This window comes from Enterobacter sp. LM3, assembly GCF_046622475.1.
GTDB lineage: Bacteria > Pseudomonadota > Gammaproteobacteria > Enterobacterales > Enterobacteriaceae > Enterobacter > Enterobacter cloacae_P.
Window position 1 is genome coordinate 1 of the sequence record NZ_JBJURN010000016.1, and the last position, 56,593, is coordinate 56,593.

At 52.7% G+C, this 56,593-nt stretch carries 55 protein-coding genes and 3 pseudogenes (1 of these 58 cut by a window edge); 27 read left to right on the forward strand and 31 right to left on the reverse strand.

What is annotated here, in order from left to right:
- Window positions 1-442: 442 nt before the first annotated feature.
- The 9 genes and pseudogenes from ACJ9N4_RS16020 to ACJ9N4_RS16060 all read right to left on the reverse strand — a co-directional run bounded on the left by ACJ9N4_RS16020 (window position 443) and on the right by ACJ9N4_RS16060 (window position 5,811).
- The gene (locus tag ACJ9N4_RS16020; protein WP_411500633.1) at window positions 443-1,174 is read right to left on the reverse strand and encodes a hypothetical protein; all 732 of its coding nucleotides are present in this window, start codon (window positions 1,172-1,174) and stop codon (window positions 443-445) included.
- Between the two features lie 81 nt (window positions 1,175-1,255).
- Window positions 1,256-1,696 (reverse strand): DinI-like family protein, encoded by a 441-nt coding sequence (locus tag ACJ9N4_RS16025; protein ID WP_411500634.1) that lies wholly within the window; start codon window positions 1,694-1,696, stop codon window positions 1,256-1,258.
- A 120-nt stretch (window positions 1,697-1,816) separates the two neighbouring features.
- Window positions 1,817-3,886 (reverse strand): annotated as a pseudogene (locus tag ACJ9N4_RS16030) (replication endonuclease).
- Between the two features lie 148 nt (window positions 3,887-4,034).
- On the reverse strand, window positions 4,035-4,256 hold the full coding sequence (locus tag ACJ9N4_RS16035; protein WP_409255912.1) for a TraR/DksA family transcriptional regulator: 222 nt from the start codon (window positions 4,254-4,256) through the stop codon (window positions 4,035-4,037).
- The gene (locus ACJ9N4_RS16040; RefSeq protein WP_411500635.1) at window positions 4,256-4,483 is read right to left on the reverse strand and encodes a DUF2732 domain-containing protein; all 228 of its coding nucleotides are present in this window, start codon (window positions 4,481-4,483) and stop codon (window positions 4,256-4,258) included. The genes ACJ9N4_RS16035 and ACJ9N4_RS16040 overlap by 1 nt, the downstream gene beginning before the upstream one ends.
- A gap of 68 nt (window positions 4,484-4,551) precedes the next feature.
- A complete protein-coding gene (locus tag ACJ9N4_RS16045; protein WP_411500636.1) occupies window positions 4,552-4,878 on the reverse strand; it encodes a DUF5347 domain-containing protein in 327 nt (108 codons plus the stop codon).
- Window positions 4,854-5,042, reverse strand: a complete 189-nt coding sequence (locus ACJ9N4_RS16050) for a phage filamentation protein Fil family protein (protein WP_411500637.1) — start codon at window positions 5,040-5,042, stop codon at window positions 4,854-4,856. Before ACJ9N4_RS16050 ends, ACJ9N4_RS16045 begins: the two co-directional genes overlap by 25 nt.
- 7 nt (window positions 5,043-5,049) lie before the next feature.
- Window positions 5,050-5,559, reverse strand: coding sequence for a phage regulatory CII family protein (locus ACJ9N4_RS16055; RefSeq protein WP_411500638.1), 510 nt, complete (start codon window positions 5,557-5,559; stop codon window positions 5,050-5,052).
- Window positions 5,560-5,589: 30 nt separating this feature from the next.
- On the reverse strand, window positions 5,590-5,811 hold the full coding sequence (locus ACJ9N4_RS16060) for a regulator (RefSeq protein WP_139883480.1): 222 nt from the start codon (window positions 5,809-5,811) through the stop codon (window positions 5,590-5,592).
- A gap of 135 nt (window positions 5,812-5,946) precedes the next feature.
- On the opposite strand from ACJ9N4_RS16060, the gene ACJ9N4_RS16065 reads away from it, so the two are divergent.
- The 5 genes and pseudogenes from ACJ9N4_RS16065 to ACJ9N4_RS16085 all read left to right on the forward strand — a co-directional run bounded on the left by ACJ9N4_RS16065 (window position 5,947) and on the right by ACJ9N4_RS16085 (window position 10,688).
- The gene (locus tag ACJ9N4_RS16065; RefSeq protein ID WP_411500639.1) at window positions 5,947-6,528 is read left to right on the forward strand and encodes a phage repressor protein CI; all 582 of its coding nucleotides are present in this window, start codon (window positions 5,947-5,949) and stop codon (window positions 6,526-6,528) included.
- Between the two features lie 15 nt (window positions 6,529-6,543).
- Complete coding sequence (locus ACJ9N4_RS16070) at window positions 6,544-7,101, forward strand: PH domain-containing protein (protein ID WP_411500640.1); 558 nt, start codon at window positions 6,544-6,546, stop codon at window positions 7,099-7,101.
- Between the two features lie 3 nt (window positions 7,102-7,104).
- A pseudogene (locus tag ACJ9N4_RS16075) lies at window positions 7,105-8,128 on the forward strand (tyrosine-type recombinase/integrase).
- An 11-nt stretch (window positions 8,129-8,139) separates the two neighbouring features.
- On the forward strand, window positions 8,140-8,925 hold the full coding sequence (locus ACJ9N4_RS16080; RefSeq protein ID WP_411500641.1) for a hypothetical protein: 786 nt from the start codon (window positions 8,140-8,142) through the stop codon (window positions 8,923-8,925).
- A 593-nt stretch (window positions 8,926-9,518) separates the two neighbouring features.
- Window positions 9,519-10,688: a DNA repair protein gene (locus ACJ9N4_RS16085; protein WP_411500642.1), complete on the forward strand. Its 1,170-nt coding sequence runs from the start codon at window positions 9,519-9,521 to the stop codon at window positions 10,686-10,688.
- Here ACJ9N4_RS16085 and ACJ9N4_RS16090 read toward each other — a convergent pair whose 3' ends face one another.
- On the reverse strand, window positions 10,689-11,453 hold the full coding sequence (locus ACJ9N4_RS16090) for a siderophore-interacting protein (RefSeq protein ID WP_182918975.1): 765 nt from the start codon (window positions 11,451-11,453) through the stop codon (window positions 10,689-10,691).
- A gap of 146 nt (window positions 11,454-11,599) precedes the next feature.
- On the opposite strand from ACJ9N4_RS16090, the gene ACJ9N4_RS16095 reads away from it, so the two are divergent.
- Window positions 11,600-12,094, forward strand: a complete 495-nt coding sequence (locus ACJ9N4_RS16095; RefSeq protein ID WP_182272691.1) for a PadR family transcriptional regulator — start codon at window positions 11,600-11,602, stop codon at window positions 12,092-12,094.
- On the opposite strand, the gene ACJ9N4_RS16100 is transcribed toward ACJ9N4_RS16095, so the two are convergent.
- Together ACJ9N4_RS16100 and ACJ9N4_RS16105 are read right to left on the reverse strand one after the other, a co-directional pair.
- Entirely contained in the window at window positions 12,091-13,650 is a 1,560-nt protein-coding gene (locus ACJ9N4_RS16100) for a methyl-accepting chemotaxis protein (protein WP_182918976.1), read from the reverse strand. The two genes, ACJ9N4_RS16095 and ACJ9N4_RS16100, sit on opposite strands and share 4 nt — an antisense overlap.
- Window positions 13,651-13,990: 340 nt before the next feature.
- A complete protein-coding gene (locus ACJ9N4_RS16105) occupies window positions 13,991-15,511 on the reverse strand; it encodes a PAS domain-containing methyl-accepting chemotaxis protein (RefSeq protein ID WP_182272693.1) in 1,521 nt (506 codons plus the stop codon).
- 436 nt (window positions 15,512-15,947) lie between these two features.
- Here ACJ9N4_RS16105 and ygjG point away from each other — a divergent pair, with 436 nt between their 5' ends.
- Complete coding sequence (gene ygjG, locus ACJ9N4_RS16110; RefSeq protein ID WP_182272694.1) at window positions 15,948-17,327, forward strand: putrescine aminotransferase; 1,380 nt, start codon at window positions 15,948-15,950, stop codon at window positions 17,325-17,327.
- Between the two features lie 33 nt (window positions 17,328-17,360).
- On the opposite strand, the gene ACJ9N4_RS16115 is transcribed toward ygjG, so the two are convergent.
- Complete coding sequence (locus ACJ9N4_RS16115) at window positions 17,361-17,963, reverse strand: helix-turn-helix domain-containing protein (RefSeq protein WP_182272695.1); 603 nt, start codon at window positions 17,961-17,963, stop codon at window positions 17,361-17,363.
- A gap of 42 nt (window positions 17,964-18,005) precedes the next feature.
- Between ACJ9N4_RS16115 and ACJ9N4_RS16120 the strand changes: the two genes are divergently transcribed.
- A complete protein-coding gene (locus ACJ9N4_RS16120) occupies window positions 18,006-18,692 on the forward strand; it encodes a B3/4 domain-containing protein (RefSeq protein ID WP_182918977.1) in 687 nt (228 codons plus the stop codon).
- Window positions 18,693-18,878: 186 nt separating this feature from the next.
- Here ACJ9N4_RS16120 and lsrG read toward each other — a convergent pair whose 3' ends face one another.
- The 6 genes from lsrG to lsrA are packed head-to-tail and all read right to left on the reverse strand — an operon-like array spanning window position 18,879 to window position 24,565.
- Window positions 18,879-19,172 (reverse strand): (4S)-4-hydroxy-5-phosphonooxypentane-2,3-dione isomerase, encoded by a 294-nt coding sequence (lsrG, locus tag ACJ9N4_RS16125; RefSeq protein ID WP_182272697.1) that lies wholly within the window; start codon window positions 19,170-19,172, stop codon window positions 18,879-18,881.
- Window positions 19,169-20,056, reverse strand: coding sequence for a 3-hydroxy-5-phosphonooxypentane-2,4-dione thiolase (lsrF, locus tag ACJ9N4_RS16130; protein ID WP_182272698.1), 888 nt, complete (start codon window positions 20,054-20,056; stop codon window positions 19,169-19,171). Before lsrF ends, lsrG begins: the two co-directional genes overlap by 4 nt.
- 11 nt (window positions 20,057-20,067) lie before the next feature.
- Window positions 20,068-21,069, reverse strand: a complete 1,002-nt coding sequence (lsrB, locus tag ACJ9N4_RS16135; protein ID WP_182918978.1) for an autoinducer 2 ABC transporter substrate-binding protein LsrB — start codon at window positions 21,067-21,069, stop codon at window positions 20,068-20,070.
- Window positions 21,066-22,049: an autoinducer 2 ABC transporter permease LsrD gene (lsrD, locus tag ACJ9N4_RS16140; protein ID WP_182272700.1), complete on the reverse strand. Its 984-nt coding sequence runs from the start codon at window positions 22,047-22,049 to the stop codon at window positions 21,066-21,068. The genes lsrB and lsrD overlap by 4 nt, the downstream gene beginning before the upstream one ends.
- Window positions 22,050-23,081: an autoinducer 2 ABC transporter permease LsrC gene (gene lsrC / locus ACJ9N4_RS16145; protein ID WP_182918979.1), complete on the reverse strand. Its 1,032-nt coding sequence runs from the start codon at window positions 23,079-23,081 to the stop codon at window positions 22,050-22,052. It abuts the gene before it with no gap.
- Window positions 23,078-24,565: an autoinducer 2 ABC transporter ATP-binding protein LsrA gene (lsrA, locus tag ACJ9N4_RS16150; protein ID WP_182274575.1), complete on the reverse strand. Its 1,488-nt coding sequence runs from the start codon at window positions 24,563-24,565 to the stop codon at window positions 23,078-23,080. The genes lsrC and lsrA overlap by 4 nt, the downstream gene beginning before the upstream one ends.
- A 215-nt stretch (window positions 24,566-24,780) precedes the next feature.
- Between lsrA and lsrR the strand changes: the two genes are divergently transcribed.
- Together lsrR and lsrK are read left to right on the forward strand one after the other, a co-directional pair.
- On the forward strand, window positions 24,781-25,752 hold the full coding sequence (lsrR, locus tag ACJ9N4_RS16155) for a transcriptional regulator LsrR (RefSeq protein ID WP_182272702.1): 972 nt from the start codon (window positions 24,781-24,783) through the stop codon (window positions 25,750-25,752).
- Window positions 25,753-25,789: 37 nt separating this feature from the next.
- On the forward strand, window positions 25,790-27,379 hold the full coding sequence (lsrK, locus tag ACJ9N4_RS16160; protein WP_182918980.1) for an autoinducer-2 kinase: 1,590 nt from the start codon (window positions 25,790-25,792) through the stop codon (window positions 27,377-27,379).
- A 76-nt stretch (window positions 27,380-27,455) separates the two neighbouring features.
- Here the strand turns inward: lsrK and ACJ9N4_RS16165 are convergent, their stop codons facing one another.
- From ACJ9N4_RS16165 to ACJ9N4_RS16180, 4 genes and pseudogenes are all read right to left on the reverse strand, one after another.
- Window positions 27,456-27,929 carry a DUF943 family protein gene (locus ACJ9N4_RS16165; RefSeq protein WP_182272704.1) on the reverse strand — a complete coding sequence of 158 codons (474 nt, stop codon included), beginning with the start codon at window positions 27,927-27,929 and terminating at the stop codon, window positions 27,456-27,458.
- Window positions 27,926-28,749, reverse strand: a pseudogene (locus tag ACJ9N4_RS16170) (YPO3983 family protein). The gene ACJ9N4_RS16165 and the pseudogene ACJ9N4_RS16170 overlap by 4 nt, the downstream one beginning before the upstream one ends.
- A 195-nt stretch (window positions 28,750-28,944) precedes the next feature.
- Window positions 28,945-29,358: a DUF943 family protein gene (locus ACJ9N4_RS16175; protein ID WP_411500643.1), complete on the reverse strand. Its 414-nt coding sequence runs from the start codon at window positions 29,356-29,358 to the stop codon at window positions 28,945-28,947.
- A gap of 107 nt (window positions 29,359-29,465) precedes the next feature.
- On the reverse strand, window positions 29,466-30,308 hold the full coding sequence (locus tag ACJ9N4_RS16180; RefSeq protein WP_411500654.1) for a YPO3983 family protein: 843 nt from the start codon (window positions 30,306-30,308) through the stop codon (window positions 29,466-29,468).
- 228 nt (window positions 30,309-30,536) lie between these two features.
- Here ACJ9N4_RS16180 and ACJ9N4_RS16185 point away from each other — a divergent pair, with 228 nt between their 5' ends.
- The gene (locus tag ACJ9N4_RS16185; protein WP_411500644.1) at window positions 30,537-32,558 is read left to right on the forward strand and encodes an FAD-dependent oxidoreductase; all 2,022 of its coding nucleotides are present in this window, start codon (window positions 30,537-30,539) and stop codon (window positions 32,556-32,558) included.
- On the opposite strand, the gene rlmG is transcribed toward ACJ9N4_RS16185, so the two are convergent.
- Window positions 32,555-33,691, reverse strand: coding sequence for a 23S rRNA (guanine(1835)-N(2))-methyltransferase RlmG (gene rlmG / locus ACJ9N4_RS16190; protein ID WP_182918984.1), 1,137 nt, complete (start codon window positions 33,689-33,691; stop codon window positions 32,555-32,557). The two genes, ACJ9N4_RS16185 and rlmG, sit on opposite strands and share 4 nt — an antisense overlap.
- 85 nt (window positions 33,692-33,776) lie before the next feature.
- On the opposite strand from rlmG, the gene ACJ9N4_RS16195 reads away from it, so the two are divergent.
- From ACJ9N4_RS16195 to sstT, 4 genes are all read left to right on the forward strand, one after another.
- Window positions 33,777-34,280: a YgjP-like metallopeptidase domain-containing protein gene (locus ACJ9N4_RS16195; protein WP_182272708.1), complete on the forward strand. Its 504-nt coding sequence runs from the start codon at window positions 33,777-33,779 to the stop codon at window positions 34,278-34,280.
- 70 nt (window positions 34,281-34,350) lie between these two features.
- Entirely contained in the window at window positions 34,351-35,343 is a 993-nt protein-coding gene (locus ACJ9N4_RS16200) for a Gfo/Idh/MocA family protein (protein ID WP_182918985.1), read from the forward strand.
- Between the two features lie 262 nt (window positions 35,344-35,605).
- The gene (locus ACJ9N4_RS16205; RefSeq protein WP_182272710.1) at window positions 35,606-36,574 is read left to right on the forward strand and encodes a TerC family protein; all 969 of its coding nucleotides are present in this window, start codon (window positions 35,606-35,608) and stop codon (window positions 36,572-36,574) included.
- Between the two features lie 213 nt (window positions 36,575-36,787).
- Window positions 36,788-38,029, forward strand: coding sequence for a serine/threonine transporter SstT (gene sstT, locus ACJ9N4_RS16210; RefSeq protein WP_182272711.1), 1,242 nt, complete (start codon window positions 36,788-36,790; stop codon window positions 38,027-38,029).
- 90 nt (window positions 38,030-38,119) lie between these two features.
- On the opposite strand, the gene ACJ9N4_RS16215 is transcribed toward sstT, so the two are convergent.
- Window positions 38,120-39,607 carry a UxaA family hydrolase gene (locus ACJ9N4_RS16215; RefSeq protein ID WP_182272712.1) on the reverse strand — a complete coding sequence of 496 codons (1,488 nt, stop codon included), beginning with the start codon at window positions 39,605-39,607 and terminating at the stop codon, window positions 38,120-38,122.
- Window positions 39,608-39,624: 17 nt separating this feature from the next.
- Entirely contained in the window at window positions 39,625-41,037 is a 1,413-nt protein-coding gene (uxaC, locus tag ACJ9N4_RS16220) for a glucuronate isomerase (protein WP_411500645.1), read from the reverse strand.
- 474 nt (window positions 41,038-41,511) lie between these two features.
- On the opposite strand from uxaC, the gene ACJ9N4_RS16225 reads away from it, so the two are divergent.
- From ACJ9N4_RS16225 to ACJ9N4_RS16275, 11 genes are all read left to right on the forward strand, one after another.
- Complete coding sequence (locus ACJ9N4_RS16225; protein WP_182272714.1) at window positions 41,512-42,810, forward strand: MFS transporter; 1,299 nt, start codon at window positions 41,512-41,514, stop codon at window positions 42,808-42,810.
- 123 nt (window positions 42,811-42,933) lie between these two features.
- Window positions 42,934-43,710, forward strand: a complete 777-nt coding sequence (gene exuR, locus ACJ9N4_RS16230; protein WP_411500646.1) for a transcriptional regulator ExuR — start codon at window positions 42,934-42,936, stop codon at window positions 43,708-43,710.
- A gap of 344 nt (window positions 43,711-44,054) precedes the next feature.
- Window positions 44,055-44,717 carry a DedA family general envelope maintenance protein YqjA gene (gene yqjA / locus ACJ9N4_RS16235; protein WP_182272716.1) on the forward strand — a complete coding sequence of 221 codons (663 nt, stop codon included), beginning with the start codon at window positions 44,055-44,057 and terminating at the stop codon, window positions 44,715-44,717.
- Window positions 44,718-44,719: 2 nt separating this feature from the next.
- The gene (gene mzrA / locus ACJ9N4_RS16240; RefSeq protein WP_182272717.1) at window positions 44,720-45,103 is read left to right on the forward strand and encodes an EnvZ/OmpR regulon moderator MzrA; all 384 of its coding nucleotides are present in this window, start codon (window positions 44,720-44,722) and stop codon (window positions 45,101-45,103) included.
- 143 nt (window positions 45,104-45,246) lie between these two features.
- Window positions 45,247-45,615, forward strand: a complete 369-nt coding sequence (locus ACJ9N4_RS16245; protein WP_182272718.1) for a DUF1090 domain-containing protein — start codon at window positions 45,247-45,249, stop codon at window positions 45,613-45,615.
- A gap of 29 nt (window positions 45,616-45,644) precedes the next feature.
- Window positions 45,645-45,950 carry a YqjD family protein gene (locus ACJ9N4_RS16250; protein ID WP_182272719.1) on the forward strand — a complete coding sequence of 102 codons (306 nt, stop codon included), beginning with the start codon at window positions 45,645-45,647 and terminating at the stop codon, window positions 45,948-45,950.
- 1 nt (window position 45,951) lies between these two features.
- Window positions 45,952-46,350 (forward strand): phage holin family protein, encoded by a 399-nt coding sequence (locus ACJ9N4_RS16255; RefSeq protein ID WP_182272720.1) that lies wholly within the window; start codon window positions 45,952-45,954, stop codon window positions 46,348-46,350.
- Window positions 46,347-46,643, forward strand: a complete 297-nt coding sequence (locus tag ACJ9N4_RS16260; RefSeq protein WP_182272721.1) for a YqjK-like family protein — start codon at window positions 46,347-46,349, stop codon at window positions 46,641-46,643. Before ACJ9N4_RS16255 ends, ACJ9N4_RS16260 begins: the two co-directional genes overlap by 4 nt.
- A gap of 652 nt (window positions 46,644-47,295) precedes the next feature.
- Window positions 47,296-47,688: a DoxX family protein gene (locus tag ACJ9N4_RS16265; protein ID WP_182272722.1), complete on the forward strand. Its 393-nt coding sequence runs from the start codon at window positions 47,296-47,298 to the stop codon at window positions 47,686-47,688.
- A 71-nt stretch (window positions 47,689-47,759) separates the two neighbouring features.
- Window positions 47,760-48,746 (forward strand): glutathione S-transferase family protein, encoded by a 987-nt coding sequence (locus ACJ9N4_RS16270; RefSeq protein ID WP_182918989.1) that lies wholly within the window; start codon window positions 47,760-47,762, stop codon window positions 48,744-48,746.
- A gap of 106 nt (window positions 48,747-48,852) precedes the next feature.
- A complete protein-coding gene (locus ACJ9N4_RS16275) occupies window positions 48,853-49,218 on the forward strand; it encodes a DUF805 domain-containing protein (protein WP_182272724.1) in 366 nt (121 codons plus the stop codon).
- 41 nt (window positions 49,219-49,259) lie between these two features.
- Here ACJ9N4_RS16275 and ACJ9N4_RS16280 read toward each other — a convergent pair whose 3' ends face one another.
- A complete protein-coding gene (locus ACJ9N4_RS16280) occupies window positions 49,260-50,162 on the reverse strand; it encodes a LysR family transcriptional regulator (protein ID WP_014171734.1) in 903 nt (300 codons plus the stop codon).
- Between the two features lie 104 nt (window positions 50,163-50,266).
- Between ACJ9N4_RS16280 and ACJ9N4_RS16285 the strand changes: the two genes are divergently transcribed.
- On the forward strand, window positions 50,267-50,968 hold the full coding sequence (locus tag ACJ9N4_RS16285; RefSeq protein ID WP_182272725.1) for a pirin family protein: 702 nt from the start codon (window positions 50,267-50,269) through the stop codon (window positions 50,966-50,968).
- Window positions 50,969-51,023: 55 nt separating this feature from the next.
- Here the strand turns inward: ACJ9N4_RS16285 and ACJ9N4_RS16290 are convergent, their stop codons facing one another.
- The 4 genes from ACJ9N4_RS16290 to pflB form a co-directional block, all read right to left on the reverse strand.
- Complete coding sequence (locus ACJ9N4_RS16290) at window positions 51,024-52,325, reverse strand: serine dehydratase subunit alpha family protein (RefSeq protein ID WP_411500647.1); 1,302 nt, start codon at window positions 52,323-52,325, stop codon at window positions 51,024-51,026.
- 21 nt (window positions 52,326-52,346) lie between these two features.
- The gene (locus ACJ9N4_RS16295) at window positions 52,347-53,678 is read right to left on the reverse strand and encodes an amino acid permease (RefSeq protein ID WP_182272727.1); all 1,332 of its coding nucleotides are present in this window, start codon (window positions 53,676-53,678) and stop codon (window positions 52,347-52,349) included.
- 263 nt (window positions 53,679-53,941) lie between these two features.
- On the reverse strand, window positions 53,942-54,352 hold the full coding sequence (locus ACJ9N4_RS16300; RefSeq protein WP_182272728.1) for a Spy/CpxP family protein refolding chaperone: 411 nt from the start codon (window positions 54,350-54,352) through the stop codon (window positions 53,942-53,944).
- A gap of 153 nt (window positions 54,353-54,505) precedes the next feature.
- Window positions 54,506-56,593, reverse strand: partial view of a formate C-acetyltransferase gene (gene pflB, locus ACJ9N4_RS16305; RefSeq protein ID WP_182272729.1) — the 3' portion only. It continues 207 nt past the right edge of the window; only the last 2,088 of its 2,295 coding nucleotides appear in the window; its start codon lies off the right edge, out of view; the stop codon is at window positions 54,506-54,508.

The window sequence follows — 56,593 nt, forward strand, 5'->3', positions numbered from 1 at the left end:
GCTTTACGCATGGCGATCTCCTCAGGGAATACAATCAGTATGTCGGAAGATCTCTAAAAGTGAGTGGTTCGTTTTACTGGGATACTTACACCGGGAGCCTGAGCGACAGAATAACCAATACACATCCCGCTTTCGTCATCAACGATGGGTTTTGAGTTCAGTGGAGGGTTTCGGGGGCGAAATTCGAAATATTCACTGGCTGGCAATGTTGACTGGAAGGTGTAAAAACGTCCTGGCTCGTCTGTAATTAATCCAACACTCATTGTCATGATTTCCTTTTGGGCTAACCTTAAGGCCATCATAATGGACGTTTTTGCTTCAATCTACTTTTCCTGATTTTGATTTAATTGACTCAGCGGCTAACGCATCGCCTGGCTCGTTGTTCAACCCCGCCAGCACTGAAAGCGAGCTTCAGCACCGGCAGCGTTTGTCACTATATTGTTTAATTGTCGAGTATCGAATCGACCTCACCCGTTCGCACGTTAACGCGCGCCGCTACGGTCTGTTTGACCACGCCACCATAAGCATTAGTGCCGCGGAACGTTGTTTTTACAACGGCATGCGGGTCTTTATTCAAAATCAGATGGTAGACCGTTGAAACATGTTTATAAGAGGAATCATCATTCATGCTGGCTTTTATCAGCTTCTCTAACGGGCGATAAGAGCCATCCCAACCGCTAAAATTACCCTGAAATGCGTCAAAGTTGATTTTATTATTCAGAGATTGTGGATCCATCTCGAAGTCGTCGAAACACCACCCCAATACATCACCGAGCTTTAACGCATCATTTTTAGTAAAAGTGTACTCACTCATACAGGCATAAAAAGCATCAGCAGAGCTGGCTGGTACACCTTTGAAGCCAACATACCCTTTAACGATATCGTGCCGGGTTTCTTTTGACTCGTTGCGATATTCTTTGAGGGTTTTATCTGCGTACTCAAATGTTGGCATAGCCGGTTCCGTTTTAACCGCCGGTACATCAGCTTTTGCCACAGTCTGACTTTTTTCAGTCGGCCATAAGATTGAGCCAATAACACTCAGCGCCAGACAGCCACCGAGGTAAACCGCACTGGAGCGCTTACGGTTCGGCATCCGAACCAGCGACGGCTTGATTAACCCCACGATAAAAGCAATAAAGAGAGCCAGAGATAAAAATGCTATTACGGTATCCATGATTTTCCTTTGTGTGTAATCCCATACAAAACAACCCCATGCTATCAAACATAGGGTCGAGGGTTGTACATTTTTCAGGAATTAACGCCAGCTATCATCTTCCCATACTTCCTGAAGGATGCTATCTAGCGCTTCGCGGTCTGAATCATTATCGAACCCCATCAGCTCGACACCGGTCATGGCTCCCTTTTTAACAGTAACGCGCGTTGACGGGAAAACGCACCGTATCCGCCTCGTCAATTCACATTGGAAAGCATCAATTATCGGCTGGCCTATTTTTTGGTCTTTATCTAACGTGATATTTACCTTCACTTCGCTTTCCTTTGCAAAAGTCTCATCAACAGGTGGCGCGGAAAAAATAACTGAAAAATTATTGTTTTTCATTAGGTTGCCTTTTGCTATTTCCGCAATCAAATTTAAGGCAATTTCTCGGTCTCGTTCCTGACAAGCCCCCTCAGTCGTCAGACGCGCAATCATTTCGACGCGTTCAATCATGACATGCTCTCTTAACTCTCTATCCACACAACCTCCATAACGAGAGATACTGTATAAACATACAGCATCACGTATTATCAAAAGGGGTGAAGAAAAAAGTCACAGCTAAATACACTGTATGTACATGATATGGATGAATATTAGCGGTTACATTTTCGTTGTCAGTTCAGCTAAGGCCGCAACACGATTAAGGATTTCCCTAGCTTTAGCCTGATGCGATGGCGCTACGGAAAATATCTCTCCTTTGGCCGTTCCACGCAGCCATTTGCCATCAAAACAACTTTTACTACCAGCCATCAGGTGCAGGGCTTCGCCCCGGCTGATTGTGATACCTGTTGTCAGATGTATCTCGTCGATAGTTTTCGCTATAGCTGCACTTTGCTCATCCGTTCCGTGGATGAATTTTCGCCGTATTGCTGGCTTTTGCTTCCTCAGTCGGTGGGTCAACTCTCGCCTTTCACGCCGACTCAGAGGTTTTGTTAAATCCAGTATCGGTGGATCGCTTTCGCTTCCCGTACAGTTATTGACAGAACTCCGAGAGGGCGCGGTTGCGCCCTTAACGTCAACGGCCAAATCAACGGCACGTTTCGGAACAATCTTCCATTGCGTCAGACGGGTCAGAATTGGAGTGCCAGCACCGACCTCAGAATCGTAGACGCCACGGATACAAACCGTTTCCTCTCCATACTGGTTAAACTCATCACCCGGTTCGTACAGCGTGCGCACCTGCAGATCGTCACGGCGAACAAAAGGGCCCCCCTGAGCATTAACGTAACCGGCCCAGTCACCAGCATCAGCGGCATCATGGACAGCTGCAAACTCCACACTCAGACCGTGCGCGGTCTCAGTATCAGCGAGGCGACGCAATTCACGGTAAACCGTTACAGGCGCACCGCCGATAAACTGAAACTGACGGATATGCCAGCGAGCTGCCCACGCAGAAACAGCGGGTGCAGTCTCTTTGAGTAACTCACCGCTTTCGTCATCGGTCTCACCATCGAGGGCATAACCGTCAATATTCTTAGAGATGTATTTAGCGACATAGCCGGTCGCACTGCCTTTCTTCGGGTCAATCACTTCGGCGTGAAAACGTGCTTTTTTGGCTTTGTCGCTATTCAGTTCGTGACTATCTTCCTGCCATGCGTAATCACGAATGACGCGGCGAACACGTTCGACATCCTCCGGCAACATAAACATAAGCATGTGCCAGTGAGGGGTCGCGTCGTGATGCGGCTCGGCGACACGGATGCCGAAAATGCGGATATCTTCCCGATGCAGTTTCGCCCTGATACGTGCCCAAAGACGGGTGAGATAACCCTGCGTATCTGACGGGCTGGCACCTTTCCATTTTCCGTTACGGTATCCCGCTTTGGTTGTGGCGTGATATTTAGATGGCGCAGTGAGGGTGTAAAATTCGCCGACATAGCCGAGGTCATTGCAGATATTTTCGAAACCGCGAATACGCGTCATGAGCTCGCAACGGCGGATCGCAGGGTTGGCGACCGAGCCGTCATATTTCTCAATCAGGCTAATCCGGTTGCCTTCTTCATCCTCAAGTTCCAGCCCCTTGAGAAACTCACGCGTCCGTCGCTTTTGTTCGCGCCAGTCTGTTACGCAGTTTTTGCTCGCATAGACATGTTTTTTCTTACTGACATTACCGACAGCAATTTGCAGATGCTCGCGCCACGCAGACGCAACACGACGCAAACGGCCACGCCACCATGTTTCGGTAAACATGCGAATCACCGCAGGAGCAATGTCATTTTTGTCGAACAATTTCTTTGCCACGCGCTCCCAGTGTGGAGGGGTGACATTGAATTGTTGCGAGATAAAACCAGCGTGCATGTATCAGGTATAAAGCGTTTTGAGCTCACCAGACCCGGCATCATCGATATGTGCCAGCTCCGAACGGATGAAGTTAGCAATGTCACCAGCCAGCAGGTCGATGTCGGCGCGTGACATATCCGGGAGTCGGTTAAATCTGGCAATCATATTCACCATTCGTGACGCCAGATATTGCATTAACTGAGTATCAAAATGACCACCGAAAACAGCGGCAGAAACGTCGCTTTTGATGCCGGTACATTTATATTTTTTTGCGACCAGTTCGAGACGCGGCAATGCCTTTTTGCAAAAGCTGATTAAAAAAGCATTGGCTCGTTCACTGCCCTGCGTTTGCTCCAGTACGGTTGCCGTGCGGTTAACCTCAAATCGCACGCACTCTGGCTGATGGGCAAGCGCCTTTCGCGCATGCAGCAAAGCCGCGAACATTCTGTCGCGGCGATGCTGTTGCTCATAGGTGAGATATGGGCTGGCTAATGCAGACCCCGGAGTGTTCCACGGGTAAGCAAACTGAATAGCCAATTCATACCCCCCGATAATGCTTTAATTTAAGCTCTGTGATTTGCTGGCAGGTAACGCAAAAGATCACACCCGATATCGCTACACGTCGAGCCTCAGGAATTGGTGCGTCACACTCTTCGCACAGCAGGCGAGACGGTGCTGCATTACGGCTGCGAGCATTGCTGATGTGGCGTTCGCGGTCTTCCTGCTCACGCTGTTGTGCTAAATCCATTGCGTCGGCCATTAGTGCAGCTCCTGTGATTCGTTCTCAAAGCGGCAGGCTTCCCGGCGCAGCAATTCGGCAGCTTCTGTGCCGTTCATGCCCTCTTTGGTGATGTGCATAGCCAGCGCCTCAAGACGGATTGAAACAGCGAGGGCGCGGTCTTTGCGTTCTTCTTTTCTGGCATCTGTCAGCAATACGGCCAGTGCATCGCTGTCAGTTTTAAAACTAAGGGATTGGGTATTACGCATAAGTAACTCTCCTGCTTTCGGGCAATAAAATGCCCGGCGGGTTTACGCCATTAATTTTTATGTCTGGATTAATTCGGCATTGTTAGCCGTTTGGGAAATAAGCTCACTACTGCGCGAAAATGATTCATCGCGGTAATAAGCGCTTTTTTCTCCTCAGTAGTCAGCTCACTTAATTTGAGCTCATGGCGAGCATTCGGGATTTTTGCCAGATAGAAAATGGCGGACAAAGCACGGCTATTTTCTTCAAACAGCGGATCGCGCTTATCACGCATATCAGCAACAAAGCGCTCAAGTTCTTTACCGCTATCACCCCAGTGTTTCGCTCGCAGCTCTGCAACGTAGTTGAGACCGGCCAGGCGCTCACCGGCCATTAACGGCACAGCTTCGATAGCCATGAATCCACCTTATAGCGGGAAGATATACCAGCCAGTAAATCGACCTGCGAGCGGCTCGGGTGCCAGCGCTTGCCATCTTTCCCCATAATCCAGCCGTGACCGCAGTGCATGGCCGGGCTTTGCTTAATGAGAAGAGAGGCGAATGAAGGTTCATTTTTCAACATAGCCACCTCACATAAGACCGAATGACGCGCCAATACCACTCATGGTATCAACCGCACTTGCCATTGCAGGATTAGCCTGGAGGCGAGCCTGTAGAGCGAGGGCCGAAAGCGAGAGCATACGAATACCGGCATTAACGCTCTCAATCATGGTGCTCTTACGAGCAGGGGTCAGGCGTTCTGTTGAAACTGCGCCGCTTGCCAATTCGCCGAGTTCACTCATGGCGCGCATGACGTAGGACTGCAATTTGTCTTTCGCCAGTTCGTTAACCGGCACACAAGGCAGACAATGGATCTGAGCCAGAAAACCATCGACGAGTGTTGAGTCTTCGGCCAGGTCAGTCAGCAGCCATAACTCTGGCGGAGTGAACTGATGAGGCTGCTCCGGGTTCAACTTGTTACGTAGCGTTTGAACATTCATCCCCGCGCACTCTGACAGCTTCGCCATGTTGTGACGCAGTGCAAAAGCCCGGCACGCTTCGTCAAAGTGGGGATGTTTGGAAACCTGAAAATCAAACATGATTTGCCTTTGGCTAATCGATAGGATGCTTTACGCATTAAGCGAAATATCACATTCACTTAATGCCTGAATGGTAAGCGCGGCCATGTTGATTTCAACCAACCCTTTCTTCTGCTTTCCTTTCGGTTTAATTGGCAATTTACCGTATTCAATCAGGTTTCTAGCGGTTTCTTTGTTGGTGCCAGTACGGCGGCAATACTCATCTAATGGCAAGTATGGCTCTGGGATGATGATTGTAATGTTGGGGCGCATAGTGCAAACTCCGTCAGTTAACCTGTACGGCAATACAGGGTTATATAAGGCAACATTCAAACTACGGAGCCAGAATAATTTGAATTTCGAGAAATATAAATATTACATTCTCGATTTTGGAAGTGTCGATTCTTTATGAGCAAATTCAAAATTGACCTTGATGTAGATAGCACTCCTATCCTAGATAGGGTGATTGAGGCTTACGGCTTTACGCAGAAGTTACAGCTCGCGGAACATCTGGACATGGCAGCAAGCTCTCTCTCCTCGCGCTATAAGCGTGGAATTTTTCCTGCTGATATTGTCGTGAGATGTGCTGCTGAAACAGGTGCAAATTTAGAGTGGCTTGCGACGGGTCGAGGCCCTAAGTTTGACGACGATGAATTAGATATCCTCAAGGTTCCACGCCGAAAGATTGTTGATGGTCAACTCTATGAAGCTGGCGTGCTAATGCTGGACAAAGTGGCATTCTTGCCGGGTAAGCCACTGCCACAGAAACCAATGTGCATCATTGATGGTTTCATGCAGTACATCGTTGACCAGTCTTTCTCCGAAGTTTATGACGATGACTGGTTGGTCGAAGTGGAAGGAAAAACGAGTATTCGCACCCTCACCCGCATCCCAGTTGGTAAGGTACGTATTAGCGGTGTAGGTATGGCATTTGATTGCGCCATAGATGACATCAAAATTATTGGCAGGGTTGTGCTAACTGTAAAATAAGATAGGGACTTCATAATGATTGACTATAAAACAGCATCAAAAGATCAGCTAAAAAAAGAATTCACACGCCTTGCGAAGGTCGTATCTGATTCAACGTTTGGCACAAAAAAAGAATTTTTCCACTTACCCAATATCCTCAATTCAGGTGAGCAACCGCTGGCAGTTGCAAGTGGGGCGATGGACGGAAATACCTGGCTAATAACGCTCACAAACCAGCGAGTTATCTTCCTGGATAAGGGCATGGTTTTTGGCGTGAAACAGGTCGATGTTAACCTTAAAAACATTGTAAGTGTTGGTGGGAAAACTGGGCTGATTCTTGGTGAGATTATGATCTCCACAAGCGGTCAGACATACACCATCAAAAATGTCATGAAGACATCGGTTATTCCTTTCACAAACCTGATCAATTCGACCCGCAACGCTCAGAACGAAGCTCTGCAACAAGTTGAGCAAGCTAAACCACAGGCAGATGATTTTATCTCTCAAATGGAGCGTTTAGCCGCACTCAAAGAAAAAGGAATTCTGAGTGACGAAGAGTTCCAACAGCAAAAACAACGAATTCTAAACGGTTAAGTTATGCCAGTAAGAAAACTAGCTGATGGCCAATGGATTGCAGATTTCTATACTGTAGACCGTACCAATGGCAAAGATGGCAAGCGCATCCGCAAGAAGTTCTCCACCAAAGGCGAAGCGCTTGCTTTCGAAAATTATACACTGCAAAAAATTGATGATTCCCCTTGGCTTGGGGAAGGCAAAGACAGCCGCCGCTTGTCTGATTTAGTGCATCTCTGGTTTGATCGCCATGGCATCACTTTGAATGATGGTGAGAAGCGCAAAAGCTCTATGATTTGGGCTGCGGAGTGTATGGGATCGCCATTGGCTACAGAATTTAATGCTCAACTATTCACTGCGTATCGAGCCAAAAGACTTGAAGGTGAATTTGCCAGGACGAAACGAGTATCCAAAGTTTCCCCTCGAACAATGAATCTTGAACATGCTTATTTTCTCGCTGTATTCAATGAGCTGAAAAGATTGGGTGAATGGAAAGCGCCGAATCCTTTAGAAAACGTAAGACAGTTTAGAATCGATGAAAGTGAAATGTCTTATCTAACGGGTGAACAGTTCAAAACTCTTTTACATGAATGCCGAAACAGCAACGCTAAAGATCTCGAAATTATAGTGAGAATTTGTTTAGCTACCGGTGCAAGATGGAGTGAAGGAGAAAAATTAAAGCATTCACAGATTGCGGCAGGAAAGATAACTTTTATAAAAACAAAAGGAAAACGTAATCGTACAATTCCCATATCGAACGAATTTCTCGAGGAATTACCAAGGAAAAATGGAAGCCTTTTTACTCCATGTTATTACGCATTTAGAAATGCTCTTGAGCGTGCAGGAATTGAGCTTCCAGCAGGACAATTAACTCACGTTTTACGACATACTTTCGCAAGTCACTTTATGATGAATGGTGGTAACATACTTGTGTTACAAAAAAATACTCGGACATTCTGATATAAAGATGACAATGCGATATGCACATTTCTCACCTAGCCATTTACAAGACGCACTAAAATTCAACCCTCTAAATAAAGCTATTTAAAGGTATAAGTAATGACCACTCAGCCAACATGTTATTATTGCAATGAACCAGCAACGACAAGCGAACATATCCCTCCTCGAGGTCTTTTCCCTGATTCAGAGAAATACACATACAACCTTTTAAGCGTACCATCTTGCAATAAACATAATAATAAAAAATCAGATTTAGATAACAGAATGCGCCTTTTTTTAGTAGGGGTAAGCAAGAAGATACATCAAGATAAAGATTTTAAAAATTTGGTGCATAAAGTTATCCGTGGAACATTGAGGGACGTGAAGACATTTAATAACTTTGCTAAAGACTCCAGAATTGTTAGAAAGAAAAATAAAGAACTCACCTTAATCAATCCGAACTTTGAAAACTCTGAAGTTAATATAGTGTATGGAGATCACAAATTTTATCAAGAGTGCATTTTGAAAGGGATTTATCATAAAACATATGGCGATACATGGAGTAAACAACTGTTCATTATACCTATGAGCCTTGTGGGTTTTGATGAAGATTTTGATGTATTAGATTTTGCATTTGGTATACAAGAATTTAAAGATTTAACAGAAAAAAACTTAAACATGCACAGTAAGCACAAGGTATTTCAATACAATACTGAAGAAGTTGGAGAGTTAATTATAATTAGTGTGTGCCTATACATGGAGTACTATTTCTATGGCATTTTTTGTGATGCTACTATGCTACAAAATATCAAGAATAAGTTTACTCCTGATTCCCCCGTTACATCCTTCAATGATGCAGTGTATGTTTATCATGAACCCAAAAATGTCGCAAAAGTGTCGCAGTAAGTCAGATTTATTGACATATACTGCCTATTATTACCAAGATAATGCATTGATAAACATATAAATACTTAATTTTTGGTTGGTTATCATAGTTCTCATAATCGCTTGGTCGCTGGTTCAAGTCCAGCAGGGGCCACCAAATTTTAGCTTTAAAATCATATAATTAAGCCACTCGACAGAGTGGATTTTTTATACTTTGAATCTGGAGTGGCGGTAAAATGGCGATAGAAACCGCTACACACCACAATTGGCTTAGTCTCTCGATCAGCGCAACACTCACCCCAGCATCTGCTTTCGTCGCAATTTGCCTTTTCATCATCCGTTGAGTGGTTAGATTGGCGTCGAAAGTCCAGGACCAGAAAAAATGAAGTTCGCGCTTTATACAAGATCGCTGCTCACGAGTGTGTAAGTCTCCCGATAGTCGTTCCACACACCTCCTTCCAGAAGGATCGCGACAAACCTCTCTTATCTTCACAAACCCTAAAAACTAAAGAAATCCCCCATCGCGCCGATCATCATCCGTGTGTATTATTTCCTGTAGCTTTTACAACAACTAACCTTAACTCAAATACTTAAGCGCCAAAGCGAAAGGCATCATGAGCACACCGATCAAACGGCTAGAAATCATTAAAAATGCCATTGAACTGGAAGATGACGACATCATCCAGAGCCAGCTGACACGGCTGAAAAATGAAGCGTTTGACGATGAGCTACAGGCAATCGTCGTGGCGCTTGAGCAGAAAAACTATACCGCCGCCATTGCGGCCATCACCGCCTGGCTACAGAGCCAGCGCGCCATTACACAATGGCGTGACCCACAGGTGGCGGCCGGCAAACTGGAGCTTAAAGCACTGGAAGAGCGTCTGCGCGATCTGATTGACCGCCGCAATGCGCGGGTACAACAGCTTGATGAGTTCAACGATCTCTATTTCTCCCGCCTCGGGCCGCTGATGCAGCAGATCCTCGCCCTGCGTAAGCAGCTTGCCGAGCTAAACCTGCGTCGTCAGCAGGCAGAGGCACGTCGCCGGGAAGAGGATTACCGTCGCTGCCAGCTCTATATGGCGCAGGCGGTGGAAGTACTGGCAACGCTCACCCAACGCTGGCGCGACCTGCCTGCCGACTCCGTGCAAGCCGCTGAGGCACGCAAGCACCTGCAACAACAAAGCAATCTGATCGCCAACCTGCTGGCCGAAGCGCTGGAGCTGGAAAGCGGGCTCACGCGCGAAGAAGAGCCGGCACGCCAGGCGCGTGACGATGCCAACGAAGAGTACGAGAAATACCGCGAGCAGCACCACGACGCCGAAATTCGTCTGCGTAAAGGAAAGAACCTTTCGGAAGACGATCAGAACGAGCTGAAACGCCTCTGGCGTCAGGCGAGCAAACTGTGCCACCCGGACCTGGTTGCGGACGATCTGAAAGAAGAAGCCAACACGATGATGGTGCAGCTCAACCAGGCGAAACAGCGCGGAGATGTGAAAGCTATCCGCTCACTGGTGGCACGTCTGCAGCAGGGCTTTGAGCCACTGATGGCGAGCGACAGGCTGAACGATCTGGAGCGTATCCGCAAAAAAATGGCGCAGGTTCGCGAGCAAATCGACATCCTGGTGAATGAGCTGGCAGAACTTGAGAAAGAGGAATCCTGGCTGCTGGTTTCATCGCTGAGCAATATGGAAGCCTATTTTGCTCAGCAGGAGAAAGCGCTGTACGACGTCCGCGCCTCGCTCGAACACCAGGTGAACGAAGCGCAGCTGGATTCAGCAGCCTGATTATTTGGCGTGCCAGTATGCGCTGGCACGCACTAATTGCAGGTCGATAGCATCGCTCTCAAACCGACGACTCAGGTTTTTCACAACCTTCCCTTCTCCGGTAAGCCAGATAAAGTAATCTTCCCCGGGCACAGTCAGCGTCGCCAGATGGTCAGACACCGCCTGCTCGCTGTGGCCGACAATCCAGGTGATATTAACGTCGCTCAGATGCGCCAGATAGTCCTTGTAAGATCCGTCGCCGACAGTCACCACCGCATGAATTTCCGGGCGCACAGTCTGTTTTGCCATGCTTTCTAAACGGCGGCGTAGCGCGGGCATGCCGGACTCGTCGCACACATACAGCTGCCAGGCGTAATCTTCCGGTACCACCAGCGAACCGCGCGGCCCCCCGATAGTCAGCCTGTCACCCACGTTTGCCTCTACGGCCCAGTGGCTGGCGATCCCACCATCATGAACGAAGAAATCCAGCACCAGCTCCTGATTCACCTCGTCGTACAGCGGCGTATAGTCGCGCGTCTGCGGACGTACGCCGTCACCCCAGTCAATACCGTCATCGGTGACAACGGGTGGAACAAAGGTTGTGCCTGGGGCCGGGAAAAAGACTTTGACGTGGTCGTCAAAACCGCGAGAGCTAAAGCCTTCCAGCGCTTCTCCACCTAAAACAATACGCTGGAAACCAGGACTTACGCGCTCAACGCGGAGCACATTCAGCTCGCGAAAGCGCAGGTCATTACGAACACGTTGTGGGTAGCGGGTTGATATCATTTGTGTACCTTTTTCGGGTGAATACGATATATCGAAATAGATTTTAAATGATAATGATTGCTATCCAGACAGAATGCAAGAATTTTTAGATTGCATCTAAATATATCTTAGATATAGTTTAGATATATCATTTAAAGAGAAATAACATGCGACACGAACACGAAGGTGGCGGACGCCGACAGCGCTTTTTTGGCCACGGCGAACTGCGTCTGGTGATTCTGGATATCCTGACCCGTAATGCGAGCCACGGTTACGAGTTAATCAAAGAGATTGAGAACATGACTCAGGGGAATTACACCCCGAGTCCTGGCGTGATCTACCCGACCCTGGATTTCTTGCAGGATCAGACATTTATCACCATTACGGAAGAAGAAAACGGCCGCAAGAAAATTGCGATTACCGTCGCCGGGCAGCGCTGGCTGGATGAAAACCACGAACAGCTGGAACACATTCAGGTGCGTATCAAAGCACGCTGCGTCGGCTTTCAGTTGCGTAAAAACCCGCAGATGAAGCGGGCACTGGATAACTTCAAAGCGGTGCTGGACCTGAAGGTCAATCAGGGAGAGCTCAGCGACGCGCAGCTTAAGCAGATCATCGGCGTGATCGACCGTGCGGCGCTGGAGATCTCCCAGCTGGATTAAGCCAGCGCGCGTTCGCTCACGCGGAAGACACGTACCAGCTCTTTCAGGTGCAGAGCCTGCTCGTTCAGTGATGCCGCCGCTGCAACAGACTCCTCCACCAGGGCGGAGTTCTGCTGAGTGGTAGCATCAATCAGGCCAATTGCGCTGTTAATCTGCGAGATACCTTCCGTCTGCTCATGGCTCGCCTGGCGGATCTCACGCAGGATAACGTCCATCTCTTCCACGTTACCGACCATTCCGTTAATCAGGCCACTGGCTTTCTCCACCAGGTTCATCCCGTCCTGCGTCTGGCTGGTCGAGTTCTCAATCAGCTGGCGGATTTCACTGGCAGATGAGGCGCTCTTCTGCGCCAGCTGGCGAACTTCACCCGCCACGACCGCAAAACCACGGCCGTGCTCACCTGCACGCGCTGCTTCTACCGCCGCGTTAAGCGCCAGAATGTTGGTCTGGAAGGCGATGGCATCGATCAGGTCGATAATGTCGGACATTCGGTTCGATGTCTCATTAATCAGGCGCATTTTGCTGGTCACCTGCTTCATCATCTCACCGTTGTTCTTCACCACAGTGGCGGCATCTGCCGAGAGATGCGTCGCTTCCCCGGTATGGGATGCCGTGTTTTTCACCGTCGCGGTGATCTGTTCCATTGAAGCGGCGGTCTGTTCCACAGAACTTGCCTGCTCTTCCGTGCGCGCAGCCAGATCCTGGTTACCCGCAACAATCTGTGCGGCGGCACTTGAGATGTTCTCCGAGCCGGTTTGCACCTGTTGCACAATCTCCAGAAGGCGAGTTTTCATCTCCATCAGCGCATGCAGCAGAAGGCCCGTTTCATCTTTACCGTGCGACGTCATGCTGCCGGTCAGATCGCCATCGGCAATGGCCTGTGCAAAATTCACGGCCTGGTCCAGCGGACGGGTAATCGCGCGCACAATAAACCAGCCAATCAGGCTGCCAGCCACCACGCTGAAGAGGGTGATAAGGATCAGCAACAGGCGGCTGGTTCTGAAATCACCGTCCACCTGCGTACCTGCGCTTTGCATCTCGTTGTTTTGAATCTCAATCAGCGCCTGCACTTTCGCTTTATAGGCCTGTTGCAGGTTGAGGGTATTGGTCATCATCTCTCTGATGGCCCCTGCACGATCGTTGTTCTGCACCGCCTGCAAAATGCGGTAGCGCGAATCAAGATACTGCTGACGCACCCCACGAATATCCGCCAGAACCTGCTGTGATTTTTCATCGTGCAGTGCGTTGTTCAGTTCGCCCAGGATGACCGTAATGTGCTCGCTGATCTCTTTCAGACGCTGCTGTGACTGCGCGGTGTACGCACCCTGCTCGTCCAGTAACATGAGCTGCTGAGTGCCAATAAATTCCTGGAAGTTGTCAATTAACTGGTTCGCTTTTACCGTAGTCGGATAATCGCTGGTAATGATGGATTGCATCCCGGTGTTTGCCCTGTGCAAACTGAACAGGGATAAACTTGCACTCACCACCATCAGGACAATAAAGAACCCAAACGCCAGAAATAATTTCGTGCCGATTTTTACGTTAGATAAGAACATATTTACTCCATCGATGTGATTATTTCTAAGACGATCTCCGTTATCGGTAACTAACAACCTAACTTTATGACTTTGATCGTTTTTTTTATTTCACAATCATTCTTATTGATAAGTTAAGGCTATTAATTTACGCGCATCGATCGTTATGTGACCATCAGACAGGGTGTTTCTGAAATTGCATCATGGAAAACTGACTTAGGCGGGAATAAATAACTCAGTTAATTTCTTTAGTTATTTAATACTTCATTAACAATAAACATTAAGAATAATTACAACCACACAAAATAATAAAGCCGCTTATTCCGAATGGAACAAGCGGCTTTTCTGGAACATTACTGACTCAATAAAGTACGGTTACCGCATCCTCAAGACGCCCGGCACGGTGCTTCACCATCGCGGAGATCTGCGCGCTTTCCTCCACCAGGTCAGCATTTTTCTGCGTGATACTGTCCAGCTCGGCCACTGCACGGGTTAATTCCGACAACCCGGTTGCCTGCTCGGACGTCGCGTGACTAATCTGCGCGATAAGCTGCGTGACGTTTTTCACCTGCTCAACGATATCGTCCATTGTACGGCCTGCCGCGTACACCTGATCGGAGCCAGACTGGACCTTGTTGGCGCTGGCATCAATCAGCTTACGAATATCGTTGGCCGCACTGGCGCTACGGCTGGCAAGATGGCGAACTTCACCTGCCACCACCGCAAAGCCTTTACCCTGCTCACCAGCCCTTGCCGCCTCAACCGCTGCATTCAGCGCCAGAATGTTGGTCTGGAAAGCAATGTCGTTGATCAGCGAAGTAATCGAACCAATCCGCTGCGTGCTGTCGGCGATATCATCCATCGTTTTCACCACGGTTTGCATCGCATTCCCGCCCTTTGTCGCCGCGCTGCTGGCGGCCATTGAGAGCTTGTCTACTTCGGCGGCAGTTTCAGAGTTACTTTGTACCGAGGCGGCCATCTGGTTCATCGTCGCAACGGTCTGCTGCACGTTAGCGACGGTCTGACGCGTGCGGTCGTTAAGATCTTCGTTGCCCTGCGCCAGCCTGTCGCTGCCATCGCGCACGCTCACCACCTGGCTTGACACATCATTGATTAACCAGCGGCACATCAGCCCTAACTGCCCGACCGCACGCAGGGTGAGCCCCAGCTCATCGCTGCGGTTCAGGTGCTGCACGCTGTTACGCTCTCCCGTCGCCACCTTCAGCGCCTGACGCGCCACGTTTTCTATCGGGCGGACAATTTGCTGTTCGAACAGCAAAGTGCCCAGCAACATCACCACGGCACAAGCCGCGAGCGGTGCCCAGCCTGCAGCATCTGCCACCAGCGTGGCAGCGAGCGCCGCAAAGAGCACCGCCATCACGCTGCGTACCCGCCAGCGCAGCGGCATCGCCGGTAACTTACCGAGCCAGCCTTTACGGATCACCAGCCCTTTATGAATGCGTTTTTTACAGCGCCCCTCATTCAGCGCTTTATACAGCGGCTCTACGGTTGCAATCTCGTCTGCCGTCGCTTTCGTGCGAATCGACATATAACCCGTTACCTGCCCGTGGCGTACCATCGGCACAGCGTTCGCACGCACCCAGTAGTGATCGCCATTTTTACGGCAGTTTTTGACAATCCCACTCCAGGGTTCGCCCTTCTGTAGCGTGTACCACATATCGGCAAAGGCCGCTTTTGGCATATCGGGATGACGCACCAGATTATGCGGCTGCCCGAGCAGTTCCTTGAGTGAATAGCCACTCACCTGCACAAAGGTGTCGTTGGCATGGGTAATGTAGCTGTGGATGTCGGTGGTGGACATTAAGGTGGTGTCATCATCCAGAGGATATTCATTCTGGGTGACATAAGAAGGAGAGGACATTGTGGGCATCCCTTGCAGGTTATTCGAATGTTAATTTTGTGGTTTATTGTTTTTTCGGCGATAACGAATTTATCTTTAGTTGTTAAATATGATGAAGGTCGCAAATTTCAGTTAAACCGCACTTTTTGTACGCTTTCTTAATCTATTGATTTCAAATACTTTCACAGAGAAATTACCTATGAAGCATGACCTGTTTACGCCCACTTAAGAAGCATGCCTTGCACCACCCCAGTGCAATTGACGAAATCTGGCGCAAAACCTTTCTCCCTTCCCTCTGTCGCTTAATCCCGTTTCGGTTACATCGGCATGATTAAATATTGCGTAACATAATTTTAACCTGGCGTTTATCCCGATTTTCGTTAAGTCAGATGAGGTGGCGTAATCCCTGCAATACTTAAACCAGTATCATGTGATACGCGATCCCCGGGAGCACATTTTGAACAGGTTACCTTCCAGCGCCTCGGCTCTTGCCTGTACCGCGCACGCACTGAATCTCATTGAGAAGCGAACGCTTGATCATGAGGAGATGAAACAACTTAACCGAGAGGTCATCGATTACTTTAAAGAGCATGTCAATCCAGGGTTTTTGGAATATCGCAAATCTGTTACCGCCGGCGGGGATTACGGAGCCGTAGAGTGGCAAGCGGGGAGTCTGAATACGCTTGTCGACACCCAGGGACAGGAATTTATCGATTGCCTGGGTGGTTTTGGTATCTTCAACGTGGGGCACCGTAATCCAGTTGTGGTTTCCGCCGTACAGAATCAACTTGCGAAACAACCTCTTCATAGCCAGGAACTGCTCGACCCGCTTCGCGCCATGCTCGCGAAAACGCTGGCGGCGTTAACGCCCGGCAAACTGAAATACAGCTTCTTTAGCAACAGCGGCACGGAATCGGTCGAAGCGGCGATTAAACTCGCCAAAGCGTACCAGTCGCCGCGCGGGAAATTCACCTTTATCGCCACCAGCGGCGCGTTCCACGGTAAATCGTTGGGCGCACTGTCGGCTACCGCCAAATCCGCTTTCCGCAAACCGTTTATGCCGCTGCTGCCGGGCTTCCGCCACGTGCCGTTTGGCGACATCAGCGCCCTGCGTACCATGCTGAGCGAATGCCGTAAGACCGGCGACGACGTAGCGGCGGTGCTGCTGGAGCCAATTCAGGGTGAAGGTGGCGTGATCCTGCCGCCACATGGCTATCTCCCTGCCGTGCGTCAGCTGTGCGATGAGTTTGGCGTACTGCTGATCCTGGATGAAGTACAGACCGGGATGGGACGCACCGGCAAGATGTTTGCCTGCGAGCATGAGAACGTCCAGCCAGACATTCTGTGCCTGGCGAAAGCGCTCGGCGGCGGCGTGATGCCGATTGGCGCAACGATCGCCACCGAAGAGGTGTTCTCGGTGCTGTTTGACAACCCGTTCCTGCACACCACCACCTTCGGCGGTAACCCGCTGGCCTGTGCGGCTGCGCTGGCGACCATCAACGTGCTGCTGGAGCAAAACCTGCCTGCGCAGGCGGAGCAGAAAGGCGACATGCTGCTGGATGGCTTCCGCCAGTTGGGCCGTGAATACCCGGATCTGGTCCAGGACGCACGCGGCAGAGGGATGTTGATGGCGATTGAGTTTGTCGATAACGAAATCGGCTACAGCTTTGCGAGCGAGATGTTCCGCCAGCGGGTGCTGGTCGCCGGTACGCTCAACAACTCAAAAACCATTCGTATTGAGCCACCGCTGACGCTGACGATTGAGCAGTGTGAGCAGGTGCTGAAAGCGGCGCGTAAAGCGCTGGCAGCACTGAGGGTGAGCGTGGAAGAAGCGTAATATTCACTCCCCCTCCATGCGAGGGGGAGTTTCTTAGCGGTGGAACTCCGCCACCGTCATAGTAAACCGCAGAAGGTTTTCTCCCTCATTAGCGTAACCATGCGCCGCCTCTGTTTTCGCAACCGCAGACGCACCAGCGTTAACCTGCGTGATTTTATCATCCACCGTCAGGGTCAACACGCCCTCGTTAACATGCAGCAGCTCAAACGTCCCCGCCGGGTGCCCCGGTGAGGTAAAACACTCGCCGGGATGCATCTCCCACTGCCACAGTTCAATCATGTCCGGGCCCGCGGTTCCTGCCAACAGTCTGGCGCGCCCACCCTGTGCGCCCTGCCACAGAACCGGGATCGCCTCTTCTTCAATAATGTGCACCAGTGGCTCACTGGAGACGTTGACGATATCCGCCACCGAGACGCCAAGCGCAGCGGCAAGTTTGCAAAGAATGGCAATGCTGGGATTCGCCGCCCCTTTTTCGATCTCCACCAGCATGCCTTTGCTGACGCTGGCGCGGCGGGAAAGCTCATCCAGCGAGAGTTTTTTCTCTTTGCGCCAGTTACGAATACGGTTCGCCACAGCCAGGCTTACCTGGGCGATATCTGCACCCGAATCGGTCAATATATTGACTTTACCAGTCATTAGTCACTACCATGATATAAAACAGTCAATACAGGATTATTTATGTCTCTCGTTACGCCGTCAATAGACTCGCGTCTTGCCAGGCTTGTTCCTGGCTTTCGGGCGTTGAGTATTCTGGTTGAAGCTGCGCCGATTACCCACCCAGAGGTTGCCCGCGCGGCGCTGGCGCAGGCCTGCCAGCAAGTGCTCAATGATGATGTGCCCTGGGCTGAAGCGCACCTCTCTGACTGGGATAATGTGTTTAAGGCCTTCGGTGCAAAACCGAAACGCACCCCCTGCTCCGCCGCGGCTTTGCGCAAGCGGGTGCTGAAAGACGGTTCATTGCAGCCGCTCGATCCGGTGGTGGATATCTACAACGCGATCAGCATCCGCTATGCCATTCCGGTTGGTGGAGAAAATCTCGCGGCCTATTCCGGCACACCGTACCTGACCCTGGCTGAGGGTAATGAGCCCTTTGATACCCTGAAAGAAGGCCAGCCAATGGTGGAATACCCTGACGCCGGGGAGGTTATCTGGCGCGACGACATCGGCGTCACCTGCCGACGCTGGAACTGGCGACAAGGGGTACGCACGCGTCTGGACAGCCGGGCGCAATCCATGTGGTTTATTCTCGAAAGCCTGCCGTCAATGCCACTGGCAGTGCTGGAAGAAGCAGGTGCCGAGCTGGTCAACAACCTGCAACGGCTGATGTCAGGGGCAACGGCTCAGGTGCAACTGCTGGAACTGTAAGAGGACAAAACGATGTTTCACGGGTTAAGCGCCTTTCCGCTAACGCCACTGAAGGACGGCAAATGATACTCGCGGATCTGGAGCTGGCCTGAAAATGCCGGGTGGCACTTGCGCTTACCCGGCCTACAAAATCAACATAACCTCGTGCCCGTAGGCCCGGTAAGCGCAGCGCCACCGGGCAAAACGTTACTCCGGCAACAGTCCCACAAAACTGCGTTTTTTGCGCGGCTCCGACATCAACTGCTCAAGCTTATCCACGCACGCCAGATAGTGCGGCGTTTTCTTGTGTGCCAGCACCGCCTCTTCGTCTTTATAGGCTTCGTAGATAAAGAACCGGGTTTTCACGCGCGGGTCCTGCAACACGTCGAAACGCAGGTTTCCCGGCTCCTGGATCGCCCCTTCATGATTGGCGCGAAACACCTCCAGAAACTCGTCCACCCGTTCGGGTTTGATGTTGATCTCCACTAACGTCACATTCATTTTGCTTCTCCCTGTTTTTCTTCCTGCCAGAACTGGAACGCTTCCCGCGCGCTCATGTTCTCGTGAACCACTTTTTTCACCGCTTTTAGCATGGCGAGTGGCGCGCTGGACTGGAAGATATTGCGCCCCATATCCACGCCAGATGCCCCTTGATCAATCGCACGGAAACACATCTCCAGCGCCTCATGCTCCGGTAGTTTTTTGCCTCCGGCGATCACAATCGGCACCGGACAGCTGGCGGTGACTTTTTCAAAGCCCTCGTCCACATAATAGGTTTTGACGAACTGCGCCCCCATTTCGGCGGCGATACGGCTGGCGAGCGAGAAATACCGTGCGTCGCGCGCCATCTCTTTACCCACGCCTGTGACCGCCAGCGTCGGCATACCGTAACGTGCCCCGGCGTCCACCAGCTTGATGATGTTGTTGATCGACTGATGCTCGAACTCACTGCCGATGTACACCTGCGCCGCCACCGCACAGACGTTCAGACGCAGAGCATCTTCCATCGCCACCGCCACGCACTCGTTGGACAGTTCGCCTAAGATCGAGTTACCGCCGGACGCGCGCAGCACCACCGGTTTGTTGGTGGCAGCCGGCACAGTGCTTCGCAGAATGCCACGGGTACACATCAGCACATCGGTTTCGCCAAACAGCGGGGCAATCGAGAGATCAATACGCTCAAGGCCGGTAGTCGGCCCCTGAAAGTAACCGTGGTCAAAGGCCAGCATCACCGTGCGGTTGCTTTTCGGGTTGAAGATGCGCGAAAGTCTGGACTGCATGCCCCAGTCCAGCGAGCCGCAGCCCTTCAGGGTGTACGGCACGTTTTGCTGCGGTGTGCCGATGCCAAAATCTTTGCCGTCTTTGATGTCGTCTAAATCAGCCATTTACTCCCCCGTCAGAAATCGTATTGGTTGATGTTCTCTTTGGTGAACACCACGCGCTCTGGCAGCAGCACAATGCCGTTGCCCTTCGCCTCATACTGGTAGCCCTGCACGCTGTTCGGCTCGACCTTCAGCGTACCGATATCGTTGACCTCCACGCTGTCGCCAACGTTAAGATCGCCTTTTTTCAATAAATGATCGGCGACATTGACCGCAATTTTGCCCTGTTGCACCACATCCCACAGGCCGAAGGCTTTCACCGTGCCGCGCTCTACGTACGGACGCATCACGTTAGGGGTACTGAACCCGACAATCGCCACCCCTTCACGCTTCAGGTTTTCCGCCGCCTGCGCTGCCGCTGGCAGGGCGTTGGCATCCGGGGCGATGATCGCATCCAGATCCGGGTACGCTTTTAAGATCCCTTCGGCAGTTTGCAGGGATTTGGTGGCATCGTTATAGCCAAACTGGGTGGTGACAATTTGCCACTGGGGATGCTCTTTCTCGATTTTGGCTTTCGCCTCTTTTACCCACTGGTTCTGGTCGGTGACGGTGGGGCTTGAGTAGAAGAACGCGACTTTGGCATTCGGTTTGGTGACCTGTTTTCCAGCCATATCAACCAACAGGCCGCCGAGCTGTTCCGGGGTGCCCTGGTTGATGTAAATACTGCGGCACTCCGGTTTGGTGTCGGAGTCCCAGGTCAGTACCTTCACACCACGCTGCATCGCGCGTTTGAGCGCCGGGCAGAGGCCATCCGGCGACACGGCGGAGACGATAATGGCGTTATAGCCCTGGTTGACGAAGTTGTTGATAAGCTGCACCTGGCCGGAGACGCTTGGCTCAGTCGGGCCATCATAGGTGACGTCTGCGCCCAACGTTTTACCCGCCTCTTTCGCGCCGTTGCCCCCGCTGGTGAAGAAGCCCACGCCCACCAGCTTCGGGATAAAGGCAATGCGGTCTGCCGCCTGTGCCGACGCGAAGCTGAGCGCCATCGCCAGGACTATCAGTTTTGTTTTCATCTTACGCTCCGGGTAGTTTTGAGGAAGAAATTGCGCACCCATTCACGGTGCAGACTCAGCGAACGTCCCATCACCACCACAACCAACAGCGCCCCTGACAGCGCGCTCGACACCTGGTTGGGGATGCCGACCATCTGTAAACCCTGTTGCAGGTACCCCACCAGCAGCGCCGCCAGTGCAGTTCCCATAACCGAACCTGAACCGCCGTAGATATTCGCCCCGCCGAGCACGGCGGCAGTGAGTGCAGGCATGAGTAAATCGCGCCCCAAATCCGAACGCGCCGAACCGAAATAAGAGACCATCACCAGCGCAGCTATCGCTGAAGCCACACCCACCAGGCCATACAGCACATAAGGCATACCGTTCACCGACAGCGCCGCATAGCGAGCTGCACGCGGGTTTTGTCCAATCAAAAACAGGTGGCGGCCAAAGCGCCCGCGGTGGGTTATCAGCCAGAAGAAGACGGTAATGACCGCAAACAGCACCAGCGGGACTGGCAGACCAAAAACGGTGAGGTTGGCGAAGGCGGTAAAGCTGTCCGGGAAGCCACCAATGCCCTCATAGCCTGTCGCCCCTGCCATGCCGGAGAGCAGCAGCGCTCCACCGCCGTAGAGGTAGAGCGTGCCAAGGGTGATAACCAGAGGGCTGACGCCGGTGTAATGAATAAGCGCCGCGTTAACCAGCCCGCACAGCAGGCCCAGCAGCAACGTCAGCGGAATCGCCACCGCCATCGGCCAGCCCGCCTGCATCATCACCCCCAGCGCAATGGCACACAGGCCAATGGTTGAGCCGAGGGATATGTCTATCCCACCGCTGATGATCACAAGCGTAAGCGGCAGCGCCACAATGCCGATGCAGATAAAATCACTGGTACTGAACAGCAGCATGTTGATGTCGAGCATGCGCGGGTTAATGGCTCCAAAAAGCAGGATCTCCAGCACCAGTAACACCAGCAGCGCGCTTTCCCAGTTAAGCTTCATTTACGCCACCTCTTTTTTGCGTTTGGGAAACGGGGTGACGTGCTTTCCCCCTTTGTTACCCGGCTGGAAGCGGCCGTATTTCAGCGCCCGTTGATGCCGTGCCAGGGCCTGACGCAGGCGTCCGTCGAGCACCAGCACGCCCAGTAACACCAGCCCGGCGATAAAGTCATTCCACCAGGCCGGGAGTTTAAACAGCACCAGCACGGTATCGATTTGGGTCAGGAAAAACGCCCCGAGGAACGCGCCGACGAGCGTGCCGGTGCCGCCCAGCAGCGAGATCCCCCCCAGCACGCAGGCGGCAATGGCTTTCATCTCCAGCCCGCTGCCGGTCTGGTTGGGCACAAAGCCAATCTGCGAGGCAAAGACAATCCCGGCGCAGGCCGCCAGCATGCCGTTTAGCGTAAATGCGATCATCCGCGTACGGTTCACCGCCACGCCGAGCTGTCGCGCGGCAGTGAGGTTATCCCCGACGGCGTAGAAATCCCGCCCGAACGCGGTTCGCGACAGCATCCACACGCCGACGGCGGTTAAAAACAACACCACCATACCGAGTGGCGAAATACCGGCGACGGCAGGAACGGAGAGAGATTTCAGCCCCGACGGTAACCCTTCAATCCACTTCCCGCCTGTCCAGAGCAGCATCACCCCGCGGTACAGCCCCAGCGTACCGAGCGTGGCGACAATCGCCGGAATGCGCAGCCCCACCACCAGAAAACCGTTGAATGCCCCCGCCAGCGCGCCAACAGATAACGCAAAGAGCATTGCCACCGGCAAGCTGTAACCACTGTTGAGTGCCACACCGACGGCAATGGCAGACAGCCCAACGGTGGAACCAACGGAAACATCAATATTGCGGGTCAGCATCACCAGCGCGGCACCGAGCGCCAGCAGGATCAGGATTTGCGAGCTGGCGAAGATCATCCCCAGCGTTTGCAGGCTGAAATAAGCCGGGTTCAGCGCCACCAGCACGGCGAACAGCGCGAGGATCGCCAGAAAGGCGCTCAGCTCGCGGTTTTTCAGCAAGGTCTTCATGATTGCCCTCCGAACGCCAGCGCCATCATCCGATCAAGGCTGACGGCGTGGCGCGGCAGTTCGCCGCTGAGTACGCCCTGATGCATCACTAATACACGGTCTGCCAGGCCAGGAAACTCATCAAGATCGCTTGAGATCATCAGTACCGCTACGTTTTGCGCCGCCACGCTTTTGATCAGTTGATAGATATCAGCGCGCGCCGACACATCCACGCCGCGCGTCGGTTCATCGACGATCAACAGCAGCGGATTGGCCTCCAGACAGCGCGCCAGCAGCACCTTTTGCTGGTTACCGCCGGAGAGCGTGCGCACGGTTTGATCCGCATGGTTGAGCTTGATCCCCAGTGCCCGGTGATAGCGCTCCACCACCGCAGACTCCCGTTTGCGCTGCTGCCAGATGGACGGTTCATTCAGCGCCACGGTGTTCCAGCGGATAGGCGCGTCCAGGAACAAGCCAGAAACCTGCCTGTCTTCCGGCAGGTAGACCAGTCCTTTATCCAGCCGTAAAAAAACGGGAGCATGGGTGATCTCCTGATTCTCCAGCCAGACCCGTCCACCGCGCACCGGGCGCAGACCGTAGAGGGTTTCAGCAAACTCGGTGCGCCCGGATCCCACCAGCCCGGCAAGGCCAACGATCTCCCCGGCATAGATTTCCAGATTAATATCGATAAACCCTTCCCCGGTCAGATCTTCCACGCGCAGCACCGGAAAATCCTGCGGCTGGGTGCGGCGGTTGCCCGGCAGCGACAGCCACAGTTTTTGCGCGTCGCTTAACCCCTTTTCCCGGCTCACCGGCGTCATGGCGGCAATCAGGGCGCTATCGTCAAACTGCGCGGTTTCACCACTGAGCACCACAGCTCCGTCGCGCATCACTGAGACGTGGCTCGAAAGCGTGCGGATCTCCGGCAACTTATGCGAGATAAAGACAATGCCGACGCCAAGTTCCTGCAGGGCGCGGATCTGGCGAAACAGTCTTTCGGTTTCGCCTGGCGTGAGCGACGCCGTGGGTTCGTCAAGGATCAGGATCTTCGCATTGCGCATCAACCCACGCAGGATCTCCACCATCTGTTGATCCGCCACTTCCAGGGTGCTGGCGGTGGCATCAAGACCGATCTGGCACTGTAACTGCTGGAGTTTCTCCGCCAGCCGTTTATCCACCCCGTTTTCACGCGGCAGGCGGAAAAGAATGTTTTCCCGCACTGTCAGGTTGGGAAACAACAGCGGCTCCTGCGGTACCAGGTAAATGCCCAGCTTGTGTGCCTGCCCCGGGCTGAGGCGCGCAAATGACTGGCCTTCGACCGAAAGTTCACCGTTGTCCGCGGTCTCTACGCCGGCGATTATCTTCATCAACGTCGATTTTCCCGCACCGTTACCGCCCATCAGCGCATGCACCTGACCCGCACGCAGCGTGAAATCAATGCCTTTTAAGACCGGCACGCCAGAGAACTGCTTGCAGATATCACGTGCTTCGAGAAGTGGCGTCATCATCGCTCCGCTATTGAACAAATGATTTTTAGATTTAATATTGTTCAAAAGCGTAGACGGTGAACTATATTTACAACCGTGCAGGGATCACAGTTTTATCGATTAAGATTCAGATAAACCTGGAACAATCTAAAAGATCCGTTTTGTCGCGTGGCTCACACTTTCCCCCCGCGCCATCACGAACATATGATCTAAATTTTTATAAGAGTTCACATATGAGCGATAAACGCACTGCGGAAGACGGTCGGTTTGCCGGGCTGGCACTGGCAGAAGAGGAGCTGGTTGCCCGCGTGGCGTGGTGTTACTACCACGATGGGCTGACCCAGAACGACATTGGCGAGCGGCTCGGCCTGCCGCGTCTGAAGATCTCCCGCCTGCTGGAGAAAGGACGCCAGTCCGGGGTGATCCGCGTGCAGATCAACTCCCGCTACGAGGGTTGTCTGGCGCTGGAAACTGAGCTTCAACAACGCTTTGGCCTGAAGCTGGTGCGCGTGATGCCCGCGCTGAACACCCCGCCGATGAACGTGCGGTTAGGCATTGGTGCGGCACAGTCGCTGATGGGCGTACTGGAACCCGGTCAGCTCCTGGCCGTGGGATTTGGTGAAACCACCATGAGCAGCCTGCAGCACTTAAGCGGCTTTATTAGCTCACAGCAGATCCGCCTTGTGACGCTTTCCGGCGGCGTGGGGCCGTATATGACCGGTATTGGTCAACTGGATGCGGCCTGTAGCGTCAGCATGATCCCCGCCCCGCTGCGCGTCTCATCCGCTTCTGTTGCCGGGATCTTAAAACAAGAAACCAGCGTACGGGATGTGATCCTCGCAGCAACCGCCGCCGATGTCGCGGTGGTGGGAATTGGTTCTGTAAACCAGCGCCGGGATGCCACCATTTTACGCTCTGGCTATATCAGTGAAGGTGAGCAGCTGATGTACGCCCGCAAAGGGGCCGTGGGTGACATCCTCGGTTACTTCCTCAATGCCGAAGGGGAATGCGTTGAGGAGCTGGAGATCCACCGTGAATTACTCGGCGTCACGCTCGATGAACTGGCACAGTTGCCCATCATCGTTGGCGTGGCCGGAGGGGAAGAGAAAGCCGATGCGATTTATGCCGCACTGAAAGGTCGCCGTATCAATGGCCTGGTGACGGAAGAGACGACAGCCCGCGCGGTGCTGGCTCTGGCAAACTAAGAGTCTGTTCAGACTGCGCTAACAACGAGGCATGCTCATGAGTTACCTTTTAGCGTTAGATGCAGGGACAGGCAGCGTTCGCGCCGTCATTTTCGATTTGCAGGGCAACCAGATAGCCGTCGGCCAGGCCGAGTGGAAACACCTGAGCGTAGAGAATGTACCGGGGTCGATGGAGTTTGACCTCGACACCAACTGGCGGCTGGCTTGCCAGTGCATCCATCAGGCGCTGGAGCGTGCGCACCTGAGCGCGGCGGATATTCAGTCAGTCGCCTGCTGTTCAATGCGCGAAGGGATAGTGCTGTATGACCGCAACGGCGAGGCCATCTGGGCCTGCGCCAATGTTGACGCCCGCGCCAGCCGCGAGGTGGCTGAACTCAAAGAGATCCACGATTACCACTTTGAATCCGAGGTATATGACGTCTCCGGCCAGACCCTGGCGCTGAGCGCCATGCCGCGCCTGCTGTGGCTTGCGCACCATCGCCCGGATATCTACCGTAAAGCCGCTACCCTTACCATGATCAGCGACTGGCTGGCGGCGAAACTCTCCGGCGAGCTGGCGGTGGACCCGTCGAATGCGGGTACCACCGGCATGTTAGATCTCTTTTCCCGCGACTGGCGTCCGGCCCTGCTGGACATGGCCGGGTTACGCGCCGATATTCTCTCCCCGGTGAAAGAGACGGGCACATTGCTTGGAGCCATTACCAAAGCGGCCGCGCAGCAGAGCGGCCTTCGCGAAGGGACGCCGGTGGTCATGGGCGGTGGCGACGTGCAGCTCGGGTGTCTGGGGCTGGGCATCGTTCGCCCCGGACAAACGGCAGTGCTGGGCGGTACCTTCTGGCAGCAGGTGGTGAATTTACCGCAGGTGCGTACCGATCCCGATATGAATATCCGGGTTAACCCCCACGTGATCCCCGGCATGGCACAAGCCGAATCCATCAGTTTCTTCACCGGATTAACAATGCGCTGGTTCCGCGACGCCTTCTGCGCGGAGGAAAAGCTGATTGCCGGGCGGATGGGCATGGACACCTATTCCCTGCTGGAAGAGATGGCCAGCCGCGTTCCGGCAGGCTCTTACGGGGTGATGCCCATCTTCTCCGACGCCATGCATTTCAGGCAGTGGTACCACGCCGCACCATCGTTTATTAACCTCTCCATCGACCCAGAAAAGTGCAACAAAGCCACGCTGTTCCGCGCACTGGAGGAAAACGCCGCGATTGTCTCCGCCTGTAACCTGGCACAGATTTCCCGCTTCTCCGGCGTGACGTTTGAAAGCCTGGTCTTTGCCGGTGGCGGAGCCAAAGGCGCATTGTGGAGCCAGATTTTAAGCGATGTCACCGGGCTGCCGGTGCGCGTACCTGAAGTCAAAGAAGCGACGGCGCTGGGCTGCGCGATTGCCGCAGGTACCGGGGCAGGATTGTTTGCAGATATGGCGTCGACAGGCGAGCGGCTGGTGAAATGGAGCCGCGAATTTACGCCAAACCCGGCACACCGCGAGTTGTATGACGGCATGATGCAGAAATGGCAGGCGGTGTACGCCGACCAGCTTGGGCTGGTGGACAGCGGGCTGACCACGTCGATGTGGCAGGCACCGGGGCTGGTGCGCACTGAACGTTCTGTGGTTCCGTAAAAAAACACCGGGTGGCGCTGTGCTTATCTGACTTACGATTTCGTCGCCCCGGTGAGCAGAGCTTTTATTAGCATGTTCATCTCCAGCCTTCGGGAGGAGGTACAGCCTCTATCTTACTTTCCGGTGTTAACTGGTATTCAAAATTACCTTCAGAAAGGGAGAATCGTGGATAGCGATCGGGATATTCATCGACGACTAATAGGTAATTTTTAACAATACAATTTTTGTCATTTTGGATTTCTGAGAAACACCTCAAGTCTTCATGTGGGCTTATCTTATTATTAGTAAATCCATCACCAATATCTGTTATATAATAACGATGCCAAACGTCAGGAAATAGTGGATATTTAGCCCTGATATCTTCTCTATTTAAAATGAACCAGGAAATTTTTTCCATATCAGTCCAGGGCATATGGGTGACCACTAGTTCAACGTCTCCATATCCATCTGAAGAAGCATGTAATACTTTAACTGGCCTTAACGTCCAAAGGTTATAAAATGCGCCTGCCAGAAACAAAGTTAATAACAATAATGGGAATTTCTTTTTCATTGATACATCTCAACTCTTGAGACCGATTGAAAATTAGTAAAAAATGGCTTAAATGCGAAATTCCTGTGTCGCTGCAAGAAAAACCATATCCGGAAAAATCGGAATTGACTGTAAAGCTCACTTTTAATATCGGTGACATCCAGTCCAAAGTGGTCCTGAGCCAGGAAATGAACCGTTGCGCTCCAGCCAATAGCGTACTGTTGAAAATTTAATAGTGTTATCTTTTGAGCTGCAATATCATGCACACTAATTCCCAGGCCATTTACTCTGTCCATTTTTTATTGTATTTAGGAAGAGTTGATTTTAGTAATTTTCTCTTTATATTACCTAAGAATTCTGGAACAGATGTTTTTCGATTATTTAAACTTAGTTCTGTCTGAATGCTGTCTTTAATTATTAAAAGTGGATTGCCTATGAAATAACCATTTATCCTGTCATGAAAAGCAGAATTCAACCGTTGGCTGTAAAATCCACTCCCATTTCCATATCTGAAATGATCAATCAATTCTCCGATTAACGTTTTGTACTCTCCCTGAAATGAAAAAATCTGAGAAAGCTCTTTCATTTCAGTAAACAATATATCAACACATTCCTCATGCGATATTTTTGTACCGGCAGAAGAGGAACCAAAAAAATCATCCAGATGGTGCTTATCGGGAAAATCGTAACGCACCAGTCGATAAGGGTCCACTTTTTCGGATACATCCCCAAGACCAAGCGACAGCAATTCCTGCTCCCCCATGTCACCACACTGCATATCATCAGCATCGGTATCATAGAAACGCGTGACCGTTTCAAAAAGCGTGTAGGGAAGAAACATTGATGGGCTGAAAGAATTAATCACGTCTTATTTACCTTATTAATAATCAGTAAGTTATGTCATTTCAGCATCAGACGTTAGATTAAAAACCTCACAAAGAACAGGTGTTTCATCACACTCTTCCGATTCTGGTTCGGCGAAGAAATCAGACGAATGCAGAATAGTGTCTGCCCCGCTTTACTGCCGGGCAGACGGTCAACGAAACAGCCAGCGTTCCAGACATTCGTTGGACCTTTGGCTCAGATCGGCGAAATAATTTTCATAATTGCTTTTCAGAACATTGCCGTCAGTCCCCTGGACATATTCTCCTCCGAAATCATGAGTATCAAACGTCAGGGCATCATTCTCACCATGTATAATGCTCATTGGCAGGCTTTTATCTACGCAGCGGTTGTCGCTCCTGGCATCTCTGAAACAATAATAATCATCGACCCAACGACCATTACTATTTTTACCGCCACCAACGGCTTCTATAATGATAATTTCGTAAAAATCGGATATTGAAATATTATAATGATCTTGTGATTTTTTGTTATCGTTAAACCAGCTAATTTTATCCCGATCGGTTAAGGGCAAGTGGTCAACTGCAATACATAGTCGCCTGTCCATACATTCTCAGAAAAAATAACATTTACTTTTCGCAAGGTATAGACATTATAAATTACAAATAGTAAAAACAATACTGCCAACGGTTTTTTAATAAAAAATAGCTCTCATCAATATTTATCCATTCTCACAACTGTACCAAAATTGGTGGAAAATGGTTTAAAAGAAAAAGCCCTATGCCTTTGCAAGAAAGGCCATATACGAAAAAATCGGAATTCATTGTAAAACTTGTTACTGATATCTATGACATCCAGACCAAAATGATCTTGAGCTTCGAAATGTAGCGTTGTACTCCACCCATGAGCATATCTTTGAATATTAAAAAATCTTATCTTTTGCACTGAAATATCGTGAACAGTAATTCCAAGACCATTAATCTTATCTTCTGGTAAATTAAATTTAACCAAATACGACACTAGTAGACCGACTTTCAATTCCTGAAGAATAAAGGGTAAATAAGCATCTTTTGATTTATTATGAAATTTCTTTTGAAGGATATTACGTATGATAGCAACTGGGTTCTTCGAGCTAGCTTTATTTAATCTCAAATGAAAGGCCGAATTCAATTTCTGGCTGACAAATACCCGACCATTTCCATATCGAAAATGTTCAATCATCTCCCCAATCAGCGCTTTATAATCGCCATAAAGCGAAAACATCGATGAGAGTTCTTTCATTTCAGTGAATAAAATATCAACGCATTTTTCGTGAGTTATTTTTGTATCAGAGGCTGTATCGCTAAATATGCCGTCCAGATTATGTGTTTGAGAGAAGTCATAACGAACAAGCTGGTAAGGATCTACCTTTGCAGATACATCCCTGAACCCAAGCGCCAGCTCATGCTCCTCCATGTCGCCACTCTGCATGTCATCAGCACGATAATCATCAAACCTCGCCACCGTTTCGAAGAGCGTGCAAGGGAGAAACATTGATGAGTTTAATGAATTAACTATTTTTTAGTATATTTTTAATAATCAATAATTTATAAGAGATGAATGTACAACACCAGAACAAAAACCCTGTATAACAGGCCTTATTTCACATTCCCCATTGCATCTCGCAGGGATCAGATCTTTGAATCCCATCACAATCACCGCATTCCCCTTTTCCCTTTTACTCCATGCTGGCTAAATTAGTAACTCATCCGACCACATAACAATAATTTTACACTGGAAGAGACTATGAGCTGCTACCCGTCGTTATTCGCCCCTCTCGATCTGGGGTTTACCACGCTCAAAAACCGCGTGTTGATGGGCTCGATGCATACCGGGCTGGAAGAGCACCCGGATGGAGCCGAACGTCTGGCCGCCTTCTACGCCGAGCGTGCGCGACACGGGGTGGCGCTGATCGTCACCGGCGGCGTAGCCCCAGCCCCTTCAGGGGTGGGGATGGAAGGTGGCGCAGTGCTGAACGATGCCAGCCAGCTGCCGCATCACCGTATTGTGACCGATGCGGTTCACAAAGAAGGTGGCAAAATTGCCCTGCAAATCCTGCATACCGGGCGCTATAGCTATCAACCGAATCTGGTTGCGCCATCGGCCATTCAGGCTCCCATTAACCGTTTCACGCCGCACGCACTCAGCCATGACGAGATCCTGGCGTTGATTGACGATTTCGCCCGCTGTGCGGCGCTGGCGCGTGAAGCGGGCTACGATGGCGTCGAAGTAATGGGCTCCGAAGGGTATCTGATAAACGAATTCCTCGCCGCCCGCACCAACCAGCGCGACGACGAATGGGGGGGCAACTATGCCCATCGCATGCGCTTTGCCGTGGAAGTGGTGCGCGCCGTGCGCGAACGCACCGGTGCCGATTTTATTATCGTCTTCCGTCTGTCGATGCTCGACCTGGTAGAAGGCGGTGGCACGTTCGACGAAACCGTGCAGCTGGCAAAAGCGATTGAATCCGCAGGCGCAACCATTATTAACACCGGGATCGGCTGGCACGAAGCGCGTATTCCGACTATTGCCACGCCAGTACCGCGTGCGGCGTTTAGCTGGGTGACGCGCAAGCTGAAGGGCAGCGTGTCGATCCCGCTGGTGACCACCAACCGCATTAACGATCCTCAGGTGGCAGACGATGTCATTTCCAGAGGCGACGCCGATATGGTGTCGATGGCACGCCCGTTCCTTGCGGATGCCGAACTGCTGTCTAAAGCGCAAAGTGGCCGTGCGGATGAGATCAACACCTGCATCGGCTGTAACCAGGCCTGTCTGGATCAGATCTTCGTCGGTAAAGTCACCTCCTGCCTGGTGAACCCGCGTGCCTGCCACGAAACCAAAATGCCGGTCGTTCTGGCGGTCAATAAAAAACGTCTGGCGGTGGTCGGTGCAGGCCCGGCAGGTCTGGCGTTTGCGGTGAATGCAGCCTCACGCGGGCACAGCGTGACGCTGTTTGACGCCGCAGGCGAGATTGGCGGGCAGTTTAATATTGCCAAACAGATCCCCGGCAAGGAGGAGTTCCATGAAACCCTGCGCTATTACCGTCGGATGATCGACCTGACGGGCGTCGTGCTGCGGTTAAACCAGTTTGCCACCCCAACCGATCTGATCGATTTCGATGAGGTGATCTTAGCCAGCGGGATCGCCCCGCGAACGCCGGCGATCGAGGGTATCGATCATCCGAAGGTGCTGAGCTATCTGGACGTCTTGCGCGACAAAATGCCGGTCGGCAAGAAAGTGGCAATCATCGGCTGCGGTGGGATCGGTTTTGATACTGCCATGTACTTAAGCCAGCCCGGTGAAGCCACCAGCCAGAACATTGCCGGGTTTTGCGTGGAATGGGGGATCGATACCAGCCTGACCTCGTCCGGCGGCCTGCGTCCGGAAGGACCACAGCTGCCAAAAAGCCCGCGTCAGATTGTGATGCTACAGCGTAAAAGCAGTAAACCGGGTGAAGGGCTGGGTAAAACCACCGGCTGGATCCACCGTGCAACCCTACTCGCGCGCGGCGTGAAGATGATCCCGGCGGTGAGTTATCAGAAGATCGATGACGACGGACTACATGTTTTGATCGGCGGAGAGTCTCAGCTGTTGCGCGTGGATCATGTGATTTTATGTGCCGGACAGGAGCCGAAGCGAGATCTGGCCGATCCGCTGCGTGAAGCGGGCAAACCGGTACATTTGATTGGTGGGTGCGATGTGGCAATGGAGCTGGATGCACGCCGTGCGATTGCGCAGGGCACCCAGCTCGCGCTGACCATTTAGCGACGACGACCCAGCTTCACGGACTTCAGCACCACGAACTTGTTATTGGTGGCAATCGTGGTGCAGTTTCCGAAAATCTTCTTCAGCTTGTGGAAATAGTCCAGGTGGCGGTTTGCCACGATGTACAGCTCGCCGTTAATTTTCAGGCAGCGACGCGCATGGTGGAACATTTCCCAGGCGACGTTATCCGTCAGCGCGTGCTTCTGGTGGAACGGAGGGTTACACAGTACGGCATTGAAGCGGAAAGGCTCCACGCCAGAAAGTGCGTTGTTAATCATAAACTCGCAGCGATCCAGCGCCTCTGGCATGTTGGTTTCCACGTTCAGACGGCTGGAGGCAACCGCCATCGGTGACTCATCGCTAAAGACAACGCTGGCTTCAGGGTTCTTCGCCAGCAGCGTCAGGCCAATCACACCATTACCGCAGCCCAGGTCGACAATCTCACCTTCCAGATTTTCCGGCAGATGTTCAATAAAGAAACGCGCCCCGATATCCAGACCGGTGCGGGAGAAAACGTTCGCGTGGTTGTGGATGGTCCAGTCTGTACCTTCCAGCTTCCAGCTCAGGGTCTCTGGCGCGTCAGCCAGTTCCGGTGAACTGAAAGTACAGTTGATCAGGCGAGCTTTTTTCCACGCCAGCGTCGTGGTGGTTGGGCCAAGCACCTTCTCGAACAATTCCAGCGTTGAGGTGTGGATATCGCGCGCCTTCGCGCCCGCAATAATACGCGTTTGCGGGGTGACGACTTTGCGCAACGCACGCAGCTGTTGCTCCAGCAATGCCATCGTTTTAGGGACTTTAATCAGTACCACGCCCGGTGCCTGCGGGTATTCCGCGGTGCTGTCGAGAAACTTAACGCTGGATTCTTCGATGTCGTTGTGGCGCAGATTTTCACGCGTCGCCAGCTCGCTTAAGTAAGAGTCGCCGATACTGTAGGGTGTATGTTCGGCCAGAGCACAGCCCAGCGCGCCGAACGCGTCATTCAGGATCAAAACCGGGCCGCTGATCTCAGTGTCATCCAACTGCTGCAGCAGATATTCATCCGCCGCTTCCCACGCCATAAGCGGGTTGACGTCGTCCGTTTCCGGGAAACGTTTAAGGTTGAGTGAACGGAAACCGTTGTCTAAGTGGCTCATCGGCCCTCCTGAATGGTAAAATTTCGGCGTTATCCCTGAAAAGGGTGCGTGAGTATACCCGTTTTCAAATTATTTTGGGGTTTTGATGAACCAGCTGACTTATCTCCAGGGCTACCCGGAGAACTTACTTTCCCAGGTTCGCAGCTTAATTGCCGAGCAAAAGCTGGGCGCTGTGCTGGAAAAACGCTATCCGGGCACGCACGATTTCGCGACCGATAAGGCGCTCTGGCAGTATACGCAGGATTTGAAAAACCAGTATCTGAAGAGTGCACCGCCTATCAACAAGGTCATGTACGACAACAAGATCCACGTACTGAAAAATGCCCTCGGCCTGCACACGGCGATTTCCCGCGTACAGGGCGGCAAGCTAAAAGCGAAAGCGGAGATCCGCGTCGCAACCGTGTTTCGCAATGCACCGGAAGCCTTCCTGCGGATGATCGTGGTTCACGAGCTGGCGCATCTGAAAGAGAAAGAGCACGACAAAGCGTTCTACTCCCTGTGCTGCCACATGGAGCCGCAATACCACCAGCTGGAGTTTGATACCCGTCTGTGGCTTACGCATTTATCGTTAAAGAGTAATGCGCAGTAACGCACGCGAATTGTCATGATGGCGTGCTACAGTGGCTGAAGGTTCCCAGCTACGGAGTACGTAAACGTTTATGATACGTTTCGCAGTCATCGGTACGAACTGGATCACTCGTCAGTTCGTCGACGCCGCCCACGAAACCGGCAAATATAAACTCACCGCAGTCTATTCCCGCAGCCTTGAGCAGGCGCAGAGTTTTGCAAACGACTATCTGGTCGAACATCTGTTTACCTCGCTCGATGCGATGGCGCAAAGTGATGCCATTGACGCGGTCTATATTGCCAGCCCAAACTCCCTGCACTTCCCGCAAACGAAGCTGTTCCTGAGCCATAAAAAACATGTGATTTGCGAGAAGCCGTTGGCCTCAAATATTCAGGAAGTGGAAGCCGCCATTCAACTTGCCCGCGAAAACCAGGTGGTGTTGTTCGAAGCATTCAAAACCGCCAGCCTGCCGAACTTCCTGCTGTTGCAGCAATCCTTACCGAAGGTTGGCAAAGTGCGCAAAGCCTTTATCAACTACTGTCAGTACTCTTCGCGTTACCAGCGTTATCTGAACGGTGAGAACCCGAACACCTTTAACCCGGCCTTCTCCAACGGCTCAATTATGGATATTGGTTTCTACTGCCTGGCCTCCGCCGTAGCGCTGTGGGGCGAACCTCATGGCGTAACGGCAACGGCCAGTCTGCTGGAGAGCGGCGTGGATGCACACGGGGTAGTGGTACTGGATTACGGTGATTTCAGCGTGACGCTGCAGCACTCCAAAGTGAGTGATTCCGTCCTGCCAAGCGAAATTCAGGGTGAAGCGGGATCGCTGGTGATTGAGAAGATTTCCGAGTGCCAGAAGCTGAGCTTCGTGCCACGTGGCGGTAAAGCGCAGGAGCTGACGCAACCTCAGCATATTAACACTATGCTCTATGAGGCAGAGGCCTTTGCCCGTCTGGTAGAAAGCAACGAAGTCAATCACCCTGGCCTGGCGGTAAGCCGCACCACGGCGAAGCTGCAAACGGAGATCCGCCGTCAGACGGGGGTGGTATTCCCTGCAGACAGCGTGGACGCTATCGCGTAAAGCTGTGTAATGAAATGCGCAGACCATTGACGAAACCGATGCTCTGACATATTTTGTTACCCGCAAAGGGGAGTAACTTCCTTGCCGGTGGATCGTCATTACGATGCGTGCAAAACCGCATCCGGTCGCCGGGCAGTTGAAAACCTGTTTTTTCAGCTGTAAGTGAGACCTTGCCGGAAGGCGAGGTCTATGCATAAAAAGCTAACGGCTATCGTCTTCTGACCATAGCCGTTTTTGTTTTTTTATGTGTAAGGAAAAAAGTATGCATTCTGTCGGCACTCCAATGTTATGGGGCGGATTCGCGGTCGTCGTGCTTGTCATGCTGGCGATCGACCTCTTTTTGCAGGGACGTCGCGGCGCACAGGGCATGACCATGAAACAGGCTGCCGCCTGGTCGCTGGTGTGGGTCACCCTCTCCCTGCTCTTCTGCGCTGCCTTCTGGTGGTATCTGGCCTCAACCGAGGGGCGTGCCGTTGCCGATCCTCAGGCGCTTGCCTTCCTCACCGGCTATCTGATTGAAAAAGCCCTGGCGGTGGATAACGTCTTCGTCTGGCTGATGCTGTTCAGCTACTTCGCCGTACCGGCATCACTGCAGCGTCGCGTGCTGGTCTACGGCGTGCTGGGCGCGATTGTCCTGCGTACCATTATGATCTTCGCCGGAAGCTGGCTGATTACCCAGTTCGAATGGTTGTTATACGTCTTCGGTGCGTTCCTGCTGTTCACCGGTATCAAGATGGCGCTGGCAAAAGAAGACGGCTCCGCCATTGGCGATCGCCCGCTGGTGAAGTGGATCCGTGGCCATCTGCGCATGACGGACAAGATCGAGAGCGAACATTTCTTCGTGCGTAAAAACGGCCTGCTGTTTGCCACTCCGCTGCTGCTGGTGCTGATTCTGGTTGAGCTGAGCGATGTGATTTTCGCGGTAGACAGTATCCCGGCCATTTTCGCGGTGACCACTGACCCGTTCATCGTGCTGACCTCTAACCTGTTCGCGATCCTCGGTCTGCGTGCGATGTACTTCCTGCTGGCGGGCGCGGCGGAACGCTTCTCCATGCTGAAATATGGCCTGTCGGTGATTCTGGTATTTATCGGTATCAAAATGCTGATTGTCGATTTCTACCATATTCCGATCGCCATTTCGCTCGGTATTGTGTTTGGTATTCTGATCGTCACGCTGATTATCAATACCTGGGTTAACCGCCAGCACGATAAGAAACAGCAGGTAGAGTAGTCTCTCCCACCCTCTCCCGCCTGGAGAGGGTGAACACATTTTTGTAACTTAATAGTTAAAAAATATGACGCAACACGTAAAATTCAGCATTTTACGCTTCCCTCCACATGCACTTTCCTTATACTCGACCAGGCAAACATTTATTTACATCTGGACATAAATGTGACTAAGAACACATCCGGGATGGAACACAATTTCACTTAGGAATTTTGTATGAGTACACAATCAAACGGCCTGTTTGCGCGCCTGGCGCAGGGTAGCCTCGTTAAACAAATTCTGGTCGGGCTGGTTCTGGGGATCCTGCTGGCAATGGTGTCAAAACCTGCCGCTGAAGCCACCGGACTGCTCGGTACCCTGTTCGTTGGCGCGCTGAAAGCCGTCGCACCGGTGCTGGTTCTGATGCTGGTGATGGCATCGATTGCCAACCATCAACACGGACAAAAAACCAATATTCGCCCAATTCTCTTTTTATACCTGCTGGGCACTTTCTCTGCCGCGCTGACGGCTGTTCTGTTCAGCTTCCTGTTCCCTTCCACCCTGCATCTGACCACCGCTGCGGGCGAAATCACGCCCCCTTCCGGCATCATTGAAGTGATGCGCGGTTTGCTGATGAGCATGGTTTCGAACCCCATTACCGCGCTGATGAACGCCAACTATATTGGCATTCTGGTCTGGGCAGTGGGTCTGGGCTTCGCGTTACGTCACGGCAATGAAACGACGAAAAACCTGGTCAACGATGTCTCAAACGCTGTGACCTTTATTGTCAAAATCGTCATTCGTTTTGCACCCATCGGTATTTTCGGCCTGGTCTCCTCTACGCTGGCAACCACTGGCTTCGAAACCCTGTGGGGTTACGCGCAACTGCTGATCGTCCTGATTGGCTGTATGCTGCTGGTGGCACTGGTGATTAACCCACTGTTGGTGTTCTGGCAGATCCGTCGCAACCCGTACCCACTTGTCCTGATGTGCCTGCGTGAAAGCGGTGTGTATGCCTTCTTCACCCGCAGCTCTGCAGCAAACATTCCGGTAAACATGGCGCTGGCTGAGAAGCTGAACCTGGATCGCGATACTTATTCTGTTTCTATCCCGCTGGGTGCGACCGTGAATATGGCGGGTGCGGCAATCACCATTACCGTGCTGACACTGGCGGCGGTGCATACGCTGGGTATCCCGGTAGACTTGCCGACAGCGCTGTTGCTGAGCGTGGTGGCATCGCTTTGTGCATGCGGTGCATCGGGCGTGGCGGGCGGTTCACTGCTGCTGATCCCACTGGCCTGTAATATGTTCGGTATCCCGAATGAAATCGCCATGCAGGTTGTGGCGGTGGGCTTCATTATCGGCGTGCTGCAGGACTCCTGCGAGACGGCGCTGAACTCGTCAACCGACGTGCTGTTCACCGCAGCGGCTTGCCAGGCGGAAGATGTGCGTTTAGCGAAGAATGCCCTGCGCGGATAAAAGCAAAACGGCAACGCAAGTTGCCGTTTTTAGTGTTTGCTCCCTCTCCCTGTGGGAGAGGGCCGGGGTGAGGGCATCAGCCCACACAGGCTACAGCGTCACACCACTCTTAAAGATCGCCAGCTCGCGGAAGTCGTTCTTCTCGTTACAGGTCTGCTTGCCGTTAGCAAATTCCACAATGATATCCACGAATTCGGTCAGCAACTGCGGCATCGCTTTGCCATGGATCAACTGACCGGCATCGAAATCAATCCAGTGTTTTTTCTTCGCCGCCAGCTCGCTGTTGGTGGCAATTTTCACCGTCGGCACGAAACCGCCGTACGGTGTACCGCGACCGGTACTGAACAGCACCATGTGGCATCCGGCTCCGGCCAGCGCGCTGGTGGCTACCGCATCGTTACCCGGTGCGCTCAGCAGGTTCAGGCCGTGGGTTTTCAGACGTTCGCCGTAGCGCAGGACGTCCACCACCGGGCTGGCTCCCGCTTTCTGGGTGCAGCCGAGGGATTTCTCTTCCAGCGTGGTGATCCCACCCGCTTTGTTCCCCGGAGACGGGTTTTCGTAAATCGGCTGATTGTGAGCGATGAAGTACTGCTTGAAGTCGTTCACCATCATGACCGTCTTCTCAAACGTCTCTTCATTACGGCAGTGGCTCATCAGAATACGCTCTGCACCAAACATCTCCGGGACTTCAGTCAGTACGGAGGTTCCCCCGTTGGCGATCGTGTAGTCCGAGAAACGCCCCAGCATTGGGTTAGCCGTGATACCTGAAAGACCATCCGATCCGCCGCACTCCAGACCAAACTTCAGCTCGCTCAGCTTACCCGGCTCGCGCTGGTCATGACGCATCACCTCATACAACTGGTGAAGCTGCTCAATGCCCGCTTCCACTTCATCATCCTGATGCTGGCACACCATAAAATGCACGCGCTCGGGGTCGAACTCGCCCAGCGTGTCGCGGAAGGCATCCACCTGGTTGTTTTCACAGCCCAGACCAATCACCAGCACCGCCCCCGCATTCGGGTGACGCACCATGTTTTGCAGCATAGTACGGGTATTGATGTGGTCGTCGCCGAGCTGGGAACAGCCGTAAGTGTGGCTGAACAGATGCACGCCGTCGGTACCTTCAGCATCGTTGGTTTCTTTCAGGAAGCGCGTCTGGATCTGACGCGCGATCCCATTGACGCAGCCCACCGTCGGGAGGATCCACAGTTCGTTGCGGATCCCCACGTCGCCATTGTCACGGCGGTAGATCTGCACCTCCCGATCCGCCGCCTGTCCGGCTTCCACCTGGAAGTCAGGTTGATAGCTATACTCGTCCAGATCGCTCAGATTGGTGCGGGTATTGTGGGAATGAATATGTTCACCCGGCGCAATCTCCGCCAGCGCATGACCAATGGGCAAACCGTACTTCACCACGTTTTCCCCTTTGGCAATGGGGAGCACGGCAAATTTATGCCCGCGTGCAATTGCCTGACGCAGCGTGACCGTCTGGTTCTCCACGGTCACGACTTCGCCTTCCGTCAGATCGGCCAGCGCGACGGCAACGTTATCCAGCGAATGGATTTTGATGTATTGCATATCAACCTCAGACAACCTTAGTTCAGTTCAATGGCGAAGTAGTCACGCGCATTGTTAAAGCAGATGTTTCTCACCATTTCGCCCAGCAGCTGGATATCCGCCGGGGCTTCGCCCGCAGCCACCCAGCGGCCTATCATCTGGCACAGAATGCGGCGGAAATATTCATGGCGCGTATAAGAGAGGAAGCTGCGGCTGTCGGTCAGCATACCGACAAAACGGCTGAGCAGGCCAAGCTGCGCCAGCTGCGTCATCTGACGTTCCATGCCGTCTTTCTGATCGTTGAACCACCAGCCAGAGCCGAACTGCATCTTGCCCGGCATCCCTTCCCCCTGGAAGTTACCAATCATCGTGCCCAGCACTTCGTTATCGCGCGGGTTCAGGCAGTAGAGGATGGTTTTCGGCAGCAGGTTTTGCTCGTTCTGTTTGCTCAGCAGCCTGGAGAGTGCTTCCGCCATTGGACGGTCGTTGATGGAGTCGAAGCCCACGTCCGCGCCCAACAGTTTGAACTGACGCTGGTTGTTATTACGCAGCGCACCAATGTGATACTGCTGCACCCAGCCGCGACGCGCGTATTCCCCGCCGAGGAACACCAGCACCGCCGTTTTGAACTGCGCTACTTCATGCTCGCTCAGGGACTCACCGGATAAACGACGCGCCAGGATAGTGTCCAGCTCGGCTTCGTTTGACTCCGCAAACAGCACCACGTCCAGCGCGTGGTCGGACACCTTACAGCCGTGCGCCGCAAAGTGATCCAGACGTTTGATCAGCGCGCTCTGCAAGTCTGCGAAACGACGAATATCGGTATCAGAAACGTCCGCCAGCTTCGCCATGTAGTCGCTAAAGGTGGCCTGCTCAATATTGAAGGCTTTATCCGGACGCCAGCTCGGCAGCACTTTGATATCAAAAGAGGTGTCTTTGGCGACCACCGCGTGGTGCTCCAGTGAGTCGATTGGATCGTCGGTCGTGCCCACCATTTTCACGTTCATCTGCTTCATGATGCCGCGCGCAGAGAAGGCGTCTTGCGCCAACAATTCGTTGCATTGCGCCCAGATGTCGTCGGCTGTCGCGGGCGAAAGCAGCTTGCCTGTAATACCGAACGGACGACGCAGTTCGAGGTGCGTCCAGTGGTATAGCGGGTTGCCGATGGTGTGTGGAACGGTTGCGGCCCAGGCATCAAACTTCTCGCGGTCGGTGGCATCACCAGTACACAGCCGCTCAGCCACACCGTTGGTACGCATTGCGCGCCATTTGTAGTGGTCACCCTTCAGCCAGATGTCATACAGATTTTTAAAACGATAATTTTCGGCAACCTGCTGCGGCGGTAAATGGCAGTGGTAGTCGAAAATCGGCTGGTCTTTTGCGTAGTCGTGGTACAGGCGGCGAGCAAATTCGGTATCTAACAGGAAATCATCGGTCATAAACGGGGTCATTATCGTCTTCCTCTTAACGAGAGCGTCAGAAAGCTTAATGTTCAGATGCTGCAAAGTTATCACACCAATTTCCAGAGACCGTAGTTTTTTTCGTGAGTCAGATCAATAAACGTCGACAAATAATTTACCCCTAAAGAGGCAAACCAGTCTGAAGGCCGCACCATTGCTGGCTTCCCTTGCACGTCAGAATGTCCCTACAAATATTCCAGCAATTGTGATGTCACTCACCTTTTAAAGTTGTATGACAAGTTATCTTTTTGCCGTCGCAAGATATAAGCCGACGAAATGCATTCCCGGTGTCAGATACACCGGACTTAACGGTACGGATACCAATTTATGCACGATGACTTATGCCAAGGTTCGGGCTATGCCGGTATTTTTCCGGTTACGCCCCTCCCGTTAACAGTCGCCCCTGGAAATGGTTGAGCGATTGCCGTGCTCCGGTGCGGAAATAACATAACGATGAGGTTTTACATGCGTAAAATTAAAGGGTTACGTTGGTACATGATCGCACTGGTGACCTTAGGTACCGTGCTGGGCTACCTGACACGTAACACCGTAGCAGCAGCAGCGCCAACGTTGATGGAAGAATTACATATCTCCACGCAACAATACTCCTACATTATTGCTGCTTACTCCGCGGCTTACACAGTTATGCAGCCTGTTGCGGGCTATGTCCTTGATATCCTGGGCACCAAAATCGGCTATGCCTTCTTCGCCGTAGCATGGGCGATTTTCTGCGGTGCAACCGCAATGGCAGGAAGCTGGGGTGGCCTGGCGCTGGCACGTGGTGCGGTCGGTGCAGCAGAAGCCGCAATGATCCCGGCTGGCCTGAAAGCCAGTTCCGAGTGGTTCCCGGCAAAAGAACGTTCTATCGCCGTCGGTTATTTCAATGTGGGTTCTTCCATCGGTGCGATGATTGCGCCGCCGCTGGTGGTATGGGCTATCGTGATGCACAGCTGGCAGATGGCATTCATCATCTCTGGCGTCCTGAGCTTTGCATGGGCAATGGCGTGGCTGGTTTTCTACAAGCACCCACGCGATCAGAAAAAACTGTCTCCTGAAGAACGTGACTACATCATTGGTGGCCAGGAATCTCAGCATCAGACCAACAACGGCAAAAAAATGTCTGTCCGGCAGATCCTGGGGACCCGTCAGTTCTGGGGGATCGCGCTGCCACGTTTCCTGGCAGAACCGGCCTGGGGTACGTTTAACGCCTGGATCCCACTGTTCATGTTTAAAGTTTACGGCTTTAACCTGAAAGAAATTGCCATGTTCGCCTGGATGCCAATGCTGTTCGCCGACCTCGGTTGTATCGTTGGGGGTTACCTGCCACCGCTGTTCCAGCGCTGGTTTGGCGTGAACCTGATCGTTTCCCGTAAAATGGTGGTCACGATGGGGGCGTTGCTGATGATTGGCCCAGGCATGATCGGCCTGTTCACCAGCCCTTATATCGCTATCGCTCTGCTGTGTATCGGTGGCTTCGCTCACCAGTCACTGTCCGGCGCGCTGATTACACTCTCTTCTGACGTCTTTGGCCGCAATGAAGTGGCAACGGCAAACGGCCTGACCGGTATGGCCGCGTGGACAGCAAGTACCCTGTTTGCTCTGGTGGTGGGTGCGCTGGCAGATACCATCGGCTTCAGCCCACTGTTCGCTGTGCTGGCTGTCTTCGACCTGTTAGGTGCGGTGGTTATCTGGACGGTGCTGAAAAGCAAATCAGCTGAAGAGTTGCAGGAAGAGTCCGTCGGAAAGCCGCTCACGCAGAGTTAGCGTTTCCCCCGGTAACGACAACACGAAAGCCGCCACCAGGCGGCTTTTTTCATGGCAAAATATGGAGACTGGTACGCAAAAGTGGTATAACAAATCATCCGTCGTACCCTGCCTGGAGCGCATATGGAAATCACCGAATCACGTCGTTTATATCAGCAACTTGCTGCCGAGCTGAAAGATCGCATCGAGCAAGGTGTCTATCTTGTCGGTGATAAACTCCCCGCTGAGCGCTTTATTGCCGATGAAAAGAGCGTGAGCCGTACCGTGGTGCGTGAAGCCATCATCATGCTGGAAGTGGAAGGCTACGTTGAAGTGCGTAAAGGTTCCGGCATTCATGTGATTTCCAGTCAGCCAAAATATTCCCTCACACCGGATGAAAGTCTGGAATTCGCCAGCTATGGTCCGTTTGAGTTGCTCCAGGCTCGCCAGTTGATCGAAAGCAATATTGCGGAATTTGCGGCAACCCAGGTGACCAAACAGGACATCATGAAGCTGATGGAGATCCAGGAGAACGCACGCAAGGAAAAATGTTTCCGCGATTCAGAGTGGGATCTCCAGTTCCACGTACAGGTGGCTCTGGCTACACAAAACACGGCGCTGGCAGCAATTGTCGAAAAAATGTGGACTCAGCGCGTTCACAACCCGTACTGGAAGAAATTGCACGATCACATTGATTCACGCACTGTCGACAACTGGTGTGACGACCACGATCAGATCCTTAAAGCGCTGATTCGCAAAGATCCGCATGCCGCCAAACTGGCCATGTGGCAGCACCTGGAAAACACCAAACAGATGCTGTTCAACGAAACCAGTGACGACTTCGAATTCAACGCTGACCGTTACCTTTTTGCTGATAATCCTGTCGTTCACCTCGATACGGCATCCAGTCTGGCAAAATAGTTTCCTTCTTCGCTGGCAGGCGCATTGTTGCGCCTTCCGGTGCAGGTGGGTAAGCAAACATATATAGTGTCAGCCTTTGTAAATCCCCTCGCTCCCCTTCATGGCTTAAGCCAAAATCATTGCGCCCCATGCAAAATCTGTGACGCAGAACGTTGGGCTTTGTTACAATTAGATTCAATTTGTTTTTTTATAAGTTAGTGCTTGCTTACCCGCCATTTTTACAGGGAACAGTTCTGGCCACACACGATTGTGTCCGCGAGCGACCATAATGAAATCACAACAATGTCGCCGTGTTGTTTTCCCGAAGAACGGGCGTGACGTTAAACGATTTCCAGGAACACTGAATGGAACTTTTGACCCAACTACTGCATGCCCTCTGGGCTCAGGATTTCGAAACGCTGGCCAACCCTTCCATGATTGGCATGCTCTATTTCGTCTTGTTTATGATCCTGTTCCTTGAGAACGGCTTGCTTCCTGCTGCCTTTTTACCCGGCGACAGCTTGCTGGTATTGGTGGGCGTGCTGTGTGCCAAAGGGGCGATGGCGTTTCCGCAGACCATTTTCTTACTGACCGTCGCCGCAAGTCTCGGCTGCTGGGTGAGCTATATTCAGGGGCGATGGCTTGGCAACACGCGGATTGTGCAAAACTGGCTCTCCCATCTTCCTGCACACTATCACCAGCGGGCGCACCATCTTTTCCATAAGCACGGGCTTTCTGCACTGTTGATTGGCCGCTTTATTGCTTTCGTGCGAACCTTGCTGCCAACCATCGCGGGGCTTTCCGGGCTGAGCAGCACCCGTTTCCAGTTCTTTAACTGGATGAGCGGCCTACTGTGGGTTGTGATCCTGACAACGCTGGGTTACGCACTCGGCAAAACCCCGGTATTCATGAAATATGAAGACCAACTGATGTCCTGCCTGATGCTGCTGCCGGTTGTCCTGCTGGTCTTTGGTCTGATCGGTTCGCTGGTGGTGCTGTGGAAAAAGAAATACGGAGCCAGGGGTTAACAATGGTTATCTCCCGTCTCTCCCTGCGTCGTTTTTCCTTTGCCATGATTGTGCTGGTGATGATCAGCGCCATGCTCCTGATCTGGGCTGCGTTTTCACATCAGGAGTCTACGCTGGCCATTCGCTCTGTGAATCAGGGAACCAGCGCACCTGACGGGTTTTCTGTCTGGCATCATCTGGATGCCAATGGGATCAGCTTTAAGAGCATCACCCCAAAGGACGACGTATTGCTGATCAAGTTTGACTCCAGTGCGCAGAGTGCCGCGGCGAAAATCGTCCTCGACCGTACGCTGCCGCACGGGTATATCATTGCCCAACAGGATGATGACAGCCAGTCAACGACCTGGCTGTCACTGTTGCGCGACACGTCACATCGGTTTGGATAATTACCAGGATCCCGAATCTTTTCACTCACTTTGGTGATTACCCCGTTTACTTACTATGCTTAAGTACGCGGAGCACCCCTCAAATGTTCTCCGCATCATTCTGGATAACGGCTCTCGCCGTAACACAATGGAAGGTTTCGATAATGAAATTCCGCATGACTCTGGCTCTGGCCCTTTTTTCTTTAAGCACGGCATCCTTCGCAAATTCTCTCTGTCAGGAGAAAGAACAGGATATACAGCGTGAAATCAGTTATGCCGAAAAGCATAATAATCAGCACCGTGTTGAAGGTCTGAAAAAAGCGTTGAGCGAAGTGAAGACCAACTGCTCAGACAACCAATTGCGTGCCGACCACCGGAAAAAAATCGCTGAACAAAAGGACGAGGTAGCGGAGCGCCGCCACGACCTGCAGGAAGCGAAAGAGAAAGGGGATGCGGAAAAAATTGCTAAGCGCGAGAAGAAGTTGAAAGAAGCGCAGGACGAACTGAAAGCGCTGGAAGCTCGCGATTATTGAGTTAACGGAAATCTCAACAGGAGAGAATCATGTCAAAAGATACGACCTCAGAAAATCTGCGCGCTGAACTAAAATCCCTGGCGGACACTCTGGAAGAGGTGCTGAACTCCTCTACCGATAAATCGAAAGAAGAGGTCAGTAAACTGCGCAGCAAAGCAGAGCAGGCGCTGAAAGAAAGCCGCCACCGTCTGGGTGAAACAGGTGATGCGCTGGCGAAACAGACCCGTGAAGCCGCTGCACGCGCAGACGAATATGTTCGCGATAACCCGTGGACGGGTGTAGGTATTGGTGCCGCAATTGGTGTGGTGCTGGGTGTCCTGCTCACGCGTCGCTGATATGGAAGATCCTCGTCACACACAAGGGCCTGCTAAAAATATCCTCGGCATCGGCCAGCGGATATTAACAACACTGGTCGGCATTGCTGAAACGCGCATTCGGCTGGCAGTGGTTGAACTGGAGGAGGAGAAAGCCAATCTCGTCCAGATCCTGCTGATGCTCGGGCTGACCCTGCTTTTTGCTGCGTTTGGTCTGATGAGCCTGATGGTGTTACTCATCTGGGCCATCGACCCTCAGTATCGGTTGAATGCGATGATTGCCACGACAGTGGTTTTGCTGACAGCGGCACTGATCGGTGGTATCTGGACGCTACGCAAGGCGCGTAAATCGACCCTCTTGCGTCACACGCGTCAGGAGCTGGCCAACGATCGCACCCTGCTGGAGGATGACAAGCCGTGAGCGACAACGTCGAACGCCAGAAACGCAAAGCACTGCTGTTAAGACAGATCCAACAGCAGCGACTGGATCTGTCAGCCAGTCGCCGTGACTGGATAGACGCCACGCGACCGCTCGATCGTGGCTGGAATACCTTCCTGAACCTGCGCACCTGGACGCTGGCCGGTACCAGTATCATGGCTATCTGGGGCGTTCGTCACCCGCGCAAGCTCATCCGCTGGACTCGCCGCGGCTTTGGCATCTGGAGTACCTGGCGTCTGGTGAAAGCCGCTATTCGTCAGCAACAACTGCGGTGATAAAAACAAAAAACGGTAACCTGGGTTACCGTTTTTTGTTTTTGCGCCCCCTTCCTGTGGGCTGAGGGTTCCCCAGTAATTTTGTTCTTCTTAAGCAATTAAACTATTTCATTGAAATATAAGACTTATAGCGACTCCATGGTCCGGCTGAAAATCGCCGAAGCGTTTCCGTAAGGCCGGGGCGAGGCGCAGGGATGCCCGACCCGAAGCCTGAAGGAATAAGCTGAGGGTACCGCGCAGCGGCGATTTTCCTGCCGGGAGCCCGGGTTGCCAGGGCGGTGGCGGTGAACCGCCCTGGCACGTTCACCTGTGTCGTCGTTACAGAGCAGCAATCAACATAAAGTGAACGGAATAACCACTACTGCTTTATGTTCCCCCTCACCCCAGCCCTCTCCCTCAAGGGAGAGGGGGTATTCTGTGCCAACCTGTAATTTGTGGGGATCCCTCAACCCTGTGGGAGAGGGTTGGGGTGAGGACACCCGCGCGCACGTTCCCTTACTCAATATCTTTGAAAAAGATTGACAGTTTTCCTTGCTAACAATTGTCATTCGTCACGTTTATGATTCTCTCCATCGACAGCAAAGACACGGTATCTACCCGAATTTGCACACAAATGAAGTTCAGCCGCTGATGTGGTTTCCTGGAGAGTAAAATGAAAAAATTAGAAGATGTTGGTGTACTGGTAGCACGCATTCTGATGCCAATTCTGTTCATCGTTGCAGGTTGGGGCAAAATCACCGGTTATGCGGGTACCCAACAATACATGGAAGCAATGGGCGTGCCGGGGTTCCTGCTGCCACTGACCATCCTGCTTGAGTTCGGCGGCGGCCTGGCAGTGTTGTTCGGCTTCCTGACCCGTACCACGGCACTGTTTACTGCAGGTTTCACCGTGCTGACGGCGTTCCTCTTCCACAGCAACTTTGCGGAAGGTGTGAACTCCCTGATGTTCATGAAAAACCTGACCATCGCAGGCGGTTTCCTGCTGCTGGCAGTGACGGGCCCAGGCGCATACAGCATTGACCGCGTTCTGAATAAGAAATGGTAAGCACGCTATAATCAATGAACAAAGCGAGGAGACATCTCCTCGCTTTTGCTTATCTGACGGAGGAAAGAAAAATGGGACAACTCGTAGACGGCGTCTGGCAGGATGTCTGGTATGACACCAAATCCACCGGCGGACGCTTCAGACGCTCTGTTTCGGTCTTCCGCAACTGGCTGACCGCTGATGGAGCCCCGGGTCCAGGTGGCGAAGGGGGTTTTGCGGCTGAGAAAGACCGTTATCACCTCTATGTTTCCCTCGCCTGCCCGTGGGCACACCGCACCCTGATTATACGTAAGCTTAAAGGCCTGGAGTCCTTAATTCCGGTTTCCGTCGTGAACCCGCTGATGCTGGAAAACGGCTGGACGTTTGACAGTGATTTCCCTGCCGCGACGGGCGATGACCTTTATCACCACGATTTTCTCTACCAGCTCTATCTGCGCGCTGACCCGCACTACACCGGGCGCGTTACCGTGCCGGTTCTGTGGGACAAAAAAAATCAGACCATCGTCAGCAATGAGTCAGCGGAAATCATCCGCATGTTCAACACCGCATTTGATGCCCACGGTGCCCGCGCCGGGGATTACTATCCGGTTGAGCTACGCGATAAGATTGACTCGCTGAACAGCTGGATCTACGACAACGTCAACAACGGCGTGTACAAAGCCGGTTTTGCCACCAGCCAGGAAGCCTACGACGAAGCGGTCGGGAAAGTGTTTGAATCGCTGGGTCGTCTGGAGCAGATCCTCGGCCAGCACCGCTATCTGACGGGCGATCGTCTGACAGAAGCGGACATCCGCCTGTGGACTACGCTGGTGCGTTTTGATCCGGTGTATGTCACCCACTTTAAGTGCGATAAGCATCGCATCAGTGATTACATGAACCTGTATGGTTTCCTGCGTGACATCTACCAGATGCCGGGCATTGCCGAAACGGTCAATTTTGACCATATCCGCACCCACTATTTCCGCAGCCATAAAACCATTAACCCGACGGGCATTATCTCCATTGGCCCGTGGCAGGATCTGGATGAACCGCACGGCCGGGACGTCCGTTTCAGATAAATATTCAGGGCATCAATTGATGCCCTTTTTTAATTCACAATCCCCATCTATCCTTACTTTGATTGCTTACAAAACAAGTGATTGTCTGACTATTGAGGCAAGGAAAATGGACTGGTATCTAAAAGTACTGCGCAACTACATTGGATTTGGTGGCCGCGCCCGCCGCAAAGAGTACTGGATGTTCGTTCTGGTGAACTTCATCCTTATCGTCGTGCTGAGTATCGTCGATAAAATTCTCGGCTGGGAACGGGCGGGAGGCGAAGGCGTGCTCACCACCATTTATGGTCTGCTGGTTTTGCTGCCATCATGGGCGGTACTGTTCCGACGGCTACACGACACCGATCGTTCGGCCTGGTGGCTACTGCTGGTGTTGATCCCGGTTGTGGGCTGGATCATCATTTTGATCTTCAACTGTCAGTCCGGCACGCCAGGTGAAAACCGCTTTGGGCCTGACTCTAAGATCAGCGCATAGCATGATGCCCGGTGGCGCTTACGCTTACCGGGCCTGCACGCTTATTTGTTGTGATGCGCAAAGAGCTTCGGTATTTCTCTCAGACACCACGACTTGGCTTCACCCATACTGTCGCGCCGCCACGCCATGATGATATCCACTTCACTGGTGTATTCCGGACTCACCACACGCAGCCGCCCTTCAGCAATGTCTTTTTCAACAAACGGGTAAGGCATCGTCGCCACACCCAGCCCGGCAAGTAGCGCCTGGCGCTTATCTTCCAGGGACGTTACCGTCAGACGCGGCTGTTTATCCAGCAGCTGTACCGTTAATACCGGGCGCTCACGGGCCGTATCCGCCACCGCCACACCGCGATACTTCACGCGCGTGACTTCTGAAAGCGGCTCTGGCTCCTGGTGAATGGGGTGATCTGGTGCGGCAACATAAACGTTCATCACGCTGTAGAGCTTGCGGGAGTTAATTTCAGACGACGAACGGAAGTGCATGTCCGGCGCAATAACGATATCCGCCCTGCCCGTCTCCAGGCGCTCCCAGGCTCCCGCCAGCACTTCCGTGATGATCGACAACTGGGTGTTGGCTTTATCTGCCAGCCGGTTCACCAGTGGGAACAGCGCCTCGGTCGGTACCAGTGCTTCGGTGACCAGCGTCAGATGGGTTTCCCAGCCGCGCGCCAGCGCTTCGGCGTCGGTAGTCAGTTTGTCTGCCGCTTCCAGCAGCACACGACCGCGCTCCAGCAGCATCCGGCCAACGTTGGTGAATTTTGTTCGATGACCGGAGCGGTCAAAGAGCACCACATCCAGCTCTTCCTCCAGCTTCTGCATCGTGTAGCTCAGCGCAGATGGAACGCGCCCCAGTTCATCTGCCGCAGCAGCAAAACTGCCGCGTCGGTCAATTGCGTCCATGACGCGAAGCGCCTCAAGCGTCAATGCTCTCTCTTTAGCCATCTCGTTCTCATTCAGGAAATTTGAACATACCCGGCAGAATATCTGGCTAACAATGAAGCGTCCATACCTTTACCATTGTTTTAGTGTAAAGAGAGGTCAAGTTTATGATTACGACAAGAACAGCTAAACAGTGCGGACAAGCCGATTTCGGTTGGCTGCAGGCCCGCTACACCTTTTCCTTTGGACATTACTTTGACCCGAAACTCCTCGGTTACGCCTCATTGCGCGTGTTGAATCAGGAGGTGCTCGCCCCGGGCAGTGCCTTCCAGCCGCGTACGTACCCGAAAGTCGATATCCTGAACCTGATCCTGGAAGGCGAGGCAGAATACCGCGATAGCGAGGGCAATCATGTCCAGGCAAAGGCTGGCGAAGCATTATTAATTTCCACACAGCCTGGTATGAGCTACAGCGAGCATAACCTCAGCAAAGAGAAAACACTGACCCGTATGCAGCTGTGGCTGGATGCCTGCCCTGAGCGGGAAAACCCGCCAGTGCAAAAGATAGATCTGACGAACGATAAACAGCAGCTGATTGCATCACCCGATGGCAGCAAAGGCAGTTTGCAACTGCGTCAGCAGGTGTGGCTGCACCATATCGAACTGAAGGAAGGCGAGCAGGCCAGCTTCCAGCTTCACGGCCCACGAGCCTATTTGCAGTCGATTCACGGCACAGTGCATGCGGTGACGCACACGGAAGAGAAAGAAGCGCTGACCTGCGGTGATGGCGCATTTATTCGCGATGAAGCGAATATTACCCTGGTGGCCGACACACCGCTGCGCGCGCTGTTGATTGATTTGCCGGTTTAATAAAAACCTTAACCCTCTCCCCTTTGGGGAGAGGGTTAAGGCGAGGGGAAACTCGCTACACCTTACTCGCCATGATTTCAATTATCTGCTTATCCGTAGCCTGCATCGAGCGGCACGCCAGCGCACACAGGTTGGCGATAGACTGCTCCACGCTATGTGCCACAATCCCTTCGTTGCCCGTCACCGCAGTATCATCCAGCGCCATCATCACCGCTTTCCAGGCACTTGCAACGCTGGTAGAAACCTTCATCGCACAGCTGTTGGAGGCACCGTCGCAGATCATCCCGCTGACATCGCCGATCATACTGCTAATCGCCATCGAGATTGTCTGATACCCCCCGCCCATCAGCCACGCCATCCCTGCAGCAGACCCCATCCCGGCGGTAGTGGCCGCACACAGCGCCGACAACCGCGGAAGCTGGTAATGGATATAGATTGCCGACAGATGGGAGAGCATCAGCGCCCGCGCCAGTTTTTCGTCATCGGCCTGAATATGTTCAGCCACGACAACCACGGGCAGCGTTGCCGTGATCCCCTGATTACCCGAACCGGAGTTACTCATTGCCGGGAGTACCGCCCCGCCCATGCGGGCATCCGAAGCCGCACTGGTGCGGATGACAATGTCTGAACCCACATCCTGAGCCACCCATCCACGCGAGCGCTGTTTATGCAGCGTCGCACCAATGTGGAGCCCCCAGTTTCCGCTTAACCCTTCGCGGGAAAGGGCATCATTCAGCTGTGCCGCCTGCAGAATAAAGCGGATAGCCTCAAAGGGAACCTGCTCCACAAACTCGATGATCTGTAAAAGCGTGGCGTGCGAGAGCACCGCCAGGGGATCGCTGTCAGCGTTCTGCGGCTGTTCATCAAGGATAAAGCGGGTTTCGCCCTGGCAGAGGATCTCCACAATCCGCGTATGTCCCCCGGCGATGGTCACCATTGCCGAGGCATCTCCGGCGTACACACAGGCGCGGGAATAGAGGATCTCATCGCAAGGCTCCTGCAGTTTCACCTGCACCTTTCCCTCGTTCAGCAGAGCTTTAGCCTGTGCCAGCGCCTCGGTTGAGGCACCTTTCAACACTTCCAGCCCAGCCTGTGCATGACCGCCCGTTGCCCCCAGTGCCGCCGCGATAGGTAACCCAACCATGCCGGTACCCGGTACCGTTACGCCAAGCCCGTTTTTCATGAGGTTCGGTGATACCCACGCCTCAATTTTCGTCACCTTACCGGGCAGCAGCTCAGCAGCAGTGGCACATGCCAGCGCCAGAGAGATCGGCTCAGTACACCCCAGAGCAGGTTTTACCTCTTCCTGCACCGCGCGAATAAAATGGTTCCATAAAGGATTAGTTTGCTCAGACATCGTTACGACCTTAATTACACCTCAGGAAAATGCGAGGAAAGGAGAAACACAAAGCAGCAGTCCGGTAATAACAATAATCACCAGCGACACGCCTTTATATTTGTGCAATGCAGGGACTTTGTAGACCAGCCACGCTGGAATTAAACAACCCACCATCCCGAAAATAGGGCTACAAATGGAGGTAAAGCTCAGCACTGGCGCGTTTAACACAATCGCGCTCCAGGCCAGCAGGATGGCGAACAACATGATGCCGCGCTGTACGGTACCTTCATTGATTTTCTCTACTGGCATTTTGCGGCGCAGGATGTTCATCACAATGCCCTGCGTTGCCTCGCGGAAGCCAAGATACACACCGAAGAAGGCGGTCATCACCGCGAAAATATTGAGGATCACGCTGACGATTTTGACCCAACCTGCACCATCACCACTGATAAACTGTGCCGCGATCGCCAGTGCCGAAATATTTTGCTCATAGGCTTTGACCGCTTCGTCATGGCCCATCGCCAGGGTGAAGGAGACCGCGTAGAAGAAGACCGTCACAAACAGCACGCCGAAGGCAATGTTCATCGCCCGCAGGGCTTTATGTCTCGCGACCTCGACGGATTTTTCCCGTGAACGATAGGAAATAACCATCGGGCTTAATGTCTGAATAAAGAGGATCGAGGTTAAGGTAAAAGGCAGCGTAATAATGGCATTTTTCACCAGCAGCCCCATCGGCGGCAGCATGCCCACATTGGCTAAATGCCAGAGGCCAATCATCGATAACCCCAGTGCTGCCACCACAAACAGCTTAGTGAGCACCATCAGGCTGGAAACTTTAAACAGCAGCTTTTCACCACGCGAAGAGATTGCCACCAGAATACAGATCAGGAATAGACCGTAGAACGGGTTTTCAGAAAGCAAACCGTCTGTCACGCCAAAGGTGTGCAAATAGGAGGCGCTGTCGTTAGTGATGGCGGTGGAATAGACAAACATCCAGATCACCAGCATCACGAAATAGAGCGCCCCTAATAAGATGCCCCAGTTTTTACCCAAATAGCCGCTAATAACGCTCGGGTAATCTTTGCATTCCGGTGATTCCGCCAGCGTATTAATAAACAGGCGCTGGAACAGGTACATGGCCGGATAACCAATTATCGACGAGAGTAAAAACACCCACAGCCCCATTAAGCCAACCTGCACCGGGAGAAAAACAATCCCCGCGCCGATGGCCATCCCGATACTCATGATGACCCAGCCCGTGTCGGTGCTGTCGAATTTAATGGCTTCCAGCCATTCACTTTCACTCATCCCTGCCCGCCTTGCCGCGGGGGAATCATTCACAATCACACTGCTGTTTGTTGCCGTATCCATAAGGCACTCGCTTATTTTGTGTAGGGTAAACCGTTATTTTTATGAGGTTCTGTTCACCAGCGATTGTGAGCCAGGTTGCTGCAGGTAGTTGTTATTGGAGTGAAAAGATCATATCCGGAGAGAGGGAGAAAAAAGTCACAATTTTTATAAGGACTTTCTGTTATGGGAGGAAAATTTACTTCTTTATAAGTGGAAAGGACGTATTTTTTCTAAAAGTGATGACGATCAAGAAATAAAAACCCGCGCCACGCGCGGGCATCACATCAGTCGGCCAGCGCGTTAGCCATATCGGTTTTCACCTGTTTGCGCTGTTCCGGCGTCAGCACCTGGCTTACGTCGAAGTAGTATTTCACACGGTAATAGCGGGTCTGCTCTTCAATTTTGCTGAAGGCGGCAAGCTGGTTTTTCACCGTACTTTCATCCCATTTTCCGGCCTGGAACATGTCAATCAACGCGCCATCTTTTACACCGGTCATCGGGATCTTACTGACGTTTTGTTCAAGCGTCTTATGCAGGTCTTCGATTTTCTTCACCTGCTCGTTACTCAGCTTCAGGTGTTGTACCAGCGGATCCTGCGACGGTGATGGGGCAGCTTCAACATTAGCCGCCTGCGCTGTAAAACTGCACACCGCCAGTGACGCAGCAACCAAAGTAATACGGGTCATTTTCATCATCTTACTGTCCTTACATTCTGTTATAGGAAAAAGCAGGAGTATTGTTTTTCAAGAGCGGATGAATATGTGTGAGTAATTATATAAACAATTTTGTATGTTTAGCGGGCAAAAAAATGCCCCCTGACTGGAAGGGGGCATGGTGCCTGACTTACGTCAGATCGACTGGGTAAACGTCCTCGAAATCACGTCCTGCTGCTGCTCGCGCGTTAGCGCATTAAACCGTACCGCATACCCTGAAACGCGAATGGTCAGGTTCGGATAATTTTCAGGATGTTCAATGGCATCCAGCAGCATTTCCCGGTTCATGACGTTGACGTTCAGGTGCTGCCCACCCTCGATGGCGGCTTCATGGTGGAAGTAACCGTCCAGCAGCCCCACCAGGTTGGCTTTACGTACCATCTCATCTTTACCCAGCGCCTGCGGCACAATCGAGAAGGTATAGGAGATACCGTCTTTCGCGTAGGTGAACGGCAGCTTAGCGACCGAGGTTAACGAGGCCACTGCCCCTTTCCTGTCACGCCCGTGCATCGGGTTTGCCCCCGGCGCGAACGGTGTGCCGCCCCGACGTCCATCCGGTGTGTTCCCGGTCTTCTGACCGTAGACCACGTTCGAGGTGATGGTCAGGATCGACTGGGTCGGCACTGCGTTACGGTAGGTTGGCAGCGCCTGAATTTTCTTCATAAAGCGCTCTACCAGGTCACAGGCAATGCTGTCCACGCGGTCATCGTTGTTACCGTACTGCGGGTAGTCTCCTTCAATCACGAAATCGACCGCCAGACCGGTATGGTCACGCACCGGCTTCACCGTCGCATATTTAATGGCCGACAGCGAATCTGCCGCCACTGACAGCCCGGCGATACCGCAGGCCATCGTGCGGTAAACGTCCCGGTCGTGCAGCGCCATTAATGAAGCTTCGTAGCTGTATTTATCATGCATATAGTGAATGAGATTCAGCGCGCTGATGTACTGCACCGCCAGCCAGTCCATAAAGTGATCGAGACTTGCCATCACAGTGTCGTAATCCAGCACATCGTCCATCAACGGCTCGGTTTTCGGCCCGACCTGGATCTTCAGCTTCTCATCCACCCCGCCGTTAATCGCGTACAGCAGCGTTTTCGCGAGGTTGGCTCGCGCACCAAAGAACTGCATTTGCTTGCCGATCACCATCGGGCTGACGCAGCAGGCAATGGCATAGTCATCGCTGTTGAAATCCACACGCATCAGATCGTCGTTCTCATACTGCAGAGACGAGGTCACGATAGACATCTGTGCAGCATATTTTTTGAAGGCGATAGGCAGTTGTTCGGACCAGAGGATCGTCAGGTTGGGCTCCGGTGCAGGCCCCATCGTGTGTAACGTATGCAGATAACGGAAACTGTTCTTCGTCACCAGCGTGCGGCCATCCAGCCCCATACCGCCAATCACTTCCGTTGCCCAGATCGGATCGCCGGAGAAGAGCGTGTCGAACTCCGGCGTACGCAGGAAGCGCACCATGCGGATCTTCATAATGAAGTGGTCGATCAGTTCCTGCGCCTGTGCCTCATTCAGGCGTCCGGCCTGCATATCACGTTCAATGTAGATATCAAGGAAGGAGGCAGTACGCCCCAGTGACATCGCCCCGCCGTTTTGTGATTTCACGGCAGCAAGGTAGGCAAAGTAAACCCACTGCACCGCCTCCTGGGCGTTCATTGCCGGGCGTGAAATATCAAAGCCATAGTTCGATGCCATCTGCTGGATCTGCAGCAGCGCACGCTTATGTTCCGCCAGCTCTTCGCGCAGGCGGATCGTGGCTTCCAGATCCTCACCACGCTCCAGCTTCGGCTGAAGATCGGCAAACTGAAGTTCACGCTCGCGTACCAGATAGCTGATGCCATACAACGCCACGCGGCGGTAATCACCGATGATACGCCCTCGTCCGTAGCCGTCCGGCAAGCCGGTCAATATGCCCGATTTACGACAGCGCATCATCTCCGGTGAGTAGACGTCAAACACGCCCTGGTTGTGGGTTTTACGCAGGTCAGTGAACAGGTATTCAAACTGCGGATCCATCTCACGGCCATAGGCTTCGAAGGAGCTGCGGATCATGTTGATCCCACCGTACGGATGCAGGGCACGCTTGAGCGGTTTATCGGTTTGCAGGCCGACGATCGTCTCCAGCCCTTCGTCGATATACCCGGGCCCGTGGGCAGTAATGGTGGTGGCAACGTTCGTGTCAAAATCCACCGGGGCGTGGGTGGCATT

Bases quoted from the DNA above. Each gene is read 5' to 3' on its own strand.
- ACJ9N4_RS16020 (WP_411500633.1), bottom strand. From the start codon at position 1,174: ATGGATACCGTAATAGCATTTTTATCTCTGGCTCTCTTTATTGCTTTT.
- ACJ9N4_RS16035 (WP_409255912.1), bottom strand. From the start codon at position 4,256: ATGGCCGACGCAATGGATTTAGCACAACAGCGTGAGCAGGAAGACCGC.
- ACJ9N4_RS16040 (WP_411500635.1), bottom strand. From the start codon at position 4,483: ATGCGTAATACCCAATCCCTTAGTTTTAAAACTGACAGCGATGCACTG.
- ACJ9N4_RS16045 (WP_411500636.1), bottom strand. From the start codon at position 4,878: ATGGCTATCGAAGCTGTGCCGTTAATGGCCGGTGAGCGCCTGGCCGGT.
- ACJ9N4_RS16050 (WP_411500637.1), bottom strand. From the start codon at position 5,042: ATGTTGAAAAATGAACCTTCATTCGCCTCTCTTCTCATTAAGCAAAGC.
- ACJ9N4_RS16055 (WP_411500638.1), bottom strand. From the start codon at position 5,559: ATGTTTGATTTTCAGGTTTCCAAACATCCCCACTTTGACGAAGCGTGC.
- ACJ9N4_RS16060 (WP_139883480.1), bottom strand. From the start codon at position 5,811: ATGCGCCCCAACATTACAATCATCATCCCAGAGCCATACTTGCCATTA.
- ACJ9N4_RS16065 (WP_411500639.1), top strand. From the start codon at position 5,947: ATGAGCAAATTCAAAATTGACCTTGATGTAGATAGCACTCCTATCCTA.
- ACJ9N4_RS16070 (WP_411500640.1), top strand. From the start codon at position 6,544: ATGATTGACTATAAAACAGCATCAAAAGATCAGCTAAAAAAAGAATTC.
- ACJ9N4_RS16080 (WP_411500641.1), top strand. From the start codon at position 8,140: ATGACCACTCAGCCAACATGTTATTATTGCAATGAACCAGCAACGACA.
- ACJ9N4_RS16085 (WP_411500642.1), top strand. From the start codon at position 9,519: ATGAGCACACCGATCAAACGGCTAGAAATCATTAAAAATGCCATTGAA.
- ACJ9N4_RS16090 (WP_182918975.1), bottom strand. From the start codon at position 11,453: ATGATATCAACCCGCTACCCACAACGTGTTCGTAATGACCTGCGCTTT.
- ACJ9N4_RS16095 (WP_182272691.1), top strand. From the start codon at position 11,600: ATGCGACACGAACACGAAGGTGGCGGACGCCGACAGCGCTTTTTTGGC.
- ACJ9N4_RS16100 (WP_182918976.1), bottom strand. From the start codon at position 13,650: ATGTTCTTATCTAACGTAAAAATCGGCACGAAATTATTTCTGGCGTTT.
- ACJ9N4_RS16105 (WP_182272693.1), bottom strand. From the start codon at position 15,511: ATGTCCTCTCCTTCTTATGTCACCCAGAATGAATATCCTCTGGATGAT.
- ACJ9N4_RS16115 (WP_182272695.1), bottom strand. From the start codon at position 17,963: ATGACTGGTAAAGTCAATATATTGACCGATTCGGGTGCAGATATCGCC.
- ACJ9N4_RS16120 (WP_182918977.1), top strand. From the start codon at position 18,006: ATGTCTCTCGTTACGCCGTCAATAGACTCGCGTCTTGCCAGGCTTGTT.
- lsrG (WP_182272697.1), bottom strand. From the start codon at position 19,172: ATGAATGTGACGTTAGTGGAGATCAACATCAAACCCGAACGGGTGGAC.
- lsrF (WP_182272698.1), bottom strand. From the start codon at position 20,056: ATGGCTGATTTAGACGACATCAAAGACGGCAAAGATTTTGGCATCGGC.
- lsrB (WP_182918978.1), bottom strand. From the start codon at position 21,069: ATGAAAACAAAACTGATAGTCCTGGCGATGGCGCTCAGCTTCGCGTCG.
- lsrD (WP_182272700.1), bottom strand. From the start codon at position 22,049: ATGAAGCTTAACTGGGAAAGCGCGCTGCTGGTGTTACTGGTGCTGGAG.
- lsrC (WP_182918979.1), bottom strand. From the start codon at position 23,081: ATGAAGACCTTGCTGAAAAACCGCGAGCTGAGCGCCTTTCTGGCGATC.
- lsrA (WP_182274575.1), bottom strand. From the start codon at position 24,565: ATGACGCCACTTCTCGAAGCACGTGATATCTGCAAGCAGTTCTCTGGC.
- lsrR (WP_182272702.1), top strand. From the start codon at position 24,781: ATGAGCGATAAACGCACTGCGGAAGACGGTCGGTTTGCCGGGCTGGCA.
- lsrK (WP_182918980.1), top strand. From the start codon at position 25,790: ATGAGTTACCTTTTAGCGTTAGATGCAGGGACAGGCAGCGTTCGCGCC.
- ACJ9N4_RS16165 (WP_182272704.1), bottom strand. From the start codon at position 27,929: ATGAAAAAGAAATTCCCATTATTGTTATTAACTTTGTTTCTGGCAGGC.
- ACJ9N4_RS16175 (WP_411500643.1), bottom strand. From the start codon at position 29,358: ATGGACAGGCGACTATGTATTGCAGTTGACCACTTGCCCTTAACCGAT.
- ACJ9N4_RS16185 (WP_411500644.1), top strand. From the start codon at position 30,537: ATGAGCTGCTACCCGTCGTTATTCGCCCCTCTCGATCTGGGGTTTACC.
- rlmG (WP_182918984.1), bottom strand. From the start codon at position 33,691: ATGAGCCACTTAGACAACGGTTTCCGTTCACTCAACCTTAAACGTTTC.
- ACJ9N4_RS16195 (WP_182272708.1), top strand. From the start codon at position 33,777: ATGAACCAGCTGACTTATCTCCAGGGCTACCCGGAGAACTTACTTTCC.
- ACJ9N4_RS16200 (WP_182918985.1), top strand. From the start codon at position 34,351: ATGATACGTTTCGCAGTCATCGGTACGAACTGGATCACTCGTCAGTTC.
- ACJ9N4_RS16205 (WP_182272710.1), top strand. From the start codon at position 35,606: ATGCATTCTGTCGGCACTCCAATGTTATGGGGCGGATTCGCGGTCGTC.
- sstT (WP_182272711.1), top strand. From the start codon at position 36,788: ATGAGTACACAATCAAACGGCCTGTTTGCGCGCCTGGCGCAGGGTAGC.
- ACJ9N4_RS16215 (WP_182272712.1), bottom strand. From the start codon at position 39,607: ATGCAATACATCAAAATCCATTCGCTGGATAACGTTGCCGTCGCGCTG.
- uxaC (WP_411500645.1), bottom strand. From the start codon at position 41,037: ATGACCCCGTTTATGACCGATGATTTCCTGTTAGATACCGAATTTGCT.
- ACJ9N4_RS16225 (WP_182272714.1), top strand. From the start codon at position 41,512: ATGCGTAAAATTAAAGGGTTACGTTGGTACATGATCGCACTGGTGACC.
- exuR (WP_411500646.1), top strand. From the start codon at position 42,934: ATGGAAATCACCGAATCACGTCGTTTATATCAGCAACTTGCTGCCGAG.
- yqjA (WP_182272716.1), top strand. From the start codon at position 44,055: ATGGAACTTTTGACCCAACTACTGCATGCCCTCTGGGCTCAGGATTTC.
- mzrA (WP_182272717.1), top strand. From the start codon at position 44,720: ATGGTTATCTCCCGTCTCTCCCTGCGTCGTTTTTCCTTTGCCATGATT.
- ACJ9N4_RS16245 (WP_182272718.1), top strand. From the start codon at position 45,247: ATGAAATTCCGCATGACTCTGGCTCTGGCCCTTTTTTCTTTAAGCACG.
- ACJ9N4_RS16250 (WP_182272719.1), top strand. From the start codon at position 45,645: ATGTCAAAAGATACGACCTCAGAAAATCTGCGCGCTGAACTAAAATCC.
- ACJ9N4_RS16255 (WP_182272720.1), top strand. From the start codon at position 45,952: ATGGAAGATCCTCGTCACACACAAGGGCCTGCTAAAAATATCCTCGGC.
- ACJ9N4_RS16265 (WP_182272722.1), top strand. From the start codon at position 47,296: ATGAAAAAATTAGAAGATGTTGGTGTACTGGTAGCACGCATTCTGATG.
- ACJ9N4_RS16270 (WP_182918989.1), top strand. From the start codon at position 47,760: ATGGGACAACTCGTAGACGGCGTCTGGCAGGATGTCTGGTATGACACC.
- ACJ9N4_RS16275 (WP_182272724.1), top strand. From the start codon at position 48,853: ATGGACTGGTATCTAAAAGTACTGCGCAACTACATTGGATTTGGTGGC.
- ACJ9N4_RS16280 (WP_014171734.1), bottom strand. From the start codon at position 50,162: ATGGCTAAAGAGAGAGCATTGACGCTTGAGGCGCTTCGCGTCATGGAC.
- ACJ9N4_RS16285 (WP_182272725.1), top strand. From the start codon at position 50,267: ATGATTACGACAAGAACAGCTAAACAGTGCGGACAAGCCGATTTCGGT.
- ACJ9N4_RS16290 (WP_411500647.1), bottom strand. From the start codon at position 52,325: ATGTCTGAGCAAACTAATCCTTTATGGAACCATTTTATTCGCGCGGTG.
- ACJ9N4_RS16295 (WP_182272727.1), bottom strand. From the start codon at position 53,678: ATGGATACGGCAACAAACAGCAGTGTGATTGTGAATGATTCCCCCGCG.
- ACJ9N4_RS16300 (WP_182272728.1), bottom strand. From the start codon at position 54,352: ATGATGAAAATGACCCGTATTACTTTGGTTGCTGCGTCACTGGCGGTG.